General features: G+C 52.8%; 58 protein-coding genes, 1 pseudogene and 2 other annotated features (2 of these 61 cut by a window edge). Of the genes and pseudogenes, 45 read left to right on the forward strand and 14 right to left on the reverse strand.

Annotated elements, in window-relative coordinates:
- Positions 1-1063: the 5' portion of an amino acid permease gene (locus NST23_RS11080; protein WP_340963676.1), read on the reverse strand. Its footprint begins 371 nt before the window's first position; the window shows 1063 of its 1434 coding nt (coding positions 1-1063); its start codon is at positions 1061-1063; the stop codon falls past the left edge of the window.
- Between the two features lie 215 nt (positions 1064-1278).
- Positions 1279-2688 carry a sigma-54 interaction domain-containing protein gene (locus tag NST23_RS11085; protein WP_340963678.1) on the reverse strand — a complete coding sequence of 470 codons (1410 nt, stop codon included), beginning with the start codon at positions 2686-2688 and terminating at the stop codon, positions 1279-1281.
- 209 nt (positions 2689-2897) lie between these two features.
- Here NST23_RS11085 and NST23_RS11090 point away from each other — a divergent pair, with 209 nt between their 5' ends.
- Together NST23_RS11090 and NST23_RS11095 are read left to right on the forward strand one after the other, a co-directional pair.
- Entirely contained in the window at positions 2898-4109 is a 1212-nt protein-coding gene (locus tag NST23_RS11090; protein ID WP_122965773.1) for an ornithine--oxo-acid transaminase, read from the forward strand.
- A 277-nt stretch (positions 4110-4386) separates the two neighbouring features.
- A complete protein-coding gene (locus NST23_RS11095) occupies positions 4387-4524 on the forward strand; it encodes a sporulation histidine kinase inhibitor Sda (RefSeq protein ID WP_063230759.1) in 138 nt (45 codons plus the stop codon).
- A 141-nt stretch (positions 4525-4665) separates the two neighbouring features.
- On the opposite strand, the gene NST23_RS11100 is transcribed toward NST23_RS11095, so the two are convergent.
- Positions 4666-5169: a hypothetical protein gene (locus NST23_RS11100; protein WP_122965774.1), complete on the reverse strand. Its 504-nt coding sequence runs from the start codon at positions 5167-5169 to the stop codon at positions 4666-4668.
- A 181-nt stretch (positions 5170-5350) separates the two neighbouring features.
- Between NST23_RS11100 and NST23_RS11105 the strand changes: the two genes are divergently transcribed.
- The 4 genes from NST23_RS11105 (at position 5351) to NST23_RS11120 (ending at position 9950) form a co-directional block, all read left to right on the forward strand.
- Positions 5351-6520, forward strand: a complete 1170-nt coding sequence (locus NST23_RS11105; RefSeq protein WP_122965775.1) for a MalY/PatB family protein — start codon at positions 5351-5353, stop codon at positions 6518-6520.
- Between the two features lie 81 nt (positions 6521-6601).
- Positions 6602-7534 carry a glutaminase A gene (gene glsA / locus NST23_RS11110; RefSeq protein WP_122965776.1) on the forward strand — a complete coding sequence of 311 codons (933 nt, stop codon included), beginning with the start codon at positions 6602-6604 and terminating at the stop codon, positions 7532-7534.
- Between the two features lie 93 nt (positions 7535-7627).
- Positions 7628-7909 carry a YlaN family protein gene (locus tag NST23_RS11115; RefSeq protein WP_063230762.1) on the forward strand — a complete coding sequence of 94 codons (282 nt, stop codon included), beginning with the start codon at positions 7628-7630 and terminating at the stop codon, positions 7907-7909.
- A gap of 105 nt (positions 7910-8014) precedes the next feature.
- Positions 8015-8256 (forward strand) — a binding site (T-box leader).
- A 42-nt stretch (positions 8257-8298) separates the two neighbouring features.
- Positions 8299-8547 (forward strand) — a binding site (T-box leader).
- Positions 8548-8609: 62 nt separating this feature from the next.
- Positions 8610-9950 carry a sodium-dependent transporter gene (locus NST23_RS11120; protein WP_063230763.1) on the forward strand — a complete coding sequence of 447 codons (1341 nt, stop codon included), beginning with the start codon at positions 8610-8612 and terminating at the stop codon, positions 9948-9950.
- A 116-nt stretch (positions 9951-10066) separates the two neighbouring features.
- Here the strand turns inward: NST23_RS11120 and cax are convergent, their stop codons facing one another.
- Positions 10067-11110 (reverse strand): calcium/proton exchanger, encoded by a 1044-nt coding sequence (gene cax, locus NST23_RS11125; protein WP_063230764.1) that lies wholly within the window; start codon positions 11108-11110, stop codon positions 10067-10069.
- A gap of 170 nt (positions 11111-11280) precedes the next feature.
- On the opposite strand from cax, the gene NST23_RS11130 reads away from it, so the two are divergent.
- Positions 11281-11541 carry a hypothetical protein gene (locus NST23_RS11130; RefSeq protein WP_122965778.1) on the forward strand — a complete coding sequence of 87 codons (261 nt, stop codon included), beginning with the start codon at positions 11281-11283 and terminating at the stop codon, positions 11539-11541.
- A 74-nt stretch (positions 11542-11615) separates the two neighbouring features.
- On the opposite strand, the pseudogene sleB reads toward NST23_RS11130, so the two are convergent.
- Positions 11616-12266 (reverse strand): annotated as a pseudogene (gene sleB, locus NST23_RS11135) (spore cortex-lytic enzyme); the annotation flags it as partial.
- 256 nt (positions 12267-12522) lie between these two features.
- Between sleB and NST23_RS11140 the strand changes: the two are divergent.
- Complete coding sequence (locus NST23_RS11140) at positions 12523-14151, forward strand: thiamine pyrophosphate-binding protein (protein WP_173595730.1); 1629 nt, start codon at positions 12523-12525, stop codon at positions 14149-14151.
- Positions 14152-14227: 76 nt separating this feature from the next.
- Entirely contained in the window at positions 14228-14563 is a 336-nt protein-coding gene (locus tag NST23_RS11145; RefSeq protein ID WP_173595731.1) for an Asp23/Gls24 family envelope stress response protein, read from the forward strand.
- Positions 14564-14615: 52 nt separating this feature from the next.
- Here the strand turns inward: NST23_RS11145 and ftsW are convergent, their stop codons facing one another.
- Together ftsW and NST23_RS11155 are read right to left on the reverse strand one after the other, a co-directional pair.
- The gene (ftsW, locus tag NST23_RS11150; RefSeq protein ID WP_122965782.1) at positions 14616-15785 is read right to left on the reverse strand and encodes a putative lipid II flippase FtsW; all 1170 of its coding nucleotides are present in this window, start codon (positions 15783-15785) and stop codon (positions 14616-14618) included.
- 71 nt (positions 15786-15856) lie between these two features.
- Positions 15857-16201 carry a YugN family protein gene (locus NST23_RS11155; protein WP_063230770.1) on the reverse strand — a complete coding sequence of 115 codons (345 nt, stop codon included), beginning with the start codon at positions 16199-16201 and terminating at the stop codon, positions 15857-15859.
- A gap of 182 nt (positions 16202-16383) precedes the next feature.
- Between NST23_RS11155 and NST23_RS11160 the strand changes: the two genes are divergently transcribed.
- From NST23_RS11160 to NST23_RS11290, 27 genes are all read left to right on the forward strand, one after another.
- Positions 16384-16824: a CBS domain-containing protein gene (locus tag NST23_RS11160; protein WP_063230771.1), complete on the forward strand. Its 441-nt coding sequence runs from the start codon at positions 16384-16386 to the stop codon at positions 16822-16824.
- Positions 16825-16953: 129 nt separating this feature from the next.
- Entirely contained in the window at positions 16954-18003 is a 1050-nt protein-coding gene (locus NST23_RS11165) for a MerR family transcriptional regulator (protein WP_122965783.1), read from the forward strand.
- 404 nt (positions 18004-18407) lie between these two features.
- Positions 18408-19913: a YcdB/YcdC domain-containing protein gene (locus NST23_RS11170; protein ID WP_173595733.1), complete on the forward strand. Its 1506-nt coding sequence runs from the start codon at positions 18408-18410 to the stop codon at positions 19911-19913.
- A gap of 81 nt (positions 19914-19994) precedes the next feature.
- A complete protein-coding gene (locus tag NST23_RS11175; protein ID WP_280648279.1) occupies positions 19995-20537 on the forward strand; it encodes an RNA polymerase sigma factor in 543 nt (180 codons plus the stop codon).
- Entirely contained in the window at positions 20521-22080 is a 1560-nt protein-coding gene (locus NST23_RS11180; protein ID WP_340963680.1) for a hypothetical protein, read from the forward strand. The genes NST23_RS11175 and NST23_RS11180 overlap by 17 nt, the downstream gene beginning before the upstream one ends.
- 162 nt (positions 22081-22242) lie before the next feature.
- Entirely contained in the window at positions 22243-22992 is a 750-nt protein-coding gene (locus NST23_RS11185; protein WP_173595736.1) for a thermonuclease family protein, read from the forward strand.
- Between the two features lie 40 nt (positions 22993-23032).
- Positions 23033-23656: a hypothetical protein gene (locus NST23_RS11190; protein ID WP_173595737.1), complete on the forward strand. Its 624-nt coding sequence runs from the start codon at positions 23033-23035 to the stop codon at positions 23654-23656.
- Between the two features lie 53 nt (positions 23657-23709).
- On the forward strand, positions 23710-24798 hold the full coding sequence (locus NST23_RS11195; RefSeq protein WP_340965181.1) for a sensor histidine kinase: 1089 nt from the start codon (positions 23710-23712) through the stop codon (positions 24796-24798).
- Positions 24795-25625 (forward strand): sensor histidine kinase, encoded by an 831-nt coding sequence (locus tag NST23_RS11200; protein WP_340963682.1) that lies wholly within the window; start codon positions 24795-24797, stop codon positions 25623-25625. The genes NST23_RS11195 and NST23_RS11200 overlap by 4 nt, the downstream gene beginning before the upstream one ends.
- Positions 25603-26733, forward strand: coding sequence for a response regulator (locus tag NST23_RS11205; RefSeq protein ID WP_173599169.1), 1131 nt, complete (start codon positions 25603-25605; stop codon positions 26731-26733). Before NST23_RS11200 ends, NST23_RS11205 begins: the two co-directional genes overlap by 23 nt.
- Positions 26734-27001: 268 nt before the next feature.
- The gene (locus NST23_RS11210) at positions 27002-28333 is read left to right on the forward strand and encodes a globin-coupled sensor protein (protein WP_173599168.1); all 1332 of its coding nucleotides are present in this window, start codon (positions 27002-27004) and stop codon (positions 28331-28333) included.
- 38 nt (positions 28334-28371) lie between these two features.
- On the forward strand, positions 28372-30819 hold the full coding sequence (locus NST23_RS11215) for a bifunctional diguanylate cyclase/phosphodiesterase (protein WP_340963686.1): 2448 nt from the start codon (positions 28372-28374) through the stop codon (positions 30817-30819).
- Positions 30820-30991: 172 nt separating this feature from the next.
- Positions 30992-31570, forward strand: coding sequence for a glycerol-3-phosphate responsive antiterminator (locus NST23_RS11220; RefSeq protein WP_122965794.1), 579 nt, complete (start codon positions 30992-30994; stop codon positions 31568-31570).
- A gap of 147 nt (positions 31571-31717) precedes the next feature.
- Positions 31718-32980: a PTS galactitol transporter subunit IIC gene (locus tag NST23_RS11225; RefSeq protein WP_280648283.1), complete on the forward strand. Its 1263-nt coding sequence runs from the start codon at positions 31718-31720 to the stop codon at positions 32978-32980.
- A 21-nt stretch (positions 32981-33001) separates the two neighbouring features.
- On the forward strand, positions 33002-34516 hold the full coding sequence (locus tag NST23_RS11230; protein ID WP_280648284.1) for an FGGY-family carbohydrate kinase: 1515 nt from the start codon (positions 33002-33004) through the stop codon (positions 34514-34516).
- Positions 34517-34530: 14 nt separating this feature from the next.
- Positions 34531-35289, forward strand: a complete 759-nt coding sequence (locus NST23_RS11235; RefSeq protein ID WP_173595745.1) for an SDR family NAD(P)-dependent oxidoreductase — start codon at positions 34531-34533, stop codon at positions 35287-35289.
- Between the two features lie 29 nt (positions 35290-35318).
- The gene (locus tag NST23_RS11240) at positions 35319-36173 is read left to right on the forward strand and encodes a class II fructose-bisphosphate aldolase (protein ID WP_122965797.1); all 855 of its coding nucleotides are present in this window, start codon (positions 35319-35321) and stop codon (positions 36171-36173) included.
- Positions 36174-36193: 20 nt separating this feature from the next.
- Complete coding sequence (locus tag NST23_RS11245; RefSeq protein ID WP_280648285.1) at positions 36194-37234, forward strand: 2-hydroxyacid dehydrogenase; 1041 nt, start codon at positions 36194-36196, stop codon at positions 37232-37234.
- Between the two features lie 156 nt (positions 37235-37390).
- Positions 37391-37975, forward strand: coding sequence for a TetR/AcrR family transcriptional regulator (locus NST23_RS11250; RefSeq protein ID WP_122965799.1), 585 nt, complete (start codon positions 37391-37393; stop codon positions 37973-37975).
- Positions 37976-38008: 33 nt separating this feature from the next.
- A complete protein-coding gene (locus NST23_RS11255) occupies positions 38009-39325 on the forward strand; it encodes a cytosine permease (protein WP_007785252.1) in 1317 nt (438 codons plus the stop codon).
- Between the two features lie 31 nt (positions 39326-39356).
- The gene (locus NST23_RS11260) at positions 39357-40454 is read left to right on the forward strand and encodes a DUF917 domain-containing protein (RefSeq protein ID WP_340963689.1); all 1098 of its coding nucleotides are present in this window, start codon (positions 39357-39359) and stop codon (positions 40452-40454) included.
- Complete coding sequence (locus NST23_RS11265; protein WP_328140569.1) at positions 40451-42004, forward strand: hydantoinase/oxoprolinase family protein; 1554 nt, start codon at positions 40451-40453, stop codon at positions 42002-42004. The genes NST23_RS11260 and NST23_RS11265 overlap by 4 nt, the downstream gene beginning before the upstream one ends.
- Positions 42005-42154: 150 nt before the next feature.
- A complete protein-coding gene (locus tag NST23_RS11270; RefSeq protein ID WP_007785259.1) occupies positions 42155-42397 on the forward strand; it encodes a spore coat associated protein CotJA in 243 nt (80 codons plus the stop codon).
- Positions 42387-42653 (forward strand): spore coat protein CotJB, encoded by a 267-nt coding sequence (locus NST23_RS11275; RefSeq protein WP_007785261.1) that lies wholly within the window; start codon positions 42387-42389, stop codon positions 42651-42653. The genes NST23_RS11270 and NST23_RS11275 overlap by 11 nt, the downstream gene beginning before the upstream one ends.
- A gap of 20 nt (positions 42654-42673) precedes the next feature.
- On the forward strand, positions 42674-43243 hold the full coding sequence (locus NST23_RS11280; RefSeq protein ID WP_005827166.1) for a manganese catalase family protein: 570 nt from the start codon (positions 42674-42676) through the stop codon (positions 43241-43243).
- A 226-nt stretch (positions 43244-43469) separates the two neighbouring features.
- Entirely contained in the window at positions 43470-43817 is a 348-nt protein-coding gene (locus NST23_RS11285) for an AMP-dependent synthetase and ligase (RefSeq protein ID WP_122965803.1), read from the forward strand.
- Between the two features lie 108 nt (positions 43818-43925).
- Positions 43926-44345: a hypothetical protein gene (locus tag NST23_RS11290; protein ID WP_007785265.1), complete on the forward strand. Its 420-nt coding sequence runs from the start codon at positions 43926-43928 to the stop codon at positions 44343-44345.
- 86 nt (positions 44346-44431) lie between these two features.
- Here NST23_RS11290 and NST23_RS11295 read toward each other — a convergent pair whose 3' ends face one another.
- Entirely contained in the window at positions 44432-44872 is a 441-nt protein-coding gene (locus NST23_RS11295; protein ID WP_035317423.1) for a protease complex subunit PrcB family protein, read from the reverse strand.
- 40 nt (positions 44873-44912) lie between these two features.
- Here NST23_RS11295 and NST23_RS11300 point away from each other — a divergent pair, with 40 nt between their 5' ends.
- Together NST23_RS11300 and NST23_RS11305 are read left to right on the forward strand one after the other, a co-directional pair.
- Positions 44913-46835, forward strand: a complete 1923-nt coding sequence (locus tag NST23_RS11300) for a hypothetical protein (RefSeq protein ID WP_217364871.1) — start codon at positions 44913-44915, stop codon at positions 46833-46835.
- Positions 46836-46907: 72 nt separating this feature from the next.
- Complete coding sequence (locus NST23_RS11305; RefSeq protein WP_007785272.1) at positions 46908-47363, forward strand: YlbF family regulator; 456 nt, start codon at positions 46908-46910, stop codon at positions 47361-47363.
- A 7-nt stretch (positions 47364-47370) separates the two neighbouring features.
- Here NST23_RS11305 and NST23_RS11310 read toward each other — a convergent pair whose 3' ends face one another.
- Positions 47371-47706, reverse strand: a complete 336-nt coding sequence (locus NST23_RS11310; protein ID WP_007785273.1) for a hypothetical protein — start codon at positions 47704-47706, stop codon at positions 47371-47373.
- Positions 47707-47781: 75 nt separating this feature from the next.
- On the opposite strand from NST23_RS11310, the gene NST23_RS11315 reads away from it, so the two are divergent.
- Together NST23_RS11315 and NST23_RS11320 are read left to right on the forward strand one after the other, a co-directional pair.
- Positions 47782-48126, forward strand: coding sequence for a YlbG family protein (locus NST23_RS11315; RefSeq protein WP_007785275.1), 345 nt, complete (start codon positions 47782-47784; stop codon positions 48124-48126).
- 159 nt (positions 48127-48285) lie between these two features.
- Positions 48286-49050: a 5-oxoprolinase subunit PxpA gene (locus tag NST23_RS11320; protein ID WP_007785277.1), complete on the forward strand. Its 765-nt coding sequence runs from the start codon at positions 48286-48288 to the stop codon at positions 49048-49050.
- A gap of 63 nt (positions 49051-49113) precedes the next feature.
- Here the strand turns inward: NST23_RS11320 and NST23_RS11325 are convergent, their stop codons facing one another.
- The 3 genes from NST23_RS11325 to modA all read right to left on the reverse strand — a co-directional run bounded on the left by NST23_RS11325 (position 49114) and on the right by modA (position 51395).
- The gene (locus NST23_RS11325) at positions 49114-49776 is read right to left on the reverse strand and encodes a sulfate/molybdate ABC transporter ATP-binding protein (protein ID WP_007785279.1); all 663 of its coding nucleotides are present in this window, start codon (positions 49774-49776) and stop codon (positions 49114-49116) included.
- A gap of 18 nt (positions 49777-49794) precedes the next feature.
- Positions 49795-50478 (reverse strand): molybdate ABC transporter permease subunit, encoded by a 684-nt coding sequence (modB, locus tag NST23_RS11330; RefSeq protein WP_007785281.1) that lies wholly within the window; start codon positions 50476-50478, stop codon positions 49795-49797.
- 101 nt (positions 50479-50579) lie between these two features.
- Positions 50580-51395 carry a molybdate ABC transporter substrate-binding protein gene (gene modA / locus NST23_RS11335; protein WP_007785283.1) on the reverse strand — a complete coding sequence of 272 codons (816 nt, stop codon included), beginning with the start codon at positions 51393-51395 and terminating at the stop codon, positions 50580-50582.
- Between the two features lie 144 nt (positions 51396-51539).
- Between modA and NST23_RS11340 the strand changes: the two genes are divergently transcribed.
- The 5 genes from NST23_RS11340 (at position 51540) to NST23_RS11360 (ending at position 55597) form a co-directional block, all read left to right on the forward strand.
- Positions 51540-52490: a helix-turn-helix transcriptional regulator gene (locus tag NST23_RS11340; RefSeq protein ID WP_340963692.1), complete on the forward strand. Its 951-nt coding sequence runs from the start codon at positions 51540-51542 to the stop codon at positions 52488-52490.
- 201 nt (positions 52491-52691) lie between these two features.
- On the forward strand, positions 52692-54560 hold the full coding sequence (locus NST23_RS11345; RefSeq protein ID WP_173595752.1) for a stalk domain-containing protein: 1869 nt from the start codon (positions 52692-52694) through the stop codon (positions 54558-54560).
- A complete protein-coding gene (locus NST23_RS11350; RefSeq protein ID WP_173595753.1) occupies positions 54557-55078 on the forward strand; it encodes a shikimate kinase in 522 nt (173 codons plus the stop codon). Before NST23_RS11345 ends, NST23_RS11350 begins: the two co-directional genes overlap by 4 nt.
- 65 nt (positions 55079-55143) lie before the next feature.
- Positions 55144-55305, forward strand: coding sequence for a YqzE family protein (locus NST23_RS11355; protein ID WP_083955784.1), 162 nt, complete (start codon positions 55144-55146; stop codon positions 55303-55305).
- A 37-nt stretch (positions 55306-55342) separates the two neighbouring features.
- Positions 55343-55597, forward strand: a complete 255-nt coding sequence (locus tag NST23_RS11360) for a YkuS family protein (protein WP_063230799.1) — start codon at positions 55343-55345, stop codon at positions 55595-55597.
- 97 nt (positions 55598-55694) lie between these two features.
- On the opposite strand, the gene NST23_RS11365 is transcribed toward NST23_RS11360, so the two are convergent.
- Complete coding sequence (locus NST23_RS11365) at positions 55695-56543, reverse strand: hypothetical protein (protein WP_173599164.1); 849 nt, start codon at positions 56541-56543, stop codon at positions 55695-55697.
- Positions 56544-56652: 109 nt separating this feature from the next.
- Positions 56653-56882: the 3' portion of a YqhG family protein gene (locus NST23_RS11370; RefSeq protein WP_122965809.1), read on the reverse strand. Its footprint extends 895 nt past the window's final position; 230 of the gene's 1125 nt are visible here — the last part of the coding sequence; its start codon lies off the right edge, out of view — the gene reads right to left on this strand; its stop codon occupies positions 56653-56655.

Here is a 56882-nt window from a genome sequence, read left to right on the forward strand (position 1 = left end):
ACAACAGCGAGAGCAAGGAGATCGCGAAGGTAATCATGAGTGCATTCATCGGAATACCTTTGCGGTTTACAATCGCCAGTTTGCGGGAAGCCATTTTCTCGTTGGACAAGGAGTAGAGCATCCGGGTTGCGGCGTACAAGCCGGAGTTTGCTACGGACAGCAGGGCAGTCAATACGACGAAGTTCATGATGTCTGCCGCATAAGGGATTCCGATACTGTCGAATACGACGACAAACGGGCTTTCGATAACGCCGGCTTGCTGGTGAGGGATCATCCCTGCCACAATCGCAATCGCCAAAATGAAGAAGACGAGCGTGCGCCAAACTGTAGCGCGAATCGATTTCGGAATCGTTTTTTCCGGTTCTTTGCTCTCGCCTGCCGCGATACCGATCAATTCGGTACCCTGGAAGGAGAAGTTCACCGTGATCATCGTCATCAGCAACCCGGTAATTCCGTGGGGAAGCAGTGAGGTGCTGGTGAAGTTGGAGAACATCGGAGCAGGTTGTCCATTTTTCATGTCGATCAAGCCGAACATGGCCGCGCCACCCAAAATGATAAACAGGATGATAGCGCTTACTTTAATGCTGGAAAACCAAAACTCGGACTCACCGAACGCACGAGCAGAAAGCGCATTCAACAGGAACAAAAGGACACCGAAGATGGCGCACCACATCCAGACAGGCGAGTCTGGAAACCAACGTTGCATCAACAGACCGGACGACAAAAGCTCCAGGGCAACCGTTACCGCCCAACCGAGCCAGTACAGCCAACCTACTCCAAAACCGAGGGACGGACTTACGAACCGGGTCATGTAGGTCTGGAACGAACCGGCAACAGGCATGGCGACGGTCAATTCGCCGAGGCAGAGCATGGTGAGGTACATGATGAATCCGCCCACCAGAAAAGAAAGGATCGTACCAATAGGGCCAGCCTGGCTGAGAGTATAGCCTGAACCGAGAAACAGTCCGGTTCCGATTACGCCTCCAAGAGAAATCATGAAGAGGTGCCTACTGTTCATACTGCGTTTTAGTTCATTGTTCTGTTCGTTGCTGCTTGGTGTCATATAACCCTCTCCTTCACGCGAGAAATATTGATTCGATGAATGCGTTTTCAGGCGCGATATATGCTCTGCAAGAATGATACCAAATGAAACGGCCCAAGCAAATCGACTTTTGCAGGTAGTTTATGGAGAAAAGTGCAAAACAAATCGGCACACTTGTGCAAAAAAAATGAAAAAACGCCAAGAAATTTGGCGTCATGAAAAATGAAGCTGTTTTTTTATCCTTTGATTCCCAATTTGCGCAAGCGATATTGCAAGCTTTGCCGACTGATTTGCAGCTCCTTGGCCGCCCGGGAAATATTGCCGTGGTAACGATCGACGACGTGGTGAATATAGGCGGTTTCGAACTCCTGCATCGTTTCTTTCAATGATTTTCCTTCTTCGATAAAAGGGAGCGAACGGGGCGGCGCTTGTTCGATCACGACGGCGCTTGCAGGGGAGCGGCGCAAAAAATGCAGCGGCAGATGCTCGTAGCGGATCATCGTCTCGTCCACCATCAAATTCATCGCGCCTTCGATGAGATGCTGCAACTCGCGGACATTACCCGGCCAGTCATGCTCCTGGAAAAATTGCAGGACATCCGCCGAGACACCCGCGACTTCCATTTGAAACAGCTCGTTGTACTTTTCGATAAAATGCGAGACGAGCATGGGAATATCTTCTTTGCGTTCCCGCAGCGGGGGCAAAAACAGCGTGACGACGCCGAGACGGTAGTACAAATCTTTTCGCAGGTGCGAATTGGCGATGGCCTCGACAGGGTCTTCGTTGATGGCGGCGATGATCCGCACGTCAATGGCCCGGTCTTTCGTGTCGCCGATGCGCCGGATCGACTTCTCCTGGAGGGCGCGCAACAATTTTGCTTGCAGAGGCATACTAAGCGAGTTGATTTCGTCCAGAAACAAAGTGCCGCCCTCTGCCTGTTCGAACAAACCGGGTCTTTCCACGGCTCCGGTAAAAGCGCCGCGTGCCGTGCCGAACAGCAAGCCTTCAATGAGGCTGTCGGGAAGCGCTGCGCAGTTTTGCGAAATAAGCGGGCCGGATGAGCGCAGACTGGCGTTGTGAATGCTTTGCACGAACAGTTCTTTTCCGGCTCCGGTTTCCCCGACGACGAGGACCGAGGAGGAGGTGCGCGCCGCGCGTTTGGCGTTTTCAATCACATCGAGAATCGGGCTGCTTTTGCCGATAATCTGCTCAAAGGTGTAGCGGGAGCCGTTTTTGGCAAGCAGGTTTTCCCTGATCAGCCGTTCCATCTTCGTCACATCGTTGGCAATCTCCATCGCGCCGATGATTTGCCCGTTTTCGATGATCGGGTACGTGTTGTTGATCGTCGTAATTTCTTTTTGCTTGTCATTGAAATACGTTTGCCGCGTATTGCGTATGCTATTTCCTGTTCGCAAGCAGGTGAGCAGCGTGCTCTCCTGACCGCTGTGGAATTGGAACACTTCCGACAGAGGCTTGTGCAGAACGTCTTGGCGGGCCATCGACTCCAGCTCGGTCATTTTCTGGTTGTACACAATCGTCGTGCCGGTGGCGTCAATCACGTGGACGCCCTCGTTCATTCTGTCCAGGATATGTTCGTAAATGCGCAAAAACGTGTCGAGGGAAGATTCTTGCCTTGAAGTCGACACAATGGGTCACCAGCCTTTCTTCGTGACAGTATCATATCATAGAACAGGCGATGTGCAAAATGTCTATGCACCTGCAAAATTATAAGGAAAACGCATGCAAAAAAATTTTGCTGAAAACGGATTCCATTGCGCCGTTTCGCACGTTTTTTATATTGGCATCATTCTTGCTTGATTAAGATTGGCAAGTGAAACCGAAGGAGGCTACCACCATGACGAAAACAAAAGTTGTCATTGATCAAACCGAAAAATACGGCGCACACAACTACCATCCGCTGCCGATCGTCATTTCCAAAGCAGAAGGTGTTTGGGTAGAAGATCCAGAAGGTAACAAATACTTGGATATGCTGAGTGCTTACTCCGCTTTGAACCAAGGCCATCGCCATCCACGCATCATTCAGGCGTTGAAAGATCAGGCAGACAAAGTGACATTGACTTCCCGCGCTTTTTACAATGACCAGCTGGGCGAGTTTTACGAAAAGCTGTCCGCATTGACTGGCAAAGACATGATCCTCCCGATGAACACGGGTGCGGAAGCAGTAGAAACCGCTCTCAAAGCTGTTCGCCGCTGGGCTTACGATGTGAAAAAAGTACCGGAAAACCAGGCAGAAATCATCGTCTGTGAAGGAAACTTCCACGGCCGTACCGTAACGATTACTTCTTTCTCTTCTGCGGAAGAGTACAGACGCGGCTTCGGACCGTTCACTCCAGGCTTCAAAATCATCCCTTACGGCGATATTGAAGCACTCAAGCAAGCGATTACACCAAACACCGCAGCATTCATGCTGGAGCCGATTCAGGGCGAAGCGGGCATTATCATTCCGACAGAAGGCTTCTTGAAGGAAGCACAAGCCGTATGTAAAGCAAACAACGTGCTGCTCGTGAGCGACGAAATCCAAACAGGCTTTGGCCGTACCGGAAAACTGTTCGCAAGCGATTGGGAAGGCGTCAAGCCAGACATGTACATCATGGGGAAAGCGCTCGGCGGCGGGGTATTCCCGATCTCTGCTGTAGCTGCTGACAAAGAAATCCTCAGCGTGTTCGAGCCAGGTTCCCACGGCTCCACTTTTGGCGGAAACCCGCTTGGTTGCGCAGTAGCGATTGCCGCTATGGACGTACTTGCCGATGAAGGTCTCGTGCAACGCTCCCTGGAAATGGGAACGTACTTCATGGAAAAACTGCGTGAAATCAACAACCCGATCATCAAAGAAATTCGCGGTCGCGGTCTGTTCATCGGACTGGAACTGACTACAGCGGCTCGTCCATATTGCGAGAAGCTGAAAGAACTGGGTCTCTTGTGCAAAGAGACTCACGAAACAACGATCCGCTTTGCCCCGCCGCTCGTGATCAGCAAAGAAGATCTCGATTGGGCAATCGATCGCATCAAGCAAGTGCTGCACGTATCGGAAACTGCAAACGCGTAAAAACAGAGCAAACAGCCATCCGGCGTCAAGGATGGCTGTTTTTTTATCGTTGGCAGCGCTGAAATCTATCCTTCAATCGTTCGACAAAATTCGACTGCCTGTGGATAAAAGTGGAAGAAAAATCCACATAGGGAATCCCGCGTTTTTGTTTGTTACACACAGGCTGCCCACAAGTTACTCACAACATTTCCACATGCTTTGTGGATATCAGAACGGTTGTTCGATACTCTATCATCTGGTACAATGAACTCATACGACAGGATGGAGGTGAGCAAGGGTGAAATACTTGAGTGACCAAATGCTGATAGAAGTATATCATCGTGCTGTCGACCTTCAGCTAGATTCTGCTTTTATTGAACTGCTTCGCGAAGAGATGCAGACACGAAACATTCGCATCACACAGGTCAGCGCCTGAGTGCACAGTGCAACCACAACACATAAGACCTAAACGACAAAGCCATCCTTGGCCATGAGCAGTCCTCCTGATTGATGGGAGCGACTGTTCAGTTAGAGGATGGCTTTTTCTTTCTTTTTTCAAAAACAGTGCCGTGCGGGATCAGGCAGAAAAAAACTCCAGTGCCGTGATTCCGGTAATCGGCGCTTCCTTGTTGAGCAGAACTTCCGGCAAGTAAAAGTAAACCGGCCCGTCTTCTTTAATCGGTTTTCCGGCCTTGGCAAACTGCAAAATCGCCCGTCTTGCTTCGGAAATCGGCAGGACGATCGGCTCCTGGTTTTCGCGATGAAGCCGGACATGGGTGGCTTCAGGCAGCGGAGCGGCGTTAGTGATGAACGGATCGAGCCGAATCCCGTAGTCGCCTTCCAGCACTTTGCGCTCCTCGGCCAAGCTTTTGCGCTCGGACGGCAGCTGGGCGCCTTCGCGCAATTCCTTGTCCCACTGTGTTCCTGTTCCTTGCAAATATTGCATTTGTTTGGACAAAGCAGGGTCGTCTTCACCCGTGTACGCGTTCAAATCAAACTTGCGATCGTCGAACACCCAAACAGTCGGGTCCAAAGTGATGGGGTAAGTTACGGCCCCTTTAAACACGATAACATCAGACATGATGCATACCTCCGTCATCTTTCTCAATCATCTAGCATTTTACTATACCTTTTTGAAAAAGGGCAAACGATGCTTTCGCCTCACGCTTGGACAATCTTGCCAAGAGGGGGTATGCTGGACATAGTTGTAAAAATAAAGGACAAAATGGCCGGAAGCTTTCGGATATGCGGGAGGGGACAACGTGTACGACTTTGATGCGAGAATCGAGCGAAGAGGGACAGACAGTGTAAAATGGGACATTGACAATCCAAAAGTCAACGGAGAAGGCGTGCTGCCGATGTGGGTGGCCGACATGGACTTCGCATGTCCCAAGGAAGTGACGGAAGCGATCACGCAGCGGGCGATGCACCCGATCTACGGGTATCCGCTGAAAAGCGCGGCTTTTTATGAAAGCTTGCAGGAGTGGATACAGAGACGGTATGGAGTAGAGGTGCAGACGAGCTGGATGACGGGCATTCCCGGTGTGATTCCTGGCATTCATGTGGCGATAGAGGCATATACATCACCAGGGGAGCGCGTCCTGATCCAGACTCCCGTGTACCATCCGTTTTTTCATGCGGTGGAAAATCGCGGCAGGCAAGTCGTGCGCAGCTCCTTGGTGGAGCAAAATGGGCATTATGAGATGGACTGGGATGATTTGGCGAACAAGCTGAGCGATCCACGGGTAAAGCTGATGCTTCTGTGCAGTCCGCACAATCCGGTTGGACGGGTCTGGACGAGGCAGGAGCTTGTGCGATTGGGCACGCTCTGCGTGGAGCACGGGGTCGTCGTCGTGGCGGATGAGATTCACGCCGATCTGGTCTATGAAAAAGGCAGCCACGTTCCGTACTACTCGCTGCCAACGGAGCTGGCGAGGCAGAGCGTCACGTTTTTGGCGGCATCGAAAACATTCAATCTGGCAGGATTGTTTACTTCCTACCTGTTGACGGAAAATCGCCAATTGCTGCGTGACTTTGCCGTGACGGCTTCGCGAATGGGCTGTGAAAATGTGAACCTGTTCGGGATGGAGGCGACGATTGCTGCCTATCGCTACGGGGAGCCGTGGCTCGAAGCCTTGCTTTCCTACTTGCACAAAAACGCGACTTATATGAGCCGCTTTTTGGCCGAGCACGTGCCAGCGGTTCGCATGCCGGTTCCGCAAGCGACGTATTTGGGCTGGATGGACTTTCGCAGCCTGGGACTGAAACAGGCCGAGTTGAGCAGCCTGCTTCGGGAGAAAGGCAAGCTCGGCTTTCAGGACGGCCTTGTGTTCGGCCAGGAAGGGGAAGGCTTCCAGCGCGTCAACTTTGCTTGCCCTCACTCTGTCGTTGTGGAAGCGATGGAGCGGCTGAAGCGGGCGATCGTGGAATAGCGTCCCACAATTTGACAGCCGACGCATTCAAATCTACAATCTATTCATATGCATCACGAGTATGGATAGAGGGGATAACAGATGGACATCGAGAGTGCATCCAATCAATTGGCCGAGAAAGTACAAGCGGCCAGCGAATATACAGGACAAGGCAAGGTAGCAGCATATATACCCGAATTGGCAAAAGTAGACGCGCGCATGCTGGGCGCGGCCGTCTGTATGCCGGACGGGACGATTGTATCAGCGGGAGACGCGGATGTTCCCTTCACCCTACAGAGCATTTCGAAAATTTTCTCGCTGGTCGTCGCCCTGTGCCAAAACGGACACAAGCATGTATTTGAGCGGGTGGGCAAGGAGCCTACAGGCGACCCGTTCAATTCGATTATCAAGCTGGAGACGATCAAGCCGCACAAGCCGCTCAACCCGATGATCAACGCCGGGGCGATCGCGGTTGCGGGAATGATCCAGGGCAATGGCGTAGAAGAGCGTCTGGACGCGATTCTGGGCCTGCTGCGCAGCGTCACGGGGAATCGTGGGCTGTCTGTCAATGAAGCGGTTTACCGCTCGGAAAAGCGGACGGCTGACCGCAATCGCGCGCTCGCCTGGTTTTTGAAGGACAGCGGAGTGCTGACCACGGATGTGGAAGAGACGCTTGATCTGTACTTCCGTCATTGCGCCATCGAGGTAACGGCAAAAGATGTGGCGAGATTGGGCATGGTGCTCGCCGCCGATGGCATTATCCCTCATACAGGCGAAAGAATCATTCCACGCGAGGTTGCTCGCATATGCAAGACTTTCATGGTGACTTGCGGGATGTACAACGCATCCGGGGAGTTTGCCATCGATGTCGGGATTCCGGCGAAAAGCGGAGTGGCTGGCGGCATTATGGCAGCTGTGCCGCAACGGATGGGGATCGGCGTGTTCGGCCCTGCTCTGGATGAAAAAGGAAATTCGGTTGCCGGAGTCAAGTTGCTTGAGCTTCTCTCACAAGAATGGAATCTTGGTATCTTTTAGCTTCTTGCAGTTGATCTAGCTTCTCCCCTTTTCAAATGGCCCAGAATCGCGTACTATGTATGATAAGGATGGAGGCAAACGGAGGGATAGGTTTTGACAGAAATTAAAGTTCCTGACTTGGAACAGAAAGCGCTAGCACTGCTTAAAGCGGACGCAGACAAGATTTACAAGCTAATCGACGTGCAGATGGAAAACCTGACCATGCCGCAGTGCCCACTGTATGAAGAAGTGCTTGATACACAAATGTTCGGGCTTTCCCGTGAAGTAGAGTATGCAGTGCGACTTGGACTGATTGGTGAAGAAATCGGCCGTGATATCATGGGTTCACTGGAGCGCAAGCTGGCGACTCTCCATGAACTGTTCAACCAAAAGTAAGGCGAGGAGAGCGGTGATCATCCTCGCTTTTCGTTTTTTTTTGAAAAAAGTCTTGCCTATTTGTGTTGTATATATTAAATTTAACACTAGCATTTCAATAACAACTAAAATGCAATGACGGAGACCAGTACACGAATGACATCGCTTGACAGGGAGAAGCTGCCGAAGACTGCAAGCAGCTTTGAAGTGAGCCTCGTGAAATTCCCTCCAGAGCAGCCCTTTGAACGGCGCAGGCCAAGTAGGAGGAAACGGGTCATTCCGTTAACGATGAGCAAGTGAAGTGCTGGGAACGTCCTATGTTCTTGGTGCTTAATCAGGGTGGTACCGCGAACAGACTCGTCCCTTTTTTGGACGGGTTTTTTTTATGTTCGGCCGACCCCTCGCATAGGAAAATAGCAACGAAAGAGAGTAGTATACGAAAGTGCTGCCTGACAGGGAAGCGCCGCCAAAGACTGAGAGCGGCCGCAGGAATAGTCTTCGTAGAATTCACTCTGGAGCTGACCTCTGAACGCATGGCGCCGCTAGTAGGAGAGTCCGGGTCATACCCGTTATCAATGACGAGGAGAGGCATGTCTTTTGGGAAAAAGGCGATGCCTAACTAGGGTGGTACCGCGAGAAACGAACAACTCGTCCCTTTTTGGGGCGGGTTTTTTTTATTCCATTGGAACAAGATGTATGTATAGTTGAGGAGTGATTGATCATGAAAAATCAAACAGAGCAATGGACGAGCCGTCTCGGTTTTATTTTGGCTGCGGCTGGCTCGGCGATTGGGCTGGGGGCGATCTGGAAATTCCCGTACATGGTAGGGACGAGCGGGGGAGGAGCATTTTTTTGTCTGTTTCTGATTTTTACGCTCGTCATCGGTTTGCCGCTGTTGCTTGGTGAATTTGTCATCGGCCGCAGTACGCAAAAAGAAGCGATCAGCGCCTATCGTGCGATTGCACCGGGTACTTTGTGGCATTGGATCGGTCGGCTTGGAGTCGTGACGTGCTTTTTGCTGCTGTCTTTTTACAGTGTCGTCGGGGGCTGGATTCTTACTTACTTGCTGCGCGGGGTGACGGGGCAACTCATGGGTGCTTCGTATGAGCAGCTTTTCGGAGAAGTCATTTCCGCTCCATTCGGTTCAGTTGCCGCCCAATTCGTATTCATGCTGATCACGGCCTGGGTCGTGGCGCGCGGTGTACAGAGCGGGATCGAATCGGCGAACAAATACATGATGCCGGCCTTGTTTATTCTTTTTCTCGTCCTGATGTTCCGCTCCTTGACATTGCCAGGAGCGATGGAGGGCGTGTCGTTCTTCCTCCGTCCTGACTTTTCCAAGCTGAGTGCGGAATCGATCTTGTACGCACTGGGCCAATCGTTTTTCTCGCTCAGCGTCGGGGTATCCGTGATGGTGACGTATAGCTCGTATTTGGCGAAAAACGAAAGCCTTGTCCGTTCCGCTGGCTCGATCGTCGGCCTGAATCTTTTCGTCTCCCTGTTTGCCGGACTGGCGATTTTCCCTGCGGTTTTCTCGCTCGGCATGGAGCCGACAGCTGGGCCAGGTCTGTTGTTTATTGTTTTGCCATCCGTTTTTGAAAAGATTACGTTCGGCGGCTTTTTCCTGTTGATCTTCCTCGCTTTGTTCCTGTTTGCTACGCTGACCTCGGCTTTTTCTATGCTGGAGATCATTGTCGCGTCTCTGGCAAAAGGGAACGAAGCAAAAAGGAAGCGACTGTCCTGGATCATCGGGCTGCTCATTTTCATCGTCGGAGCGCCTTCCGCCTTGTCGTTTGGCGTGTGGAGCGACATCAAGCTGTTTGACAAATCGATTTTCGACGCGTTCGATTTTCTCGTCAGCAACATTTTGATGCCGCTCGGGGCTTTGCTGATCGCGATTTTCGTCCCGCTGAAAATGAAGCGGGAAGTGCTGATCGAGGAGCTGCGGGCTGACCATTCCCCGCTCAGCAAACGGTTGTTTGTCATCTGGCTGTTGCTGTTGAAATACGTTTCCCCGCTGGCGATTGTGCTGGTGTTCATGCAAATGCTCGGGATCTGGTAATATCCATTCACGAAAAAGGAGTGCAACGGCGTCAACTGCCGCATGCACTCCTTTTTTAGTGAAACTGACTTCTCCTCTTCCCGTTGCGATAGCGAGGAAAGTCATGCGCGCGCTCGTCAAGCGAAGAAGAAGGCTGTACCCAAAATAATGTACACCGTAAGCAAAAGCACCCCTTCGAACCAGTTGGTCGCTCCGTCTTTTGTGATCGAGATCGTAATGAACGTAGCGACTCCGATGGCGGCCAGTTCAAATGGCGTAAACACGATATCCATCGGATTGCCGAGCAACAGGCTGACCAAAACGAGTGTGGGCGCCACGAACAGCGCGATTTGCAGGCTGGAGCCGATGGCGATTTCCACGGCAGCGCCGATCCGTCCTTTCATGGCGAGCAACAGGGCAGCACTGTGCTCGGCGGCGTTTCCGATGATGGCGATGACGAACGCACCGACGAACAGCTCGGACCAGCCAAGCGAATGGGAGACGTGCTGGACGCCGTGCACAAGCCACTCGGAGACGACGGCGACAAACACGGTCGAGATGGCGAGCATCAGGATGGAGACGCCTTTTGACCAGACCGCGTCGCTTTCGTGCGGCTCGATATCGGACAAAAAGTCGCTGTGCGTAATCATCGAGAAAATCAGCCAGAGAACGTAGGCGATGATCAGCAAAATCGCGATGACGATGCTGAGCGTCTCAATTTTCACAGGCGGCAGCTCTCTCATGAAGACGGCAGGGATAAACAGCGCGACGATCGCCAGCGTCATCAGCGAAGCGTTGTGACCAGCGAGTCTGCTGTTGAAGTTTTGCTCCTTGTACTTGAGCCCGCCAAGCAACACGCTGAGTCCGAGCACGAGGAGCATGTTGCCGATGATCGCCCCGGTAATCGATGCCTTGACCATGTCGAACAAGCCTTCCTTGACGAGGAAAAAAGCAATGATAAGTTCTGCGGCGTTGCCAAAAGTAGCGTTCAAAAACCCGCCGATCCGGTCACCGGCGTAATGCGCGACGCTTTCCGTCGATTTGCCGAGCCAGGCCGCGAGAAAAATAATCGCCAGGGCGGAGGTAGCAAATTGGAAAAACTCGTTTTCTGTAAAGTAGTGCGCGAAGGCAGCCAGCAGCACAGATGCTCCGACGAGCGAAAAGAAAAGTCGTAAATTCATGTGATCACCTCAGATGCAGAATCAAATTACTTACCTACCTATTGAATCATACCAGCATTGTCTTCCTTTTTGTACCAAAAAGTTGGTGCCTGCGCGGAATTAGGAAGATAGGTATAGAGTTCCTCTTCTGACAGAAACTAAACGATGAAACAAGACAGGGAGGTGCTTTTATGACCAAGCCGATGCTTTGTCCTACATGCAAGTCAAACCGGATGCGCTTTACGATCATCGAGCAAGTACCGCGCTACATGCGTCTCGACCCGCAAACAGGCGAGGTGGTTCAGCAACTGTCGAGCGAGGAGCTGGACATTTTTCATCAGCCGTATAAAGGCGACTCATACATGATCCAGTGTGGAGTGTGCGGCACGACGGAATCAGAAGAGCGCTTTGTCAAAATGGCAGAGCATATGCAGACCCAGCGTTCGCAATGAACGCAGTTTCTGCGGACAAAAGGGAACAGGCACGCAGTCTTGTTGACTGTAGTGCCTGTTTTCGTGTTTCGGGCTTATCGGCAGAAGATGTGCCGGCCGATTTTTTTGATTTGCGGGCGGCTCCAAATCCAGCCGGATGTGGCTGTGTCCGGGTTGAAGTAGTAGATGGCTCCTCCGGTTGGGTCCCAGCCTTTCAGCGCATCGTTGACCGCTTTTTTGGACTGTTCGTTTGGGGTCAGCCAAATTTGTCCGTCCGCTACGGCAGTGAATGCGCGAGGCTCGAAGATTACTCCGGCTGGCGTGTTCGGGAAGGCGGGGTTTTTCGTCCGGTTCAAGATGACCGCCGCAACGGCTACCTGACCGATGTACGGCTCGCCGCGAGATTCGCCGTATACCGCATTTGCCATCAGCCGCAAGTCGTTGGCTGATATGTTGGCGGCGTGGTACGTCTCTTTTTTCGGATTGCTTGGCGCGGGTGCGCTTGGAGCCGCCTGCGACGCGCCCAAATCCGCAGCGGTTGGCTTGTAGTTTTTGGTGGCATTGTACAGCTTCACTTTCGTTTTCGGCCCCAAAACGCCATCTACGGGCAAACCAAACTCATACTGAAAGTTGCGGAGTGCCCAGTAAGAGCGCCAGCCGAAAATACCGTCAACCGTTCCGGTGTAAAACCCTAAATGCTTGAGACGGTATTGCATTTCGCGAACATCGCTTCCTTCTGTGCCGACTTTGACGACTTGTTGGCTGAATGCGTCAGAACGCAGCGGGGAAGCCATGACGGCGGTGGTGACGACGATTGCTACTGCTGCCAGTGCGATCAGCCATTTCACAGGCTGCTTCATTTTTGATCCTCCTTTGGGAATGTGCTTATCAGCTGATGATAATTGTTAGGTTCTCCAACTTTCGACAAGAGGCCCTAGTAAAATATTGGAGAATGCGTACACTACCATTGACTTTTCGCTAACGAAGAATGGAGGAGTAACGATGCTTGTGGCGCAATATCTTTCCAGGCAGCTCGCCGAATGGGGAGTCAAACGCATTTACGGAGTGGCCGGGGATGGCATTTTTGCCTGGCTGGATTCACTGGGGAAGCAGTCAGAGCTGCAATATATCGCATGCAAACACGAGTCTGCCGCCGCGATGATGGCGAGTGCGGAAGCGAAGCTGACTGGCAAGCCGGCGGTATGTACCGCGACGATGGGGCCGGGATTTGTCAATCTGCTCAATGGATTGGCGGACGCGCATACAGACCGCGTTCCTGTCATCGCCATTACCGGACAAGTCGAGACAGCCAAGCTCGGGGGCGGCTACAAGCAGTATGTGGCGCAGGAAGACATGATTCGCCCGATCAGCTGCTATCAGGCGACGGTGACTGAACCAGATGCCGTGGGCGAGGTGCTCCATCGCGCTTTTGTTTCCGCCGCGCAGCAAAAAGACGTCGCGCATCTGTCCATTTGCAAAAATGTGTTTGCCGAAAAAACGCAAGCGACAATCCTTCCGTCATTGCCACGCATCCCGCGCGTGCTGGGTGATCGCGTAGAGATCGAATCGGCGGCTGACCAGATCATGCAGGCCAAAGCGCCGCTCGTTTTGCTCGGGATTGGCGCGCGGCAGTCGGCGGCACTTTGCTTGCGGTTCGCTGAACAGCTTGGGGCCGGGATTGTTTTGTCTTTGGGGGCAAAAGGGGCCATCGAGGAGTCGCATCGACTTGTGCTGGGCGGCTTGGGTGAAGGGGGAAGCGAGGGCGTGCTGCAAGCACTTGACGAAGTGGATTTGCTCGTCATTTTGGGGGCGAGCTGGTTTCCGAAAGAGTTTATTCCGAAGCATCTGCCGATTATTCAGGTCGATCATGCTGCTACGTCTATGCATGCACAGCCGAAGCTGCTTTCCGTCACTGCCGATCTGCTGGACGTATTGCCGCTGTGGCTTGCCCGTTTAAAAAATCGTCAGCGTGGCGAAGCTTGGGAACAGAGAGTAGAGGGCTGGCATGAGCAGCTTTGGGCGGAAAATGAGCAAATCAGCAAGGCGTCATCGCCCGACGAAGCGGTGAAGCCGGAGTTGTTATTGCATACAGTAGGGCGAATGGTGGCGGAGGACGCGATTGTGGCGCTCGATACCGGAGAGCATACGATCTGGTTTAATCGCGCATTTCGCGCAGTCAGGCAGTACCCGCTGTTTTCCGGGAAGTGGCGCACGATGGGCTTCGGCCTGCCAGCCGCGATTGCGGCCAAGCTCGCTTTTCCCGACAGACAAGTCGTGTGTGTGACAGGCGACGGCGGACTGCAAATGAACCTCGCGGAGCTGATGACGGCGGTGGAGCAGCAGCTTGCGATCACGCTGATCGTCGTCAACAACCAGACGCTCGGCTTGGAGGAGTTGAAAATGAAGCAGGAAGGCTACGGCTCCTTCGGCGTGAGGCTGACAAATCCAGACTTTTGCCTGTGGGCCAAGGCGTGCGGGGCTGACTCCGTGTCGGTGCGCAGCGCTGCGGAGCTGGAGCCGGCTTTGCAGCAAGCGCTCGCCAGCAATCGTTTGACACTGCTTGACATTCATTGCACCGCTCCGACATTAACCGAGAGAAAAAAACAAATCCCCTTCCAAGCCCAAGCATGATTTGTTTATAATGAAAGAAAAATCAGATAACACGGGAACAGCCGTTATCATTCGGTCAAAAGAGGAGGGCATCCTGATGGCTGAAAGACTGGGCGAGATCAGAGTGGCCGATCAAGTGATCGCGATCATTGCCGCTGTGGCAGTAGAGGATGTATTGGAGATTTCGGTGAGATCCGGCGGTTTGTATCAAGATTTGGCGAAAAAGCTGAATGGCGGTGCAAAAGGAATCACGGTAGCGGTAACGGAGGACAGGGTCATCATTGACATGCGGGTATCGGTCCGTTACGGATCGCAAATTCATCACGTTTGCCACACGCTGCAAGAAAAGGTGAAAGAAGCGGTGGAGAGCTTGACCGGACTGTTTGTGGATGCGGTCAACGTGCATGTGGAGACCGTCGATATTAGCAAATAAAAACGACCTGCGCAACAGCAGGCCGTTTTTTCTTTGGAGACGAATAGGCGCCCTACATCGAGTACGGCTGTTTTTTCATCTGTTCTTCCAGCTTTTGGCGGCTGACCTCACGTGATACGCTCAGCAAGAAGCCTGTCGAGATCAGACAAACGAGCAGGGATGACCCCCCGTAGCTGATAAAAGGCAGCGGCACGCCTGTCAGCGGGATCAGTCCGGTTACGCCACCGATATTCAAGATCGCCTGCAAGGCAATCATCGTGACGACACCGATTCCGGCCAAGCTGGCAAACGTGTCTTTGACGCGCAGGCAAATATGGATGCCGCGCAACAAAAACAGCAAATAAACCAGCAAAAACAAGGAAGCGCCGATGAAGCCAAGCTCCTCAGTAATGATCGAGAAAATAAAGTCGGTATGCATCTCGGGCAAGTACAAATACTTTTGGATGCTCTTCCCGAAGCCAGTCCCGGACAATCCTCCGTGAGCGATGGCGATCCACGACTGAATGATGTTGTACCCGGTTCCGCTTGGATCGTTCCAAGGATTGAGGTAAGAGTTGATCCGGTTCAAGGCGTGAGACTTCGTCGTGATGTAGGCAAGCAAGGCGACGGTGACAACCGGACCGCCGAGGCCGATCAGATGACGAAGTCTGGCCCCGCCGCAGATCATCACAACGAGAGCACTCCCGAGCAAAATGGCGGCGGACCCGAGATCGGGCTGCACGACAATCAGGAGAAAAAACAAACCTGTGACCATGAGCGGCGGCAGCAAACCTGACTTGAGTTTGCGTACACCTTCTCCTTTTTTCGAGAGAATGGCCGCCAGGTACAAGATCAGGCCAAGCTTGGCAAACTCTGCTGGTTGCAGGTTGGATGAGCCGATTTGGAACCAGGACCGCGCTCCCTTGATATTGACACCGATTCCCGGAATCAGTACGAGCACGAGCATGAAGAAGCTCACCATCGCAATCAGCAGGAAATTGCGTTTGTAAAAGGAGAAGGGAATATTCATGGCGACCAGCATGCCGACGACACCGATCAGGAGGAAGCGAATTTGCCGCTTCACGAAATACAGCTCGTCCCCGTTGCAATAGGAGCAGCCATTGGCTGTGAAGCTGGTCAGGGCGAAAATGGAGCTTGAGCTAAGCACCATGGTAATACCAAACCCGACAATCAGGGCAGTTAAAAACAGGAGCAGGAAGTCAGGTACGCCCCTCGTCTTCACGGTAATACCCCCTTCTACGTGAAACAGAGAGGGGATACCTCTCTGTATCGCAAGACATTTTCATTTTGAAATTAGTGCGAGGAAAGCTTTTCGCCGAGCATTTGCAGTTTCAGCTTGGCAGTTTTTACAACGGAATCAGGCATTGGATAGTCGTAGTCCAATCCGTGTGGGAAAAGGTGTTTGCCCATGTACGGCTCATCCAATTTCAGGACAGCGTGGGAATCTTCCAGCTTGCCTTCGGTCACGTTTGCTTCGATGCGCAGGTAGTAAACGTTTCCTTTATCTTGGATTTTATAATCGTATGTAGCGTGCTTGTAATCCCAGGCGCCACGATCAAAGCCGAGTTCGCTCATGTAATGTTCCAGATCAGCGAAAAAAACTTCTTTCGTGCCAATCCCCGTGTCCTTGATAACCATTCTTTTTCCTCCTACAAATGGTGAGATTTTCACTTATTAATGATAGTCTGTTTTTGGAAGAAGCGCAATGCATAACTCTGTTCCGCCACGATCTTATCATACCCTTTTGCAGCGCATGAAATGAGAGCAGAGAGGACACACTACAACCGTTCATTAGCAAACAGCAAAAGGAGGAGAACAAGATGGCGAAAGTGGAAAACCGCACACTGCGCGAAATTATGACCAAAGATGTCGCAACGGTGACGCTTAAGGATAATGTGTACGAAGTAGCTTGCAAAATGCGCGACTGGAACGTCGGTGTCATTCCGGTTGTCGATGAAAAGAACGATGTGATCGGGGTAATTACGGATCGCGATATCGTCATTCGCGGCCTGGCCGAGAAGCATGAAGGCTCGACGGCGACAGAGGTCGTCATGACCAAGGACATCGTTCTCGGCCAGCCGGGCATGACGGTCGATGAAGCAGCAAAAATCATGGCTGAGCACCAAATTCGTCGCCTGCCTGTCGTAGAAAACGGCAAGCTGGTCGGGATTGTCGCGATTGCGGACATGGCGATCCGCCAAGTACACCACGATGAGGCGAGCGATGCGCTTCAGGAAATTTCCGAGCCTGCCCGCCACTGACAGGCGGATACAAGAGAAGCAACCTGAGAAAAAGCTGCCGCACAGGCAGTTTTTTTTCGTTTTTCCCTGTACATTGACGCAACGGTAAGGTATATGATACCGATAAGAAGCTGACAGGGAGAGAAATGCATGCTGATCAATGATATGGCGCGCAGGCTGCAAATTACGCCAAGAGCGATTCGTTATTATGAAGAAAAAGAGCTGATCAAGCCAGCCAAAGCAGATGAGTCCGGGTATCGTCATTTTACCGAAGAAGATGTATGGCGATTGCAAACGATCATCACGCTGCGCGAGGTCGGCATGTCGATTGACGATATACGCGAGCTGCTCTCGCAAATGAAGGAGCAGGAAGGCAGTCTGCTGCATTATCTGGATCTCCAGCGCTCTTTCATGTACACGCGATGGGTGGAAATGGCCAAAGTCATCCAGACGACAGAAGCGATGATCGAGCGGATCGGACACAGTCAAACGATCGATCCAGCCGAGCTGTTCGAGCTGGCTGAGGCGAACAAACGGTTGCGGCAGTCCCGCGACAACTGGGTGGATCGCTGGAATTTCAACCAGATCGCCAACTATTACGACGACTGGGTCACCAGCGAATCGCAAAGCTTTAACGCCCACCAATCATACGAGACAGTGCTGGACGAGGTCGTCGCCGCACTTGGCCCGATTCACGGGGAGATCGGACTGGACGCAGGCACGGGTACAGGCAATCTCGCCAAACGGCTGGTCAGCCAGGGAGCGATCATGAGCGGCTTTGACCAGTCGCCGCAAATGCTGAACCGTTGCCGCAGCAAACTGCCTGCCATGGAAACGAAGCTCGGCACCTTTTTCGCCTTCCCGTTTCTGGAAAATCGCTTTGATTTTGTGGCGACGAGCTACGCGCTGCACCATCTCGACGATGAGCAAAAGCTGCTCGCCTTGGCGGAGTGCCGCCGTGTACTGAAGCCGACAGGGCGCCTAGTGATTGCGGATTTCATGTTTGTGGATGAAGGGCACAGGCAGGCGCACATCGCTGAGCTGACCAGAGAAGGCAAAGACGAAGCGATCATGCAAATCCACGATCGGTTTTACGCCGATCGCTCCCGGTTGCTTGCAGAGCTTGACGCTCTCGGCTTTCAAATCGAGGCGAAGCAACTGACCGTCTACACGCATTTGCTCATCGCCAGACTGCGCTAAAACATTCCTTTACTTTTGGGCTCTTCCAATCGCTGACACGTGCCTAGCCTTCTGCATAGGCTGTAACGAGAAGGAAAGGAGGACTCCACTATGGGTCTGTTCGATGGCTTTTTTGATCGCGATAACGATGAGTTTCTGTGGATTATCATTGTCGTGGTTGTTCTGCTGTTTTTGTTTAGCGCCGATCGTGACTAAGTCTGTACGTATAGACAAAACGACCTTGTGGAAGGTCGTTTTTTTCGGTTTGGCATCTGCCGGGCACAGACGCTGGGAAGCGCGCAGAGAATTTGCCTGGGACAAGCTTTTGCGAGCAAGCTGCGAAAATTTGTAACCTTTTCCAAACTCATGCGAATAACGCAGTGAGCAACAAAAAAACAACATTCACCATTCAGGAGGCAAGGAAAATGAAAAAATGGAACAGTGCCGTCATGTCAATTGTTGCTGCAACCCTTTTGGCAGCAAGCCCTGCATGGGCAGTTCAAGCGAGCGCGAAGTCAGCCGACAGCTCGGCAGCACAAGCCCAGGGAGTCGCGCAGCAAACGATCGCGAAACTGGAAAAGCTTCTGCCGTACATGGAGCAGTTGCCCGTTGAAAAAGTGAGTCTGGATGAGGACAGTGACGTCATCGTCGTCGAGCGCAGAAAGCTGGAAGAAGATAAAGAGGCGGCGATGACCATTTATTTGAACAAGCAAACAGGCAGCATTCAGAGCTTCGAATATGCAGCGGATGATGCAGGCGACGAAGAGCTGTCGCCCGACGAGCAGAAGAAAAAAGCGGACGTGTTTTTGCGCGAGCTGCTCGGTGATGCTGCGGAAGGCTACCAGTTCGACGCCAAACGGTCCGAAGAACTAGGAACACCAAGTTATCAGCTCGTAGTAAACGGCATTCCGTTTTTTGAGCGCAACTTGCTCGTCAGCGTGAACGGAAACGGCGAAGTGTCAGGGCTGATGGCGAATGCCGCAAGCAATCCGCTGTCTTCCGCAAACTTGCCGAAGAAAGAAGAGGCCATCTCTGTAGCGCAAGCCGAGAAAGCAATTGCCGAGCGGATGACACCTGCGTATCGTTTGCAAAAAGACGGCAAGAGCATGATGCTGACCTATCATGTGTCCTGGTCGGGCATGCTCGATGCCAAAACCGGACAATCGGTAGAGACGCAGCACTCGCAGTTTTACTATGAACCCGATCTTTCTGGTGCCCTCCTTCCCGTATCGCCGCAGGGCAAGACTTTGACGGCAAAAGACAAAGCGGAAGCAGCGGCATTGCTGAAAACGATCATCGGCTTCAACACAGAGGACGCTACTTACGTGGAGCGGGCTGCGGAAGATACGCCAGAGGGCAAGGTGCAAAACTATGTCTGGAAAAAGGGAACATTCGTTGCGAACGTATCCGTTAAAGCAGCAACCGGACAAGTCATCGATGTGAGTCTGGAACCGAGCCAATATGTGGAGCCAAAGCAGAAAGTAACCGTGGAAGCAGCGAGGAAAGCAGCCGTGCAGGTGCTGCAAGTCTACTTGGACAAAGAGACGAAAGCGGTAGCGTTAGATGCAAGCTCCTATCTGAAAGACCCGAACGCTTACCGCTTCACTTTTTACCGCACGCAAAACGGTTTGCCCGTCTTAAACCATGCTTATCAGGTGACGATCGACAAAGAAACGGGCAAAGTGATCGGACTGTTCGGTGAATTTTCCAAACCGGCAAATGTGGCCTACCCCGATCCGGCCAACATCGTTCCGCGCGAGCAAGCAGCCAAGGAGTATTTGAAACATCATCCGCTGAGCCTGGTCTATCTGGAGCCAGTATTGGGTGGCAAGCGCCAGCCGAACCCGCTGCTCGTGTACAAGTCTGCGAAGAGTGAAAGTGTACAGGAATATGTGGATGCCGTGACAGGAAGCAGTATCCCTTGGAAATAGTTTACGGATAGAGCATGTGCCTGCCCTTTCGCGGAAGCGGGCAGGCGCACCTTTTAGGGATGGGGAGACGGAGGAAACCCAATGAACGAAACGTACGAAGAGCGGATTGCGAACCTGGTCGACACGTACTACCAGGATGTCTTCTATTTCCTCTATCATTTTATCGGGAATCGGAGCGATGCCGAGGACATCACCCAGGAAGTCTTTATACGAGTGTTGCAAGCATTGCCGCGGTATGACGGAAGAGTCCGGATGAAAACATGGATTTTTTCCATAGCGAAACATGCGGCAATCGACCTGTATCGCCGCCGGAAATTTCAACGTTTTTTTGCGGATTGGTGGTTCAGCGAGTTGCCAGCCAAGGATGGCTTGCCGGAAGAGTTGTTTGTAGAAAAAGAACGGGACCAAGAGCTGAAACAGGCGATTCTCGCGCTTCCGCCCAAATATCGTCTGGCTATTATTTTACGTTCCATCAAAGGGTGCAGCATAAAAGAAACAGCGGAAATTCTCGGCATATCCGAATCAAAAGTAAAAGTGGACTATCATCGCGCGATCAAGCTGATTCAAAAACAGTTGAACGTGCGAACAGCAGGTGAGGGGGGAAAGCATGTATTGGGAAGATGACGAGTTCCTGCATGAACGCATGAAAAGACTTGGCGGGAATGTACCTGCACCGCGAACAGAAGAAATCAAGCGGCTGCAAGGGGTGTTGTCCAAACAGGCGCGCGAGATGGACAGGCGCAGCAAAATGAGCAGGACGGCAAGCTGGACGCTGCAGACGGCTGCTTTTTTTGCCCTGGCTGTATGGGGCACTTCTCTGGCGTTTCCTTCCGTGAAACAAGAGCTGCCTGGCAATTCGGAGCAGGCGAAGCCCTCCTACGAAACCGTGAATCCGCCGTCTGCACAGAAAACTTCTCCGCTGGAACGAGAAAAGGACGGGAAAGCTGCTCAGGAAAAGGAACAGCAGGCGAAGCCAACTAAGCAAAAGGCGACAGAGACACGAACAGAAACGAGAAAGCAGACTGTCCCGCCGACGAGTCAAACCGTCGCGCCAGCCGAGCCGTATGCAGCAACAGCCGATGGCAGCGCAACCAAAAAGGCGGCGGCCTATTTGGAACAGTTGATCGGAGCCGAGCAGCGTCAGTACAAGCTGGTCGAATCGCTTGCCGATCCGAAGCAAAACCAGCACGTCTTTGTGCGTCAAGTAAACGGGCTTCCGTTTCTCAACGAGCATTACACGGTCGGGTTGGATGAGCGCAACAACGGGAAGGCAATTGCGGCCAAGCAGATTCAAGGAGGCAAATGGAGCGAGCAGCTTTTCCCTGATCCGGCTGCTGCCATCGGAAAAGCGGAGGCCGAAACGATTCTCGTCCAAGCATTGACGCCTTATTTTGCCGGGACGCAAACGAGTGGCTACGATCCGGCTCTGATGGGCTTCCTCGATGCGCAAAGCGGGCAGTTGATCGGCGTTGACAAGGCACACGACTCGTTGCGCGGCAAAACGTACAAGCTGGATGCCGAGCGGACAAGCTGGAAGGTGACGACGGAAGACGAGGCTGTGCAGTTGGTGGCGAGCGAGTTTGGCTTGACGGTGGAAAAAACGTTCTGGCGAGCGGAGAACGACTTTTTGGACACGCGCAACTATCGGTGGCGCTTGGAGAACGGCGGCAGCATCGCGCTAAAAACCGTTTCCTCCACGGGAGAGGTCGTGGAACTGGAGTACAAAAGTCTGCCTGCTGCTTCTGACAGGACAACCGCTCCCAAAGATGCTGCGGCAGCGACACAGACAGCGGCTTCGTTCCTGCAACATTACCTCGCTGCGGAAGTGACGGGCTTGCAAGTCATGGAAGTCGAACAGGACAAACTGGCTTACCGCATTTATTTTCAAGCGTTGTCCAAAGCAAATGACGCTGCTGCCTTGCCTGTCTACACCGTTACGGTCCAAGCAGCGACTGGTCAAATCGTCGGGTTTCAGAAGACGCCGCCGAAACAGGAGCAGGCTGCGCACAAACCAAACCGGCAAGCAAGCGCTGTCGAAGCCGCCAAACAGTACGTAGAGCGCCATCCCCTGCAATTGGCTTACGTCTGGATCAAGGGCGAGACGGCACCTTCCCTGGTTTACGTTCCGCTGGAGCGAGATATGCTGTCTGATTATATAGAAGAGTAGAACAGGCAGGACTTTGCTTGAAAATTGTGGGGGAGAATTATAAAATCATAAAAATCGCAATCGCGTAAAACTGACACGTTCTGGGTCAGTTTTTTCGCGTGTCAGACGGTTTTTACGAAAGCAGTACATAACGAGAAGCAATGCGGAAGAGGAGAAGACAAAATGAAACAAAAGCTAGTGATGTACCTGTTCGCGGTAGCGCTTTTGCTTGCGGCTTGTTCCGCAACAGAAGGACCAAAGGCAAACGGGGAAATGACGGCGACCGTCAAACGCGTGGTCGATGGAGATACGTTTGAGCTGGCGAGCGGGGAAAAGGTGAGGATGATCGGAGTCGATACACCGGAAACGGTCAAGCCTAACCATCCCGTCGAACCGTACGGCAAGGAAGCGAGCAATTACACGAAAGAGCTGCTGACTGGCAAAAAGGTCACGCTCAAGTTCGATGTAGAGCCGTACGACAAATACCAGCGGCTGCTCGCTTACGTGTACATGGAAGACGGGACGTTCGTCAACGAAAAGCTGGTGCGGGAAGGGTATGCGCGGATTATGACCATCCCGCCGAATGTGGCCCAGGCCGATTTGTTTTTGACCGCAGAGCGGGAAGCGCGGGAAGGCAACCGCGGGCTGTGGGGGCTGGATGTAGGCGAGCAGGGTGCAGACGCCAAGGACGCAGACAAAAAAGCGGCAGGCAAAAAGGACAAAGCCAAGGATGAGTCCAAAGTGCAGCCGAGCAAGTCCGCGGACAGCGACACCCCGCCAGAGGGCAAGGCGATCAAAGGCAACATCAACGCCAAAGGCGAGAAAATTTACCATGTTCCCGGCTCGGCCAGCTACGAGCAAACGAAGGCGGAAATGTGGTTTGCCACAGAAGAAGAGGCGCAAGCAGCAGGGTTTCGCGCTCCGAAACGATAGTCTTTGTCTGGGCAAGCCGTAAAGCGCTAGGGGGCAGGGCATGAACATAAAGCGGATTGCGATTTTGAGTGCCGTTGTAATAGCAGTGATCTGCGTCAATATGCTGTCGTTATTTGACTGGGATCACGATCCGGTAGCCAAACAAGGAGTCATGGATTTGCGCGGGTGGACGGAAGGCGCAACAAAGCCGCTCAAGCTCAAGGGAGAGTGGGAGTTTTATCCGGGCCAGCTCCTTTCGAGGCTACCGGAAAATCAGCCTGCCAGCTTCCCATACATTCAGGCCCCTGGAAATTGGGGGCCAAGCTTGAATGCTGACGATGCCCGCAGCGCCATAGGCTACGGGACGTATCGGTTAACCGTGGTGATGGATGCCGAGCAAGCCGGGCAGATCGCTTTTCGCGTACCGCTGATTCGCTCTGCCCATCGGTTAATCGTTGATGGCCAGGAGATTGGCGCGAAAGGAATTGTGGCCCCAGACCCGGCGCAATATTTTGGACAAGCTGTTCCGTATGTCGCGTGGAAAAAAATCGAGAAAGAGCGCTTCGATATTTTCGTTCAAGTCGTTAACTTTGACCAATGCCGTAAGCGGAGGCATCATTCAGCCGATCAGCATGGGGCCTGTTGCTGCAATCGTAGGGGAACACCAGCGAATCGCTGCACTTGATTTTGCCATTCTCGTAGTATATTTGCTGTTTACCTTGTATTTCGGACTTCTCCATTTTTTTTGATCGGAAAAATAGCTGGGAGTGGCTCTCCCTGTTTTTCTTTTTTCTAGCGGTTGTTGTATCGGTGAATAGCACCAAATGGCTTTCCTACTTGCTGCCGTTTCTTTCTTTTCACGCAACTGTGACGATATACTGGATTGCCAGGATCGGACTGAATTACTGTGTGTTCATATTCGTCTATCGTCGCTGCCAGCGGCGAGTAGACAAGTGGCTCAAAAAGTTGGTACTGCTTATAAGCTGCGCATTTATTCGCATGATCCTCGTGTTTCCGCCTGACCAGGCGACGCAGTACATAGCAGCGTGGAATCTTGTCTCTACCTTGATGTATATTTTCATACTCGTTCTGCTCATTTGGAGCTTGCGAAGCAAAGAGGAGGGGGCCTGGTATGAGTTTCTGGCTTTTTGTCTGTTTGCATCGGAAGCTTTGTTGAACGCGCTAATCATTTTTGGAATCACGGAACAAGGCGGCTGGTACTTCTTTCAAAACTTCAGCTTCCTCGTAGTCATTTCTTTTTTGTTCCTGCAACAAGTCATTCTCGCCTACCGCAAGACCGAGAAGATCACACAGGAAATGCTGCTTGTCGACAAGTTCAAAAATGAATTTATGGCGAGCATTTCCGAGCAAATGGTAACGCCGCTCAATGCGATGATCAGCATTGCAGATGCGAGATTGCATGAGGACGACAAACTGACGCCTGACCAGAGGCATGACCTGCGGATTATCACTTCTGTAGGCTGGACGATCAGAAGCATGGTCAATGACTTGCTCGACTTTTCCCGCTTGCGCAACAAAACTATTCTACTGCAAGTTCGACCGATTGACTTTCGCTCAGTAGTTAACGAAGGAATCGAGAGGCTGTACTACCTCGATTTTGATCACAGCGTCTTGTTCGAGAACAAGATTCCTTTGGGGTTTCCGCCCATTTTAGCGGATGAGGAGAGAATGGATCAGCTGCTCATGAGCATTTTGATCCACGCTCAAAAGAAAGTGATTCGCGGGAAAATCATCATTGAGGCGAGCGTAAAGGAGCCGTTTGCCGACATCTCCATCCGGTTGCAGGGCGAGGGAATGACGGAGTGATAACGGTTCACGCTGATTCTCCTGAAGATGTCGTATACCGCCTGGCTATTCCATTGGCGAATACAGGACAGCAAGAGGTTTCGCGAAAGCTTGTTGAAGCTGTGCTGCCGAAGCCAACGATGCGAGCCGATCGTGTCAGCGCTGCGCCGAGCGGCGAGGGAGCATTGGCGGAAGCGGAAATTTTAGTCGTGGATGACGACAGCGCGGGATGGACGGGAGGCTATGCAAATTCTGGGAAACAGGATGAAAATACGCTTAATTCCATTGCGTCGCTGAGTCGGAGTGAACCTGACCGGATGGCTTCCTTGTTAAATGAATTTGGGCAATATTTGCGGGAGAGCTTCCGGTTTGAGAACTTGGAGCCGCTCATTCCGTTCGAACGGGAATTGGCGCTGGTTCGTTCTTACTTGCACATCGAGAAGGTCAGATTTGAAGATTGGCTCTCCTATCAAATTGAAATCTCTACGACGACTGATTTTTTGATCCCGCCCCTGACCTTGCAAACGCTGGTGGAAAATGCGATTCGCCATGGCATCATGCAGCAGGCTGAAGGGGGACATGTGCTCATTCGTGTCTACCGAACAGACGAGCATGTGTGCGTCGCGGTAGAGGATGACGGCGTTGGCATCGCTGCGGATGTCCTCGAACATTTATTTACAGATTCATTGTCTGGTGGAATCGGCTTGAAAAATATCGAGCGGCGATTAAGGCAACTGTTCGGCCAAGGATTGCGGATCAACAGTGCACAAGGGACAGGAACCGAGATTTTGATTCGTCTGCCGCTGGAAAAGGTAGGGATTTCGTATGAAAGTAATCATCGTGGATGACGAGCCGCTTGCCCTTCGCCATCTCGCACAGGAGCTTGAACGCATCGGCGGACTGAACATTTTGGGACAATACCGCAACCCGCAGCTGGCTCTCGAACGAATCACCCAGGAACCTATGGATGCGGTGTTTCTGGACATTCAGATGCCAGGTGTCAACGGAATCGAGTTAGCCGAGCGAATTTTGCAACTGTATCCGCACATGGCGATCGTTTTTGTGACGGCATACGACGAATACGCAATCAAGGCTTTTGAGCTGAATGCGCTGGATTACATTTTGAAGCCGATTCAACATGAGCGCTTGCAAAAAACGATTCAGCGACTCGGCAAACAAGCGCCGCTTGAGGCTGTTGCAGCTCGTAATGCTGATCCGGAAAACGGATTGATCCACAGCCTTCGCTCTTTGCAACTAGAGCTGGCTGGCCAAAAGCCGCTGACGTTGCGCTGGAAAACCGTAAAAGCACAAGAAATTTTCGCCTTTTTGCTACACCACCGGGGAACGGTTGTCAAAAAACAAGTTCTTCTCGACCAGTTTTGGCCGGGAATCGATTGGAAAAAAGGGATTACGCAGCTTTATACGACCGTTTATCAGATCAGAAAAGTCATCAATGAAGAAAAAATGAGCGTTCAGATCGTCAACTGTGACGAAGGCTACTTGCTGGAGATGAATGGCACGAGACTGGACGTGCAGGAGTGGGAAGCCAACCTGAACACCGCGCCACCGCTTGATCCGGAAACATTGGACGTGCATCTGTCCGTATTACAGCAGTACCGCGGAGATTACTTGGCTGACCATCATTACTTGTGGGCTGAAACCGAACGAATCCGACTGCGCGGAAAATTTCTTCAGCATGCGCATGACATTTTTCGCTTTTTCGTAGAGCGCAACCAGTTGACACAGGCCGTTTCGCATTATTTGCACGTCCAAAAAATCTTGCCTTCCGAAGAAGCACTCTATTATGAACTGATGCGTCTTTACGCCAAGCTTGGCGATCGTTTTTCCGTGGAAAAGCAATACGACTTGCTCGTGTCTATGCTACGAACTGAGTTTGACGCCCAGGCTCATCCGGCGGTTCAAGCGTGGTTTGCGCAGTGGAAACAAAAATCATAACGAAGAGCCGACTTTTTACAGGTCGGATTTTTTGATGAAAAAAACCTATTTCTATTTTTGTTTTTAGTATTTTTTGCCTATAAATATTGCGTTTCCATGAAAAAATAGGTTTTTTCCAAAAAAAGTGCGACGGTTTCAAAAATCTTTCAGGTGGATGTTGTATCATAAAGAGGGTCTATTTGCCTAAAGAATAGGTTGCAGTTGGGGGACTGCATCTGAAGCAATGTTTGTAGCTGGTTTGAATTGGGAATAGGGGATGAAGAAGAGCATGAGCAAATGTCCATTTTCGTTTTTTCACAGTTTGTGGGGAAGCCGGAAAAAGCCGATGGAGCATTCCAGGTGGCTTGATCAGCAAGATCGCGCAAAAGCAAAGATTGACGTGACCGATCCGACGATCTTGAAGCAGCTGGAAATGATTGATTTGACCATAGAGGAAATCCGGCTGGCAAGCTCGATCCAGAAACTGATCCAGGCACATATTCGCGAGATTGTGTCCGCTTTCTACCAGACGATTACCAATGTCGAAGAACTGAAACAAATCATCCTGGACAACAGCACGCTGGAACGGCTGCAAAAGACGTTGGAGCGGCATCTGATCGAGATGTTCAGCGGGCAAATCGACGGCGAGTTTTTGCAAAAGCGGATTCGTGTAGCAGAAGTGCACTATCGAATCGGCCTGGAGCCGAAGTGGTACATGGGGGCCTTTCAAAACTTGCAAAGTACATTGCTCGATATCGTCCACGAAAATATTGAGAATCGAGTGGAAAGTGTCCGAATTGGCAAAGTGATTTCGAAAATCCTCAATTTTGAACAGCAAATCGTCCTGGAAGCTTACGAAAAAGAAAATTTGCGCCAAAAACAGAAGCAGTATGAACAGGTCAAGGAAGAGCTGAAGGCGAAAATTTTTACGGTTTGCGAGCAGATGACGTCGATTGCCGAGCAGACGAGTGCTTCGATGCAAGAACTGATCTCCAGCAGCAACGAAGTAAACCGCAGTGTTCGCTCGGGAGCGCAGACATCGAGAGAGACGCAGCATCTGGCATCGCAGGGCAAAGTGAAGCTGGGCGAGCTGGAAGGGCGGATCGAAGCGATTTTCAACCGGACGAATACGATGGAAAAAAGCGTGGAGCTGTTGAACCAATCCGTACGCGAGATTGGCACGGTCATCAAAATCGTCCAGGACATCGCAGGGCAAACCAATTTGCTGGCGCTTAATTCGGCGATTGAAGCGGCACGGGCGCAAGAGCATGGCAAAGGATTTGCTGTGGTGGCCCAGGAAGTTCGCAAGCTGTCCGAGCAAACGAAGCTGTCAGTGGAACAGATCAATTCCTACATCGTCCAAACCCGTACATATACCGAAGAGGTCGTGGGCGCGATTCAGGAGGTTCATCAACTCGTGCAGGCGAGCAAGGCGGAATCCGAAGCGACAGAAGAATCGTTTGCGCACATCGTCCAGTCGATGGCACGCAGTCTTGGCGAGGTTGAAAACGTCGAGGCAGGCATGCGCGTTCTGGTACAAAGCATGGAGGAAATTGGGGTTGCCACACAACAGGTGGTCATCTCGGCTGAAACGCTTCAAGAGGCTGCGGGCATAGCGTAACGCTGTGCAAGTCATCAGAGGAAAGCGGGGGGAAGAGAGTGCAACACCAACTTCACGGAACTTATGATAGCTTTCTTGTTGTTTTATCTTATTTAATCGCCGTCACCGCTTCCTACTCTGCTCTCGATCTGGCAGGCAGAGTGACAATCAGTCGGGGAAAACATCGCGTGCTGTGGCTGATTTTCGGAGCAACATCCATGGGGCTGGGCATCTGGTCCAAGCACTTTGTCGGCATGCTGGCCCTGACTTTGCCGATCCATGTTATGTACGATATGGCCTACGTCATCTTGTCTGTCGTACTCGCTATTTTTGTTTCCAGCATCGCTTTGTACACCGTGACCAAAGACGAGCTGACGCCAAAGGAGCTCGTCATCTCGGGAGCTTTCATGGCTGCGGGGATATCCGGCATGCACTACACCGGAATGGCAGCGATGATCATCGGGATTACGTATGACAGCTGGTGGGTCGTCCTGTCCGTCATCATTGCGGGTACGGCTTCGGTGGCAGCGCTCTGGCTGCTGTTTTACTTCCGCAAAGATCAGACGCGCTACGCGTCCTTGTACAAGCTGGGCAGCGCCCTGATCATGGGAGCGGCCATCGCGGGCATGCATTACACGGGCATGGTCGCCGCCAGCTTCCACACAGACTCGCTTGTGCGGGAGCATGTGCAAATGCAGATGCAGCCGGAGACGCTTGCGTACGTCATTGTGTTTGCTACGTTTTTGCTATTGGGCGTCACGCTCATAGGCGTGTTCATCAACAAGCGCTTTTCGCAAAAAGATTCCGAGATCGAGGAAAACGAGAGCTGGTATCGATCTTTGTATAAAAACAATGAGTACGGGATTATTTCTCTGGATAAGACAGGCATGGTCATCGACATGAATCCGGCGGTGCAAAAAATAACCGGGTTGATCACCGAGCAATATATCAATCGCCACGTCGCCCAGATCGGATTGCACATTCCGAGAGCAGAGAGAGAGCAGACCAGAAGCTTGTTCTACGAGACGACGGCACAGCATCTGAACAGCTTTGAAACAGCGTGGAGCTACCCCGGTGGCGATGTCATCAAGCTGAGCGTGATGAAAGTACCTGTGGAAATCGCGGGAGAAATCGTCGGTACACACATCATCGTCAAGGATATCACAGAAGAAAACGCAGCCAAGCAAAAAATCGAATACTTGGCGTACCATGATGAACTGACGGGCTTGCCGAATCGCAGAAGGTTCAATCAACTGCTGGAGGAGGCGATCGAGCGCAGCGCTTCCGAGCAAAAAACGTTTGCCGTCATGGTGCTCGATGTGGATCGCTTCAAGATGATCAACGATTCTTTGGGGCACACCTACGGAGACTTGTTTTTGCAGGGCGTGAGCAAGCGGATTTTGCAGAGTGCAGCTGGATGCGAGGTCACGATCGCCAGGATGGGTGGCGACGAGTTTACGATTCTTTGCAAATGCGAGCCAGACGGCCGGGAAGCATCGGAACTTGCCCAAAAAATCATCGACACATTGAAGCAGCCATTTCATCTGAAGGACAGCGACTTCTACATTTCGGCGAGCATCGGGACAGCCCTTTTTCCAGAGCACGGGTCAGATGCCGTCTCCTTGTTGAAAAAAGCGGATGCGGCGATGTACAAGGTCAAGCGACAAGGGAAAAACGGCCATCTGTTCTACACGGATGACCTCGACGCCCAACTGCTGGATCACATCGAGCTGGAGAGCGATTTGCGCAAAGCGATTGAACGAGACGAATTGGTCGTCTACTACCAGCCGCAGTTTCATTCCGAGTACAACCGGATGATCGGTGTGGAAGCGCTCGTCAGGTGGAATCACCCGACAAGAGGACTGCTCTCGCCTGGCCTGTTTATTCCACTAGCCGAAGAAACCGGCTTGATCTACGACTTGGGAACATGGGTTTTGCGCGAGGCGTGCCGCCAGATGAAACGTTGGCATGACGAAGGCGGACCGCTCATTCCCGTGTCGGTCAACCTGTCTTCCCACCAGTTTCATCAGTCCAACCTCGTGACGTATATCCGAAATATCCTGCAAGAAACGGGGCTTGCCCCGGAGTATTTGGAGCTGGAGATCACGGAGAGCATGATGATGGACCCGGCTGTCTCCATTCACATTTTGGAGGAGCTGAACAAGCTTGGCACACGCATCAGCCTGGACGACTTCGGGACAGGCTACAGCTCGCTCAGCTATCTGAAAAAATTTCCGATTCACAAGCTGAAAATCGACCGCTCCTTCATCACCGATATCTCCCAAAACCGCAACGATCGGGCCATCGTGTCCACAATCATTGCGATGGCGCAAAACCTCAAGCTGGATGTCATTGCCGAAGGCATCGAGACAAAAGACCAGCTGGACATTTTGACGGAAAACGATTGCAAAAAAATTCAGGGCTATTACTTCGCCAGCCCGTTGTCGGCGGCAGATGTTGAGACGATGTTCATCATGCCTTCCCGCGAGGCGCAGCACCTTGAATAGAGGCACAGCAGGTCAACCCGCGCTCACCGGGTTGGCCTTTTTTACGGGGAAAAGATTTATCTGAAAAAACGGAATTTCCGGTGAGGAGCAGTTGACAAACGATTCGTTCTGTTATTAAATAAATGGCGAAAGCGCTTTAATTACCAACAAGATGTCAAATGAGGGTTTCAAGATGGCGACTGATTTTTTTCCTAACCACGTCACGATTCCTTCTGTCAGGGACTTGCGCCATTTTCAGATCGCGCTGCAAAGCGACGCTCCGGTTATCCTTTTGTCGGATGTCCATATCGGAAATTTGAAAAGCTTGACGCAAAAATGCCACGAAGCCAAGAAAAAAGTGATTGTGCACGTGGACCTGATCGGCGGCTTGAACAAGGATCAAATGGGAATCAAGCTGCTCAAGGACTTGTTTCAGGTAGATGGACTCATTTCCCCGAGTGCCAAAATTGTCAACCGTGCGAAGAACGTAGGATTGATCGGGATTCACCGATTTTTTCTCCTCGATTCACGCTCGCTGGAAAATGGTTTGAAAGGACTGGAAATGAGCGATCTCGATGCGATTGAGATTCTCCCGGGTCCTTTTGCCAAGCAGTTTGTGAACCAGTTCCGCGCCGTGAAAAATGTCCCGATTCTCGCAGGTGGCTTTATCGATTCGGCAGAAGTCGTTCACGAGCTGTTCGCAGCCGGAATCAACGGTGTGACAACAAGCAAGCGTGAACTTTGGAACATACGCGACAACAAAATACGTTAACGGGTTATGTGTAGATGCGAAACCCTACAGAGAGTTAGTGCGAAAAGGCGCTAGCTCTGTGTAGGGTTTTTTGTTTTGGAAAGGGGGTGGTGCAAGCGAACGAGCGTGCAAGGGCAAAGCGAAAAACAAATCAAAGGAGGCAACCGAATGGCGGTCATTCAGTTTTTGATCCAGTTGGGCCCATCTGTTATGATGCCGATTATTTTCTTTATTTTGGCGATGATCTTTCGGGTGAAAGTCGGACAAGGCTTCAAGGCAGCGATGCTGGTAGGGATCGGGTTTGTCGGCATCAATCTCGTAATCGGCCTGTTATTGGGAACGCTAGGCCCGGCAGCAGAAGCGATGGTAAGTCGCTTTGGCCTGTCGCTGACGGTCGTTGACCCGGGGTGGCCTGTCGGTGCGACAATTGGCTGGGGGACGCCGATTGTCCCGATCGTTGTTTTCAGTGCTGTTCTCTTGAATATTTTGTTGCTAATGTTGAAATGGACAAAGACAGTCAACATCGACATTTTCAACTATTGGCACTTCATGCTGACAGGCGGTGTCGTGTATGCGGCAACTAACAGCATCGCAGTTGGCACGATCGCTGCACTCATTCACTTCCTGATCGCGATTGTGATTGCGGACATTACGGCGCCGAAAATCCAGAAAGAGTTCGACTTGAAAGGCGTCTCCTTTGCTCATGCCACATCGGCGATTTACGTGCCCATCGGCATCGCGGTGAACTGGATCATCGAAAAAATTCCCGGTTTGCGGGACATCAAGGCCGATCCGGAGGAAATCACCAAAAAATACGGCGTGATGGGCGAACCGCTCACGCTTGGTACGATTCTCGGAGTGTTGCTCGGCATCCTTGCCGGGTTCGGAATTGCGGAAATTTTGACACTCGGCATTCAAGTAGCGGCGGTGATGGTTCTCTTGCCTGCGATGATCAACGTGCTGGTCGAAGGGCTGGAGATCGTGCGGCAGGCGGCGGAACAGTTTTTGAAAAAGCGTTTCCCGGACCGCGAGTTTTACATCGGCTTGGATACGGCTCTCTTGATCGGCAATCCGGCTGTGCTGGCTACTGGGCTGCTGCTCATTCCCGGGGCGCTGGTCCTCGCGATTTTGTTGCCTGGTAACAAAGTGCTGCCTTTTGTCGATCTGGCTTCGCTCGTGTTCTTGATCCCGATGGCGGCACCGTATTTGAAAAAGAATCTCGTTCGTCTGTTCGTCTCAGGGCTGGTCATGGTCGCGTTCGTGCTGTACGCGGCAACAAGCATTGCGCCGCTGTACACAACCGCTGCGAATCTCGTCCATGTTTCGCTGCCTGAGGGTGTCAGCGCCACAACCGAGTTGGCCAACCTGGTCGGGGGAGCAACGACTCCGCTCGGCTGGATTCTCATCAAACTAGCCTCAATCTTTGCATGAAACCAGTAAGGGGGAGAGAACGTGGCACCATTTTTGATTGGGATTGACAACGGAGGAACAGTCACGAAAGCAGCTGTCTACACGGTGGACGGACGGGAGCTGGCGGTTTCCAGCAGAAAGACCGTCATGATCATGCCACAGCCTGGCCATACCGAGAGAGACATGGAAGAACTGTGGAAAGCGAATGTGTCCGTCATAAAAGAGGTGCTGGCAAAGTCGGGCATCGATCCTAAAGAAGTGGCGGGCGTGGCTGTCACGGGACACGGCAACGGACTGTACCTCGTCGACGCAGCAGGAAAGCCAGTTGGCAACGGCATCGTCTCGACGGATACCCGCGCCAAGCACCTTGTCGAGCAGTGGTATCAGGACGGAACGGCGGAACGCGTCCTGCCGAAGACGATGCAATCGATCTGGGCAGGCCAGCCTGTGGCGCTCTTGGGCTGGCTGCAAGCGAACAGACGCGAAGCGCTGGAAAAGGCACGCTGGGTTTTGATGTGCAAAGACTTTATCCGCTATCGGCTGACAGGCGAAGCGTATGCAGAGGTGACGGACATCTCCGGCACCAACCTGTTCAACATCAAGGATGTATCCTACGACGATGAACTGCTCGCCGAATTTGGTTTGCAAGGCATCGCGGAAAAGCTGCCGCCCGTCAAATACTCCGCTGACATTTGCGGCTATGTGACGGAGCAGGCGGCGAAAGAAACCGGGCTGGCGGTAGGGACACCTGTAGCGGGGGGATTGTTCGACATCGATGCGTCGGCGATTGCCTCTGGCGTCACTGATGAGGATAAATTGTGCGTCGTAGCTGGCACATGGAGCATCAACGAATACATCACGAAAGAGCCAGTCGTCGACAAAGCGTTGTTCATGACGTCCATCTATTGCATCCCCGGCTATTGGCTGACGCTGGAGGGCAGTCCGACTTCGGCGAGCAATCTGGAGTGGTTCACCAACGAATTTTTCAGCCAGGAACACGACGCGGCGCTCAAGCAAGGCATTAGCGTGTATGAGCTGTGCAACCAGATGGTAGCCAGCACGAAGCCGGAAGATTCCCACATCGTCTTCTTTCCGTTTTTGTTCGGCTCCAACGTGGACGCCAACGCCAAAGCGTGCTTTATCGGCCTGAATGGCTGGCACACCAAAGCGCATATGGTCAGAGCCTTGTACGAAGGAGTCGTGTTCGGTCACCGCCAGCATATCGACAAGCTGCTCGTCCACCGCTCCCGGCCAAAGGCGGTGCGCCTGGCGGGAGGGGCCACGAGGTCGGAAGAGTGGATGCAAATGTTCGCTGACGTTTTGCAGCTGCCTGTCGAGGTGGTCGAAGGCACAGAGCAGGGAACGCTTGGCGCTTCCATCTGCGCCGGGGTGGCAACGAAGCACTTCGATTCGTTCTCGCAAGCGGCAGAGTCGATGGTGAAAGTCAGCAAAATGTACACGCCACAAGAACAACATAGAGACATCTACGAGCAAAAGTACCAGGCGTATTTGGAAGTGCTGGAAGCATTGCAGCCGTTGTGGAAAAAACTTTCGTGAAGGATGGAGCAGACATGGATTTTGGCATCAAAGGAAAAAGCGCGATTATTACCGGAGCCTCAAGGGGCGTAGGCCGGGCGATTGCCTTGGCGTTGGCGGAAGAGGGCGCAAAAGTCATCATCAATTACAACCGCAGCGCCGACAGTGCGAATGAGGTAGTGGAGCTGATCAGGGAACAAGGCGGCGAGTGCATCGCCATCCAGGCCGATCTCGGCCAAAAGGCAGACTGCGACCGACTGATGACTGAAGCGACCGCCGTATTTGGCAGCGTGGATATTTTGATCAACAATGCAGGCGTATGGCCGAAAAACTGGGTGACCGACATTTCCCTGGAAGAATGGAATCACACGATGGATGTCAATTTGACGTCGGTGTTTCTCACCTGCCAAAGCTTCGTCAATCATTTGCTTGCTGAAAACCGCCGAGGAAAAATTTTGAATGTGACTTCGCAGGCTGCTTTCCACGGCTCGACGACAGGTCATGCGCACTACGCCGCCAGCAAAGCGGGGGTAGTTGCGTTCACGATTTCGCTTGCCCGCGAGGTGGCGAAGCAAGGAATCAATGTCAATGCGCTCGCGCTCGGCATTGTGGAGACGGATATGATCAAGGCCGATCTGGAACAGAAAAAAGACTACTACGTCAACCGGATTCCGCTGGGACGGGTGGCCAAACCGGAAGAAATCGCGGATATCGCCGCTTTCCTCGTCTCCGAGAAAGCGAACTACATCACCGGAGCCACGATGGACGCCACTGGCGGCATGTTGATGAGATAGAAGCACGAGAGAGGATAGGAGGAAGCAAGATGTTGACCACACTGCGTGAAGTAGCAAACGATGCACGAAAAAATCAATACGCCGTTCCGGCTTTTGACTGCGTAGGCGATATTATGGTGCGTACCATTCTCGATACGGCGGAGCGGCTGCAATCGCCCGTCATCCTGATGTGTCTGGAGCACAACCTGCGAGAGCCGAAAGGGTTCGTCTACCTGGCGGAATACATCAAGGCAGTCGCCCCCTTTTACAACATCCCGATCGTTTTGCACCTGGATCACGCGATGGACGTCGATCTCGTCCAGGAAGCGATCCGCTACGGCTTTACTTCGGTGATGATCGATGGGTCGAGTCTGCCGTTTGCCGACAATGTCGCGCTGACCAGGCAAGTGACAGACTTGGCTCGCCCGCACGGAATCAGTGTAGAGGCTGAGCTGGGACATGTGGGCGGAAACGAGCTGGGCGGCGCGTACGGCACAGAGTCGAAACTGACAGAGCCGCATCAGGTGGCCGAGTTTGTCGAGCGAACAGGTGTCGATGCCTTGGCTGTCTCCATCGGGACGGCGCACGGTGTCTATACGGCAGAGCCGAACCTGAACGTGGAAAGAATGCAGGAAATCAACCAAGCAAGCCCGGTTCCGCTCGTCCTGCACGGCGGTTCGGGAACGCCGGATGCCCAAGTGCAAGCAGTGGTCAAACACGGAATCAGCAAAGTAAACTTGTACGCCGATTGCCGGATTGCGATGGCAAAAGGCGTGAAGCGGGCTGCCGCTGAAATGACCAGAATCGACCCGTTGCCGGAAGAGATGTTCCTTCCGATCAAGCAGGAGCTGGAGCAAACGGTAGAACACAAAATTCGCATGCTAGGTTCGCTGGGCAGAGCGTAAGAGATATAGGAGTGAGAGAGATGAAAGTTTTGGCGATTGCCGATCGGTTTATTCCTTCCCGCGAGATGGGAGAAGGACTGCAAGAGTTGGAAAAGCTCGGTTTTCAGGTAGAGGTGCGGGAATGGCAGCACAACTCGCTGGAAGAATTGCAAAAAGACAATCTGGCGGTGGAGCTGCACGGGCCGGAAGCGGTGACCATGCCAGACAGCGTCTTTGTCGGAATCGAGCAATATGACGTGCTTGTCGTTCAATTTGCCCCCGTCTCTGCGAAAGTGATCGCGGCGGCAAGCAAGCTGAAAATCATCGGAATTTTGCGCGGCGGCACCGAGAACGTCGCGATTGAGGCTGCAAAAGAGCGCGGCGTTAGCGTCCTGAATACGCCAGGCCGAAATGCCCGCGCCGTAGCGGAGTTTACGCTTGGCCTGATTCTTTCCGAGGTGCGCAACATCGCCCGTTCCCACGCTGCGCTCAAGCAAGCGGAATGGCGAAAGTCTTTTCCGAACAGCGAAGCGATTCCCGAGCTGTTTGCAAAAAAAGTCGGCCTGATCGGATACGGCAATGTCGGTCAGTTGATCGCCGGATTTCTCACCGCCATGGGCTGCGAGATTCTCGTGTACGATGAGTACATCGAGCAAGTGCCGGCTCCGTATCGCAAAGTGGCGCTCGACGAACTGTTGCAGCAAGCCGATATCGTTTCCTTGCATTTGCGGCTGACAGAAAAGACTCAGCATTTTATCGGGGAGCACGAGCTTGCGCAAATGAAGCCGAACGCAGTTCTGATCAATACGGCGCGCTCCGGGCTGATTGATGAAAAAGCATTGGTGGCATACCTGCAAGCAGGCCGGATTGCCGGAGCCGCTTTGGACGTGTTTGACAATGAGCCGCTGGCAGCGGATGATCCGTTGTTGCATCTCGACAATGTGACCATTACACCGCACATGGCGGGCAGTACGCGCGATGCCTTCACGAACAGTCCGAAACAGATGGCAGGCTACTTGGCCAACATCGTCCGCAAAGAGCGGAACGTCCCTGTTGTAAACGAAGTATTACCTCAACTGTAACAAGCTTCCAAAAGCCTTTGCTCATCGGTTTCGCCGCGAGCAAAGGCTTTGTTTTTTCACCGAGAAAAAGGATTGACTTGTCAGACGATTCGCTATAAGATTCACTTAATTAACGATCATTAAGTAAAAGTGTCACACAAACAAAAGGGGGTATCCATGACGACGAGAGACAAAATCAAGGCAGTTGCCCTGACCCAGTTTGCCAAGGGCGGATATGAAGGGACGCCGCTGTCGGCCATTACAAAAGAAGTCGGGGTGACAACTCCGGCCGTGTACGCGTTTTTTGGCAGCAAGGAAGACTTGTTTTTATCGATTTTCGAAGATGTTTTGTCCAACCATTATCACTCGGTCAAAAGCGCGATTGAACAAGCGCAGGACGGCACGGTGGAAGAGCGGCTGTACCAGATTTTGCGCGGCGCCTTTACGTATCACGTCAGCCAGGAAGAAGAGACGATTTTTTACAAACGTGCGATGATGTTTCCGCCTGCGTCGCTTGAGGACAAGCTGAAAGAACGCTTCGGCGCGACAGAGGAGATGCTGACGCAGGAAATCCGCGCTTTGCTTGCGGAAGGAATCGCGGCGGGCGTAATCGCAGACCGCCCGCTTGACGATCTGCTGGACGGCTTTTTGTGCCTGATGGATGGACTGTTTTTGCAATTGCTCTACTATGACGAGTCGAAGTTTGAGCACAAGCTGCAAAACATCTGGAAGCTGTTCTGGAGTGGAATCGCCGGATCATAAAAAGACAGATACCGAACCTGGGGGTTAGATGACATGGAAGAGGCGAACAACAAGAAAAACGACTACGAACGCGAGCCGGTCCCACTCGCCTTGCGAAAAGGGTGGGTTCCGCTCAGCCTCGTCTGGATCGCCATCGGCATTGATATCTCATCAATGCTGCTCGGCGCGCAGCTTGGCTCTGGAATGAATTTTTGGGACGCCATCTGGGCGGTTATGCTCGGCTCCTTGCTTTTGGGGATCATGGGGGCTGTATGTGCTTACATGGGCGCAGCCACTGGCTTGTCGACTGCGATGATTACCCGCTACGCCTTCGGGGAGTACGGGGCGCGCCTGATTTCCGCCATCATCGGCATTTCCTTGCTGGGCTGGTTTGGCGTACAGGCCGGATTTTTTGCCCAAAATGCCCAGACAGCGCTTTCTTCCGTTTTGGGCATTGAAATGGACCAGGCAGTTCTCTCGGTCATTGGCGGACTGCTCATGATGTCTACCGCCATATACGGCTATCGGGCATTGGAAAAGCTCAGCTCCTGGGCTGTTCCGCTAATGGTCATCTTAATTGTTACTTCTATTGTTTTGACTATTCAAAATCATCCGTTTTCGCAAATGGCGCAGACTGGGTTGTCCGGAGAACCGCTGTCCTTCGGGATGGCTGTCTCGCTCGTAATCGGCATCTTCGTCGTCGGGACGATTATCACGCCTGACGTTGCCAGATGGGCGCGGACGCGAAAAGATGCGATGCTCGCCTCGTTCGTCGGTTTTTTTGTCGGCAACAGCTTCATGATCGTCGTGGCGATCATTTTGTCGAAAGCGATGGGCACGAGCGACCTGACGACGATCTTTTTGGCGCTCGGGTTGGGCATCCCCGCGATTTTGGTCATCACGCTCGCGCAGTGGACGACGAATACGAGCAACCTGTATTCCTCATCGCTCGGCTTTTCCGTCGTCTTCAGCAAAACGCCCAAGGTATGGATTACGCTGATTGCCGGCCTGTTTGCCACGGCTCTTGCCTACATGGGCATTTACGATCGGTTTATTACGTTCCTGTCGTTCATCACGATGCTGATTGCGCCCGTCGGGGGAATTTGCATCGCCGAATATTACTTCGTCAACCGTGCGGCTTTTGCTTTTGACAAAGCGCATCGCATGTTGATTGCCCGCTCGCTGGTGTCGTGGCTGCTCGCTTCGTTCATCGCTTACTGCACAACGGCGGCTCCCGATGGCTTGGGGTTGTTTCATTTGACGACGGTTCCGGCGCTCGACGGCTTTTTGTGCGGCGTGTTGTTCCAGGTTGCTTTTGGAGTAGCCAGCCGCAGGAAGCAACAAGCCGAGGAAGCAGCCACAAAAGGATAATGCACACGTACACGCAGAAAGGAAGATACGCATGAGATACATTGACGCACAAGCGATCGAGGACATTGCAGCAGGCGCAGCCGTTTTGGGAACAGGAGGGGGCGGCGATCCGTACATCGGCAAAATGATGGCGTTGCAGGCGATTGAAAAGTACGGCCCGATTCCGCTCATGACGGTAGATGAGCTGGACGACGACGCGCTCGTCGTGCCTTCCAGCATGATCGGGGCACCTACGGTCATGGTGGAGAAAATTCCGGCGGAAGGCATGGTGACGCAAGCCCTCGAATTTATCGAGCAAGCGTTGGGGAAAAAGGTGGCGGTAACGATGCCGATTGAGGTCGGCGGGGTCAACTCGATCATTCCGCTGGTCGTTGCGGCGGAAAAAGGCATCCCCGTCCTCGATGCAGATGCGATGGGCAGAGCGTTTCCGGAGGCGCAAATGGTCACCTTTTACCTGGACGGACTGGCTCCGGCTCCAACCGCGATGACAGATGAGCGCGGCAACGGGGTCGTGATGTATCCGGTAGACGGCGTCATGTCGGAGAGGTTCGCGCGCAGCGTGACCATCCAGATGGGCGGCTCTGCGGCGATGTGCGACTATCCGCTGTCGGGCAAACAGGTGAAACAAAGCGCCATTCCAGGCACGCTGACCTTGGCGCAGGAGATCGGCGCCCTGTTGCGCACCGCGCGCAGCCAGGAGACGAGCCCGGTGCGTATGCTTCTGGACAAGCTTGGCGGATTTGAATTGTTCACGGGCAAAACCGTCGACATTAGCCGCCGGACAGACAGCGGCTTTACAAAAGGCCAGGCGACTTTTGACGGGATCGACCACGATCGCGGGCGCCAAATGATTCTCGGCTTTCAAAACGAGCACCTCGTCGCGCTGGAAAACGGTCAACCGCTTGCGACCACGCCTGACTTGCTCGCTGTCCTGGACAAAGAGACAGGCATGCCGATCACGACAGAAGGCTTGAAATACGGCGCGCGCGTCTCGATTGTGGCATTCCCGTGCCATGCCAAATGGCGGACGGCCAAAGGCATCGAGACAGTGGGGCCGCGCTACTTCGGGTACGATTTTGACTATGTGCCTGTGGAACAACTGGTTGCAAAGAGAGGGGAAAAGGCATGAGCTACCGGATTGGAATTGACGTAGGCGGGACGAATACAGACGCGGTGCTGCTGGATGAACAACTGCAAGTCGTCCACGAGGTGAAATCGCCGACCACAGCAGATGTCAGCTCGGGTATTTACGAAGCGCTGCGCCGCGTTGTGGCCGAAAGCGGAGTCAATCCGCAGCACGTTCGGTACGCCATGCTCGGAACGACGCATTGCACCAATGCGATTGTAGAACGCAAGCGCTTAAACCGCGTGGGCACCATCCGCATCGGAAAGCCAGCCACGACAGCCGTTCGGCCGATGATGGGCTGGCCGGAAGACTTGCGGGCCGCCGTAGGCGAGAACTGGCATATGGTGTCTGGCGGATACGAATACGACGGTCGGACAATCGTTCCTTTGGACGAGGAAGAAATCCGCAGCGCCTGCCGCTCGATGAAAGGCGACGTGGAGACGATTGCGATTTCCGGCGTCTTTTCTCCGGCCAATGCGGATCAGGAAAAGCGGGTGGCGCACATCGTCCGCGAAGAGCTGGGCGAATCCATCTCGATCTCCGTGTCGCATGAGATCGGCAGCATCGGCCTGTTGGAACGGGAAAATGCGACGATCTTGAACGCAGCCCTCATCCAGACGGCAAAAATGGTGGCAGAAGGTTTCCGCGAGGCGCTCGGCAAAAACGGGATTGAACATGCGGGAATCTTTTTCGGACAAAATGACGGGACATTGATGTCGCTCGTGTATGCGATTCGCTACCCGATTTTGACGATCGCTTGCGGTCCGACGAACTCGATCCGCGGCGCGGCTCATCTGTCCGGGCGAAAAGACGGGCTGGTCGTCGATGTCGGCGGAACTACGACGGATATCGGCGTTCTGATCAACGGTTTCCCACGTCAGTCTTCGCTTGCCGTCGATATCGGGGGGATTCGCACCAATTTCCGCATGCCGGACATTCTCTCCGTCGCAATCGGAGGCGGCACGATTGTTCGCCGATCCGGCGAGGAAATCAAGCTTGGCCCGGACAGCGTAGGCTACCAGTTGCACAATCGGGCATTGATCGTCGGCGGAGATACGATGACCGCGACAGATGTGGCAGTCGTCATGGGCCGCTTGGACTGGCCGGGGGCGAAAGTAGCAGGCATCGACCGGGCTTTTTGCCAGCAGGTAGACGCTCAATTGGTCGCAGCCGTGGAGGATGCGATTGATCGGATGAAGACGAGCCCGACTCCGGTGCCTGTCATTCTCGTCGGCGGCGGCAGCGTCTTGCTGCCTGATCAGATGAAAGGCGTCTCGGAAGTGATCAGGCCGAAACATTTTGGCGCAGCGAATGCGATCGGAGCGGCGCTCGGTCAAGTCAGCGGGCAAATCGAAAAAATATACGCGCTGGACGAGCAGACGAGAGAAGCAGCACTGGCGGATGCAAAAGCCGGAGCGATTCGCGAGGCAATTGCCGCAGGAGCTGATCCGCAGTCATTGGAAATCGTTCATATGGAAGACATCCCGTTGGCGTATTTGCCGGGGAATGCCTTGTTGATTCGCGTAAAAGCGGCAGGGCTTTTGCAAGCATGACCACAAAGCTGATCGCATGACGAGCAAAAACAGGAGCTGACAGCAGGCTCCTGTTTTTTTGCATTCCGGGACATTTATCACGCCTTCTGGGTAGGGAGCATATCGTATTCATGACAAACCGGAAAAATCACATGGAGGAGGGCATCCTGCTTGTACCCGCAAACACGTAACTGGTTTCCCTACGTAAGTCCATACGATCCTTGCCCGCCGATTCGGGTGAAAACATACTCGGTGCCGCCACAATTGTTTATCACATTCCAGCCCCCTGATTTGCCCCAAAATTCTCCAGCCGAAGCTTTGCGCACGGGTGTATTGTGGCCGTCTCTGTACAGCCCGTACGACCCGAGGATGGATCACTTAGGAAGAGGGGGAGGGGGTTCCCATGGCACCTGAACAACGAGGAAAAGAATACTACGCTCTGTTACAAAGGTTGCAAGAGATCGATTTCGTCCTGGTCGAGCTGAATCTGTATCTCGATACGCATCCTACCGATATGAACGCGATAGAGCAGTTCAACCAGCTCACGGAAAAGCGCTGGGCGCTGGCGAATGAGTATGAAAAGTTGTACGGCCCCTTGCAAGGGTTCGGACGCAGCTATTCCGGATATCCGTGGCAGTGGAATGACGAGCCTTGGCCATGGCAAGTGTAGAAATGAGGGGAAAATAACCGATGTGGATTTATGAGAAAAAGCTGCAATATCCGGTTCGCGTCAGCAAGTGCGACGTGAAAATGGCGAAATATTTGACCGAGCAGTACGGCGGAGCAGACGGAGAGCTGGCAGCAGCGCTGCGCTACATGAACCAGCGCTACACGATCCCGAACAAAGTAATCGGTCTCTTGACAGACATTGCCACGGAAGAGTTTGCCCACCTGGAAATGATTGCGACGATGGTGTATAAGCTGACCAAAGACGCGACCGTCGAGCAGTTGGAAGAAGCCGGGCTTGGCGCCCATTACGCCAACCACGACAGAGCGCTGTTTTACAACAATGCGGCAGGCGTGCCGTGGACGGCAACCTACATCGCGGCCAAGGGCGATCCGATCGCCGACCTGTACGAAGATATCGCCGCAGAGGAAAAAGCGCGGGCCACGTACCAATGGCTGATCGACATGACAGACGATGTGGATTTGCAGGACAGTCTGAAATTTTTGCGCGAAAGAGAAATCGTCCACTCCTTGCGCTTCCGTGAAGCCGTGGAGATTTTGAAGGAAGAACAAGGCCGCAAGACGATTTTTTAAGCAAACAGCCAGCGGGAAGACGACTAAGAACGCAAAAGAGAGCGAAATGCTCTCTTTTTTTTGTTAAACATCCACGATAACGGGCAAGATCAACATCGCATCTTTCCTTTTCACGAAGGGGAAAGTGATTATGTACCGGATCAAGCCAATTTTGGAGAATAAACATCGACCAGGGAAAACATGATAAGTTTGTCCATAAACAAAAGCAGTGGAATGGAGGCTTCTTATGAATCCCTTTGCAAACAATAATCAAATCGCACAACAATTGGCCAAATGCGAGCAGCTCATTGCGCAACTGATCCAGCAGACACAACAAGCATCAGCCCAGTATCAACAGCTTTTGCAGCAAGAACAAAAAAATGCAATGGCGCTCGAACAAATTGCGCAAAGAGAGCATCAAGCGGCACATATGATTCAGACAGCACTTCAAGGACATGACATCGCCATTCAACAAATGCAGCAAATCGCCAACATTTGCAGGCAGGCGGGTCTGTCTGTCCATCAACCCGTCTCAAATGTCCCGCTGTCTTTGCAGCAACAAACACAAGGATACGGAAGCCAGCCGCAACATTAATCGCTGCGGGCAATCCCCTAAAGAGCACCGGGTTCCGAGCGCGGCGAATAAATGGCCTGTTTCAGGGCACAATGTGGGATGACTGAATTTGGAAAGGAGCCGTTTTCGGTGAAAACCAAACGATTGATTTTCCGCTTGTTCCTGCTGATTGCCATCGCGGCGCTCGTCGAGTGGTTCGTCTATGCGAAAAACGATGCACAGACGAATGTCATGGTTGAACAGCCGCAGGCTCACCAGGCCGCACCTACGCTTCAGGTCACGCATACGCTCACGCAAGATGACCTGGAACTCAAGCTGGCTGTCACCAACTTTACCTTTTCTCTGGAGAACATGGGAAAAGAAAACAAGCAGGGAGAAGGCCATGTCCATCTGTACCTGGATGGGAAAAAAATCGCAAAAGTGTTTGAAGCAAGCTATGTCTTGAAAGACATCCCGAGCGGAAAGCACGAGATTACGGTCGAATTGGCCCACAACAACCACGAGTCGTATGGAGTATCCGAGCGCTTCAACATCGAGGTCAAGCCTTGATTCGCGTCCAAGCCTAAGTGGTCAGACTCCATAGAAAAAAGCCGACAGAAAAGCGCCAATGGCACTCGATTTGTCGGCTTTTTTCATTAGCGCATTTGCACTTTGACTTGCGCCTGTTGGTCAGGCAAGGCAATGACGAGCGTCGGATACGAGATCGCTTGCGTTTTCAGAGCGCCAGGTGCTGGCGGCTGAACGCGAACGTGGACGGTGAAGCCGTGCGGGCCTGTCCGCTTGACCTGATCCGCTACAAGTCGGTACCCTCCCGTTGGCCGTTGTCCTGCGCTGATGACGACATACGCCTTGCCGTTCGCGCGCACGACCGTATGACCGCCATTTTTTCGCACGGTTTTCAATGCTTCCGTTACAGCAGGCGGGTACGGAGCGGCTACAGCTTCATACTCGGCTGCGAAAGGCGCAACCTCTTTTACTGCGGGCGCAGATGCGGTAGGATGGGATAGGGAAACCGATTGGGCACCTGTGACACAAAGCGAAGCTGCGAGCAACAAACTAGGGAATATATTCATCATCATTCTCCTTCCAATTGGTAAAAGTAATCGTGATGAGATCATGAAAACTGAGGTGACAGGAGTGCGTGTGAACGATTCGCTGGAATACCTGTCCGAAGCAACGAGACAAGCGATTCTAAACGAACAGACGAGGCGTTTTCGCCTTGACCAGGAACAGCAGGACTTGTCGTCCAGACTGTTGGATAGCGCGTTTATCAGCCGTGTCTGGCAAGAGGCTGATGAACTGGAAAGAACCGTCATCAAGCTGTTTCTTACCAAAGCGCCACGCGGCTTTTTCAGCAAACGGGCCTGGGAACGGGAAACGGCAAAAGAGCACAGACACTTGTCCATCGGTCTGACGAGGCTTCGACGACTGGGACTGATTTTGACTGTACGCAAAATGTGGAGTGAGATCGGTTATGTGATGCCGCAAGAAATTCGTGAGCAGCTGACCATGCAGTTGTTGCCACAATTGACTTCGGCCTATGTTTCTTTGTCAAAAACGCTCCCTTATTATATATCAGCCGGCAGAGGGATACATCTGGATCTTTTTGGGCTTCTGCTGTTCGTCCGCGATCAGCAAGTGCCTGTGACGCAAAAAGGGAGCATTCACCGCAGGGCAATGCAAAAAATGCTTCCGCTCCTGTCCATTGCGGACGAGCACGTACAAGGCATCGCCCTCGCTCCGCTGGACAAAGAGCAGAGAGATGGCCTGGCGCTCACGATTGTCCTCGATCTGGCTTTCCGGCTGGGGCTAGTGATGCGCAAAGAGAAACAGCTTGTCCCAGACGCATACCAAATCCGCCAGTGGCTCAACCATTCTTCTCCCGAGCGATTTGAACAGCTGTATCAGCTGGTTGCGGATCAGCTGCTGCCGCATGGCGATTGGTGGGATGCTTTTGCCCAGATGATGAGGCATGTTCCGCTTGATCAGTGGTGTTGTGTCGACGCGCAATTGCGCATGCTAGAGACAGCGGGTTTTGTCTTGCCAGAGGAGGCCGAAAAAGCGATTGTGGAGCAATGGCTGCACATTTTGCTCGGCATGGGCTGGATTCAGCTCGGAGCCGATGACGAGGAGCGCCTTTTCTGGCGGTGGAACAGTTTGCCGCATTTGACGGCCGAAGAAGGCTGGTTTGTCGATCCGACCGGAGCACTGACGATTCCGCCGCTCGTGCCGCTGCGTGACGTGTGGGAGATCAGCGCATTTTGTCAGCTGACGTTTGAAGGCCAGTTGATCAGGGGCGAATTGCAAGCGGGAAAGCTCCAGTCGTATCTTGCTTCGGGGGGAACTAAGGAGCAGGTGATTGAAAAGCTGCGGAGCGGTTGTGCCCATCCATTGCCGGATAGCCTGGTCGAAGTGATCGGGCATTGGGCGAAGGCGGCTACGCAAATCCAGCTGGAGCCGTTTTACCGCGTCCGTACCGCACATGGCGGATTTGTGGAGGAATGGCGGCAAATTCCTGACTTTCAGCCGTTTTTGCAGCACGTTTTGTCTCCGGCGGAATTTTTCATCCCGCTCTCGCAAAAAAGGCAGCTGATCGACCTGCTCAAGCATTATGGCTACGAGCCGCATGTCGTCATGCAAACAGACGCTGCCGATGGGGAAGAAGACACGTCACCGGATGTGGCTGCGAGGGGGCTGCTTCTGATCGAACGGCCCTGGGATGGATACGCGATCGAAAATACGTTTCCTGCCCAAGATGAAGCCATGCCGCAGCTGGCGACATTGCCGAAAATGTGGACGCAGCATTTCCAGTCGTATCATCCGCAATCGCTGCGGGATTTGCTCAAGCGGGCGGCCGAGCTGCAACTGGAAGTAGAAATCCAGTTGACTGATCAGGAGCGGCTGCATGGACTGCCTGTGGAAGTCAAACTGGACATGGGCTATTGGGTCGTCTCCATCAGCGGTCCGCACGGCAAGCGCTCCTACAGGCTTGATGATCTGGGCCGAGTGCGCATTGTCGTGCCTGATTATCTGTACTAAGGGTGTAGATCGTGGTACAATCAGAAGGGACTAAAAGCTTTACGCCTTTAGTGTGAAAGGAGGTCTCGCCCTATGGAAGCAGTAGAGACTGTGGATATGGCCCAGTTGATTATGGAGTCGCATGAACTGTCCACCATGATCAATCAATCGCGCGAGGTCGTGCAATATTTGGAGGCCAAGCGTTGGATGGAGGCAGACGAAGAAGTACAGCGCCTTCTGGAGTTGTTTGAAAAGAAGAAGGAGCAGTATGAAGATGTACAACGGTTCGGGAAGTACCATCCCGATTACAACCATATATCAAAAGAAGTGCGCGAGCTGAAGCGGACGATTGAGCTTCGCGATTCCGTGCAGGCTTTCAAGCGGGCTGAGGACGCGCTGGATGAGTTGTTGTATCAGGTGAGCAGAACGATTGCCCACTCGGTATCTGACACCATCAAGGTGCCGAGCAACAATCCGTTTCTGGAAGCGCAGGGCAGTGGCTGCGGGACCGGGGGAAGCTGCGGTTGCAGCACGAAAAAGCTTTCCTGACAGGCAGTCACGCTTCGGCCTGTGGCGAGGACTTTTCACGCAACAGAAAACAGTCCTCGCACAGGTTGCCGCAGCAAAACTGCTTTTCGCTGGGCACCAGAAAGCGAAAACGGTAGACGTGCTGGTCGTCGCCTGAGCGCACATAAATGCACTCGGGCTTTAATTTGGTATGGGTGGTCAGTCGCTCCCCCGTTTCCATCAGCCGTTCAGTCAGGCGAGAAGCGGGGAGTGTGCTGCTTACATAAAAGAAGCGTTGGCCCGCATGCGTGCGCCAGCCGCTTTTTGTCACGATGCCTTCCTGGTGAAGCGCTTCCTCGAAGCTTCGATAAAAGCTAGTCAGCATAATGACCACAAATCCTTTCTGTATCGGGCGTTTACAGGTGATTATACCATGAAGGGAAAGGAGACCAACGGTTACATGAGAGAACGACGTCTTGGTGTTGCCGTGTGGGTAAAAAACACACGAGCGGCCAAAAATTTACGCAAATTTGGCACCATTCATTACATCTCCAAACGGCTGAACTACGTCTCCATGTACGTAGATGCGAATCTGCTGGACGAAACGATCCGCATCATGGAGAAACTGCATTTCGTGACCAAAATCGAGCGGTCCCATCGTCACGAGATTCCGGTGGAGTACAACAATGCAAGGCCGGACAAAGCGAAGGAATACGATTACAAACAGGAAAAAAACCAGGTGATGGCGCTGGCCGAGACAATGACGGCAGAAGAGGGAAGTCCAGCGACGGTCGGTTCGACATAAGTTGTTCACAAGCTGCCAGTTTTCGGCAGCTTTTTTCCTTTTGCCAAGGCAGTGTACATGGTATGCTAGATAAATAGGAAGACTCCAGGAGTAACGCTGATGAATGCGCTTTCAATACGCGTACATAGATCATGAGAGGAAAGGTGGGGGCGTACATACATGATTCATCTAGACATTAACTGCGACATGGCCGAATGCTTCAGCCGAGGACGACAATCAGAGGATTTGGGAATTATGAAATGGATCACCTCCGTCAACATTGCTTGCGGTTTGCACGCAGGTGATCCGCATCTCATATGCAGAACGATCGAGGCAGCGATCAAGCACGATGTAAAAATCGGAGCGCACCCTGGATACCCGGACATACAAGGCTTTGGACGACGCTCCATGAACCTGTCTGTGAACGAAGTATATGAGCTTGTTTTGTACCAGGTAGCGGCTTTGTCCGGCATGACACGCGCTTTGGGGGGAGAACTGCACCATGTCAAGCTGCACGGAGCGCTTTACAACGAAGCAGCAGAGCGTCCCGAGCTTGCCGAGGCGGTCGTCCAGGCGATTGCCGACATCGACGAGGAGCTGATCCTGTACGCGTTGTCCGGCAGCAAGCTGGTGGAAGCAGGGCTGGAGCATGGACTGCAAGTAGCCGAGGAAGTTTTCGCGGAACGGGCGTACATGCCGAATGGCCGTCTGGCTCCGCGCGAGTTGGAAGGCAGCGTGCTCATCAGCAAGGAAGAGCGGATGGAGCAGACGCGCCAGCTCGTGCTCAAGCAAAAAGTAACGACGGTCAATGGCGAGGTCATCGAGCTTGCAGCCGATACGCTTTGCGTCCATCATGAGAGTCACGACGTGCTGCAATTTTTGGTGGAAGTGCATAAATGGGCAAAGCAGAACGATGTGAAAATCGAGCCGATCACTGCCCGGTAAAAGTCATACTGGCAGCCATCCCGTAATAAAAGAAAGCCATACAGCAACGCCAACTCCTGCGATTCAGGAAGACGACGTTGCTGTATGGCTTTTTTGCGCGCTTGCTTCCACGATTCTCCCGTTTTCCATCAAAAGGATCGTATCTCCGAGCTTTTCCGCTTCGTCCCGGTCGTGGGTGACGAGCAGAAACGGAATGCCCCACATTTCGTGAAGCCGGAGCAATTCGTCCTGACATTGCTTGCGCGTGGCTGTATCCAGCGCGGAAAGCGGTTCATCCAGCAGCAAGATGTCCGGCTCCGTAGCGAGTGCCCGCACAAGCGCGACACGCTGCTTTTGCCCACCCGAAAGCTGGTGCGGGTACTTGTCCAGAAGATGATCGATTCCGACTGTCGTCAAAAGCGGTTCCAGATGCAGTTCGTGCCCTTTTCGCAGACCGTAGCGAATGTTTTGGGAAACGGTCATGTGCGGGAACAAGGCGTAATCCTGAAACAAGTAGCCAACGTTGCGCTTCTGCACGGCGAGCGGTTTTTGCCCCGCGCTGTAAAACGTGCGGCCGTTCAAGGAAATGTGCCCTCCATCGGGATGGACAAGCCCGGCTATGCTGTTCAAAATGGTCGTCTTGCCCGAACCGGATGGGCCGAAGAGGACGACAATCTCCTGTTCGGTTGAAAAGGAGACATCCAACACAAAATCTGGCAAGCGCTTCTGAATGTCTACTTCCAGCATGACGCTCTCCCTCCTGCCTTACTTTTGATTGGCGTACCTGCGCACGTTGCGTCGGCTCCACCAGTTGAGCCATAGGGTGGTGCCCATGCCGAGCGATACGATGATGACGACCCAAAACAGCGCTTTTTCCATTTGTCCGGCTTCCACGGCAAAATAGATGGCGACCGGAATCGTGTCCGTTTTTCCCGGGATGTAGCCTGCGAGCATCAGCGTGGCCCCAAATTCTCCCAAGCCGCGGGCAAACGACAGCACAAGTCCTGCCAAAAGCCCTGGCCAAGCCAGCGGGAAAGCGACGGTCCAAAAAACGCGCCACTCGGATGCGCCCATCGTGCGTGCGGCATTTTCCAGGCGTTGGTCGACTCCGGTAAAAGCTGCGGCGGCGCTCTGGTACATTAGCGGAAACGAGACGACGATCGAGGCGATCACCGCTCCCGACAGCGTAAAGACGACCTGGATACCGAACCACTGCTCAAGCAGTTGGCCCAAAAATCCGTTTTTTCCGAACAGCAACAGCAGACCGAAGCCGACAACAGTAGGGGGCAAGACGAGCGGGAGCAGGAAAAAAGACTCCAGCACGTTTTTGCCCCAAAATTCTTTTTGCGTCATCCAGCGCGCGCCAAGCATGCCAAGCACAAAAACAAAGGAGGTGGATAGCGCAGCCACTTTTAACGACAGCATCAAAGGTGTCAGATTCGTTTCCATATCGCTAACCCACCTTTTTTCTGCGAGAACGTCTCGACGTTTTTCATGAAATAGAATGTGACCGCTTGTGTGAATCACAAACGGTCATAAACTTTTGCTGCTTATTGGAATCCGTACTTCTGTAAGATCGCTTTTCCTTTGTCACTTGTCAAGTAGGCGAGGAAAGCTTTTGCTGCATCTGTATGTTTGGAAGCGCTGATGACCGCACCTGGATAGACGATTGGCTTGTGCCATTCCGGCTTCGCTGTAGCGAGTACCTTCACGTCTTTGGAGATCGCGGCATCGCTGGAATAGACGATTCCGACTTCGGCATTTTTCGATTCCACGAAGGTCAGTACCTGACGAACGTCACTGCCGAATACCATGCGGCCGTTCAACGACTCCCACATTTTCAGCGTGTCCAGCGTTTCTTTGGCGTAACGTCCCGCTGGAACCGACTCAGGCTCACCGACAGCGATGTGCTTGATGTCTGGATTGTTCAGTTCTTCAAAAGAAGTAATCGCGATCGAGCTGTCTTTTCCCGCGATCAGGACGAGCGAGTTTTTCGTAAAGTCTTGGCGCGTGTCTTTGACAATCAGTTGTTTTTCGTCCAGTCCGTCCATGTCTTTTTTGCTGGCGGACAGGAAGACGTCGGAAGGAGCGCCTTGGGCAATTTGTGTCGCCAGTTTGCCAGAGCTGCCGAAGTTGAAAGTAAGGGTTGTTCCCGGATTTTCTGCTTCAAAGCCCGTTTTCAGTTCGTTCAGGGCATCTGTCAAGCTTGCCGCTGCGGAAATCATCAGCTCTGCCTGTGGAGCCTGTTGTTGTTGGCTGTTCTCTGTTTTGGCAGGCTCATTTGCCTGCGGAGCTGTTTGGGAAGTCGAACACGCGCCGAGCATCAGGGTAAATGCTGCGCATAAAGCGAGCCATTGCTTTTTCATCAAAACTAACCTCCAATGTGATGTTTCGTTATATTTAATTATAACTGGATATAAATAAATTATAGTTCCTATATGTGAATAATCAATTGCGATTTTACGAGAATTGAAAGAAAATGAAAGGAAAGAACCGAGCGGAGGCATGACATGAGCCATGAAAAGTCGTACACAACAGAAGAAATTGCCAAGCTTTTGCGCATCTCCAAACTGACCGTTTACGATCTGATTAAAAAAGGAGAACTGCCGGCTTATCGGGTCGGGAGACAGATGCGCGTGGACGAAAGCGACCTGGAGGCGTACAAAACGCGCGCCAAAGGGGGATACCGTGCGGCTGCGCAGCCGGTGGCGTACACGTTGCCTGTGCCGGGACAAGCCCAGCCGACAACCGGACGCAATGTCATCATCAGCGGTCAGGATGTCAGCCTCGACTTGCTTTCCAGCCATCTGGAAAAAAGCGATGCAGCACTTCGTCCGCTGCGCTCCTACCAAGGCTCGCTGAACAGTCTGGTCGCCATGTATACAGGCAAAGCCGATATCGTCAGCACCCATCTGTTTGATGGCGAGACGATGGATTATTACAACGTTCCTTACGTCCGCCGTCTTTTATCCGGCCATCGCTTTGTCGTCGTTAACATGTTGGCTCGTTGGGCCGGCTTTTATGTGCAGCCTGGCAATCCGAAACAGCTTTTGTCCTGGACCGATCTGACCAAGTCCGGGGTGCGGATGGTCAACCGGGAAAAAGGATCGGGGGCACGCACGCTGATCGAGGAGCAGTTTCGGCTGGCGTCCATCACAGGGCGGGACGTGAATGGCTACGAGCGGGAGGAGAACAGCCATCTGGCTGTAGCGGGAGTGGTCGCACGCAAGGAAGCGGATGTGGGAGTGGGCATTGAAAAAGCGGCTCGCATGGTCGGCGTTGAGTTTGTTCCGCTGATCAAGGAACGATACGATCTCGTCATTCTCAAAACGGAGGAAAACGGGGCGCTGCTGAAAACGGTCATGGATATTCTCCACTCCGCTGCCTTTTCCAAGGAGCTTGAGGCAGTTGGCGGCTACGACCTGTCCCAAACGGGAAAAATCATGTACGAGACGTGGTAGCACACGGAGCCGTTCACCCTTGCTGTTGCGAGGGCGGACGGCTTTTTCTCGACAGAATCTCCTGAATTTCTACTCACCCTGCCCTTTATTTGCTACAATGGAACAAAACGGTACGACTGTTTTGTCGACCCGCAAGCGGTCTATCCTATCCATTACGATAAAAAACGCACGCTTGCAGCCGAGCGATTTTTGGGGGCTGTCATGAAGACTTTGCAAAAAACAAGCTTATTAGTATGCATCACCATTCTCGTCATGTTTGGCTCCATCGGGATCATCAGCTACTGGCCGCAGATCTCGGGCTTTTTTCAAACGAGCCAGGCGACCGTGGCAGAGCAGCCGGGGGTCGATCCGTTTTCCTACGATCCGCCGTTGCCTTCCCTTGTGAAAGACTTGCATCCCGTGTATAACATTCAAGCCGAGTTGCATACGTCGGAAGCGAAAATTACCGGAAAAATGACGATCGAATTTGACAATCCGGGAACAGCGGATGTACGCCTCTTCGTCTACGATTATTTGTGGAACAAGCTGGCAGTCAAATCGATTCGCTATAAAGACAAGCCGCTTGCCTTTGAGCGGGGGCTGTCGACCGTCAAGCTGGCAAACCCGCTAGGCTCGGAATTGCGTGGAGCTATTGCCATTGAGTTCGAAAATCCGGTTCCGCGGAGAGGAACCAGGTTTGGTGTCAAGGATGACATTTGGACGTTGACGACGTGGTACCCGATGCTCGGTGCCCAAAATCAGCAAGGAAAGTGGTACGATCCGCCGCAACGCGTTGATTTTGGCGATCCGTTTGTCTACCATTACGCCGATTACAACGTGTCCTTTGTCTCGCCAAAAGGCTACAACTGGGTCAGTTCCTGGGGCAGAGGAAATGCGAAAGCGATTGATGGCAGCAAGCAGCAAATTCATTACGAGGGCAAAAAGCTGCTGAATTTCGCCTTGATCGGCAGTCCGCTGTACCAGGTGGAAACCGTTCAGATTACTCCAAACTTGTCTGTTGATATCGCGTCTGTAGACAAAGGAAACATCGAGCGGATCAAGGCGATCGCCGGATCGGTCTTTCCGACGTACACCGACTGGTACGGGCCGCTTCCTTATCCGCATGTTGCCATCGCGGAGACGAGCACGGGGACAACTTATGCGATGGAATACGCCAATCTCGCCGTGTTCAAGCGCGACATGTACCAGCGCAATCTGATTGACCACTGGCTTCCGCATGAGATTGCCCATCTGTGGTGGTATAACAGCGTAGCGACATTGGAAGCGTCTCACGGCTGGCTGGACGAGGGGCTTGTGGAGCTGAGCGTGTACCACTATTTGCAAAATCGGTACGGGGCGCAATCGGCAACGACCTTGCTGGAAGAGTACAGTCATGACGCCCGCCGTTTGCAGGAGCGCTATCCGGATGGCAAGCTGGACAAGCCGTTGCAGAAGTTCGCCACGGAAGAAGAATTTCATTGGACGTGGTACTCCCGAGGTGCCCTTTTGTTCGACCATTTGCGCAAGCAGATCGGGGATGACGCCTACAAGCGTTTTCTCCACCGTGTCCAGCAAAATTACCACGGCAGCGTGATCGGGGCAGAGCATCTGGATCAGGCGCTGGGCCAGACGTTGCAAGGCGAGGCTTCATACTTCGTCACGGCAACGAAAAAATCGAACCGCGAGGGCATGGGAACGGTTCAGCTGGAGCCGTATATTACGACTGTCATCAACAATATGAGCTACTATCCGTCCATTTCGGCGCGGGCAACGGGCGGCACGGTGTATTTCCCGTTGCGCGAGCTGGGGGAAAAGATGGGGCTTGCCATTAGCTGGGACAAGGAAAAACAAATGATCCGCATCACGGGCAACGGCTACGAGGTGTACGTAAAAGAACGCGAGCGTTTTGCCATTCGCGACGGCAAGAAGCTCGATCTCGGCCATCCGCTGATGGAGATCAAGGAGCGGACGATGGTGCCGCTGTCGTTTTTCGCGACGATTCTGGAATTTGATACCCAGTACAATCCCGATGAGAGAACAGTCAAAATACAAACGCGCAGATCGAGTGGAAAGGTGTCGGAAACAAAATGAAAAACCTGATTTTGGTCGGTTTTATGGGAACAGGCAAGACGACCGTTGGCGCTGCGCTGGCCGCTTCTTTGGGGCTTGCGCATACAGACCTGGACACCGCCATCGTGGATAAGGAAGGCCGCTCGATCCCAAAGCTCTTCGAAGAGCGAGGAGAAACTTATTTTCGCGATGTGGAGTCGGCTGAGCTGTCCAGGCTGCTGAATGAAGGGCCGCAAGTGCTGACAACGGGCGGAGGGGTCGTCCTGCGCGAGCAAAATGTAAAAGTCATGCTGGAACGAGGAATCGTCATCGCCCTGCATGCAACCGTAGAAGAACTGATACGACGGCTGAAAAACGACACAGCTCGTCCTTTGCTTGCCACAGGGGTGGCAGAACGGGTGACGGCGCTCATGGCAGAACGCGCAGGAGCGTACGATTTTGCCCCGATTCAGGTGGATACGACCGGAAAAAGCCTGGAAGCAATCGTGGAGGAAATTAAGCAGCGCGTGGTTGAAAGCACAGAAGACGGGAAACAATAAAAAGGACAGCGCTTTTGCCGGTGAACGACGGCGTGCATCTGCGAGTACGAAGGAGGTCACGTGCGATGTCCTTTCAAGAATATTTGAAGTACCTGACGAAATTGTTTGTGCAGTACATGGATACTCCAAAAGACGAACGGCGTCAGCGAAAGGCTCCACGTGAGCCTTGGTCTGCACGCTGGTTTGGGGCAATTCCCATGGCGATCCGGCTGTTGTGGCGCAAATAATCCTACACCATGGTAAGCGGACGGAGGGTGCGTGCGTATGGCGAGAGTAGCGGTAGAAAACTCCCTTTCTCAAATTCGCAAAATGCTGTGCGATAACGGCTACGATGTGGTTGATTTGGGAAACTGGCAGCAAGTGGTCGATGCGATCGTGATCACTGGCCAGGATGTGAACGTTCTTGGCGATCAAAACAAGACGATTACGGGTGCGCCGATAATCAATGCGGAGGGCATGACAGCCGCGGAAGTTTTCCACGCCGTGCATGAACGCCTTTCTCCAACAGATCATCACTGATCGAAAAAATGGCGTCCGACGGCGCAAACAACGAAAAAACAAGCTCTTCTGCACGCTGGCAGGGGAGCTTGTTTTTTTATACATACGAAGCGATATGTCAGCTTTGAGGCGGCCGCACCTGCGGGCTGGATACGTAAAATTTGCCGATCTTGTCAGCGTAGACGTAAGGGATAAAGCGCAGTCCTTCATCCCAGACCCCCACATAGGCAGATTGGTCGTTCCACAAATGGAGCGAGCCGACAGCGTAAGGAGCCAGCACCTGGGCGTGGTACAAGGAAACAGTGAGGGTAACTGACGCGTTGTTTTGCTGTTGCCACAGCTCTGACCACGTAACGGCGCTGCCGCGTTGCATTTGGTTGAACCAGCCGATCTGGTCGAACGGGTCTGTCTGCGCCGATTGCAAAGTGCGGGTCTGGGTCAGTTTTTGTCCTGTCTGCACCAGATTTTGCAGCACGGTTGGTTCGTTGGCTGCAAACGAAGCGGGATAAGCTTCGCCTGTTTTGGCGTTCACCATTTGCGCCGAAGACTGGCGGGCAATCAGCCAGTGGGAAGCGAATCCGTCGTAGACTGGCTCAGCGGCAATTTCCCGGGGAGCGAAGGCATCGTCGAACAAAATGTATTCCCCGACGCCGTATTCGAGCAAGACGAATTTTTCCGGGACATTCGATTCGACTGTTTCTCCGACGACCAGATAGCCTACTTGCTTGTCGGCTTTTTTGATGCTGACCAGCCATTGATGCTGGTTCGGGCCGAGCGTCTGTACTTCTGTATCAGCTTTTTGCCACTCTTTGAATTGCGGATCACGGCTTGCGAGCTCTTTCATCCAGGTCTGGATTTGAGCCTGAAACGCTTTTTCCCAGCCGCCTTGCTCCTCGGCATGAACGGGCCAGGAGATCAATACGAAAGACAAGAGGACCCCGAGAAAGGGCAGAAATCGTCTGGTCACAAACATGCACCACCTTTTGCGCTGGCTATCCTATTCCTATTGTAACCAGCTATGACAAAAAGATTTGTTGCAACTTGTCACTCCTCTCACACTACTTCTCGTTGATCTTTTACATGATTCGCCCGTTTGCGGGAAGATGGCGCACCGTTTTTGCGCCAGAAAGCTTTTGAACAGGCGGGTTCGAGTGCAAGTAAAACAGCCCGCCGTTAATGAAGTGAACCTCGATGCGCGGTTCATACTGCCAGCGCAGCTCGTCCATTCGCCGCTGTTTTTCTTCTTCCGGCGTGCTTTTTTTCCACTCTTCCTGATTGATTTCTTCCCGTGGTGTCACCTGAATCC

Origin of the sequence: Brevibacillus sp. FSL K6-0770, assembly GCF_038000275.1 — a bacterium.
Classification (GTDB): Bacteria; Bacillota; Bacilli; order Brevibacillales; family Brevibacillaceae; genus Brevibacillus; species Brevibacillus parabrevis.

What these genes read in the sequence shown, in the direction of transcription:
- NST23_RS11090 (WP_122965773.1), top strand. Translation starts at nt 2,898, where the DNA reads ATGACGAAAACAAAAGTTGTCATTGATCAAACCGAAAAATACGGCGCA.
- NST23_RS11100 (WP_122965774.1), bottom strand. Translation starts at nt 5,169, where the DNA reads ATGTCTGATGTTATCGTGTTTAAAGGGGCCGTAACTTACCCCATCACT.
- glsA (WP_122965776.1), top strand. Translation starts at nt 6,602, where the DNA reads ATGGACATCGAGAGTGCATCCAATCAATTGGCCGAGAAAGTACAAGCG.
- NST23_RS11120 (WP_063230763.1), top strand. Translation starts at nt 8,610, where the DNA reads ATGAAAAATCAAACAGAGCAATGGACGAGCCGTCTCGGTTTTATTTTG.
- cax (WP_063230764.1), bottom strand. Translation starts at nt 11,110, where the DNA reads ATGAATTTACGACTTTTCTTTTCGCTCGTCGGAGCATCTGTGCTGCTG.
- NST23_RS11130 (WP_122965778.1), top strand. Translation starts at nt 11,281, where the DNA reads ATGACCAAGCCGATGCTTTGTCCTACATGCAAGTCAAACCGGATGCGC.
- NST23_RS11140 (WP_173595730.1), top strand. Translation starts at nt 12,523, where the DNA reads ATGCTTGTGGCGCAATATCTTTCCAGGCAGCTCGCCGAATGGGGAGTC.
- NST23_RS11145 (WP_173595731.1), top strand. Translation starts at nt 14,228, where the DNA reads ATGGCTGAAAGACTGGGCGAGATCAGAGTGGCCGATCAAGTGATCGCG.
- NST23_RS11155 (WP_063230770.1), bottom strand. Translation starts at nt 16,201, where the DNA reads ATGGTTATCAAGGACACGGGGATTGGCACGAAAGAAGTTTTTTTCGCT.
- NST23_RS11160 (WP_063230771.1), top strand. Translation starts at nt 16,384, where the DNA reads ATGGCGAAAGTGGAAAACCGCACACTGCGCGAAATTATGACCAAAGAT.
- NST23_RS11165 (WP_122965783.1), top strand. Translation starts at nt 16,954, where the DNA reads ATGCTGATCAATGATATGGCGCGCAGGCTGCAAATTACGCCAAGAGCG.
- NST23_RS11170 (WP_173595733.1), top strand. Translation starts at nt 18,408, where the DNA reads ATGAAAAAATGGAACAGTGCCGTCATGTCAATTGTTGCTGCAACCCTT.
- NST23_RS11175 (WP_280648279.1), top strand. Translation starts at nt 19,995, where the DNA reads ATGAACGAAACGTACGAAGAGCGGATTGCGAACCTGGTCGACACGTAC.
- NST23_RS11180 (WP_340963680.1), top strand. Translation starts at nt 20,521, where the DNA reads ATGTATTGGGAAGATGACGAGTTCCTGCATGAACGCATGAAAAGACTT.
- NST23_RS11185 (WP_173595736.1), top strand. Translation starts at nt 22,243, where the DNA reads ATGAAACAAAAGCTAGTGATGTACCTGTTCGCGGTAGCGCTTTTGCTT.
- NST23_RS11190 (WP_173595737.1), top strand. Translation starts at nt 23,033, where the DNA reads ATGAACATAAAGCGGATTGCGATTTTGAGTGCCGTTGTAATAGCAGTG.
- NST23_RS11205 (WP_173599169.1), top strand. Translation starts at nt 25,603, where the DNA reads ATGAAAGTAATCATCGTGGATGACGAGCCGCTTGCCCTTCGCCATCTC.
- NST23_RS11210 (WP_173599168.1), top strand. Translation starts at nt 27,002, where the DNA reads ATGAGCAAATGTCCATTTTCGTTTTTTCACAGTTTGTGGGGAAGCCGG.
- NST23_RS11220 (WP_122965794.1), top strand. Translation starts at nt 30,992, where the DNA reads ATGGCGACTGATTTTTTTCCTAACCACGTCACGATTCCTTCTGTCAGG.
- NST23_RS11225 (WP_280648283.1), top strand. Translation starts at nt 31,718, where the DNA reads ATGGCGGTCATTCAGTTTTTGATCCAGTTGGGCCCATCTGTTATGATG.
- NST23_RS11235 (WP_173595745.1), top strand. Translation starts at nt 34,531, where the DNA reads ATGGATTTTGGCATCAAAGGAAAAAGCGCGATTATTACCGGAGCCTCA.
- NST23_RS11240 (WP_122965797.1), top strand. Translation starts at nt 35,319, where the DNA reads ATGTTGACCACACTGCGTGAAGTAGCAAACGATGCACGAAAAAATCAA.
- NST23_RS11245 (WP_280648285.1), top strand. Translation starts at nt 36,194, where the DNA reads ATGAAAGTTTTGGCGATTGCCGATCGGTTTATTCCTTCCCGCGAGATG.
- NST23_RS11250 (WP_122965799.1), top strand. Translation starts at nt 37,391, where the DNA reads ATGACGACGAGAGACAAAATCAAGGCAGTTGCCCTGACCCAGTTTGCC.
- NST23_RS11255 (WP_007785252.1), top strand. Translation starts at nt 38,009, where the DNA reads ATGGAAGAGGCGAACAACAAGAAAAACGACTACGAACGCGAGCCGGTC.
- NST23_RS11260 (WP_340963689.1), top strand. Translation starts at nt 39,357, where the DNA reads ATGAGATACATTGACGCACAAGCGATCGAGGACATTGCAGCAGGCGCA.
- NST23_RS11265 (WP_328140569.1), top strand. Translation starts at nt 40,451, where the DNA reads ATGAGCTACCGGATTGGAATTGACGTAGGCGGGACGAATACAGACGCG.
- NST23_RS11275 (WP_007785261.1), top strand. Translation starts at nt 42,387, where the DNA reads ATGGCACCTGAACAACGAGGAAAAGAATACTACGCTCTGTTACAAAGG.
- NST23_RS11280 (WP_005827166.1), top strand. Translation starts at nt 42,674, where the DNA reads ATGTGGATTTATGAGAAAAAGCTGCAATATCCGGTTCGCGTCAGCAAG.
- NST23_RS11285 (WP_122965803.1), top strand. Translation starts at nt 43,470, where the DNA reads ATGAATCCCTTTGCAAACAATAATCAAATCGCACAACAATTGGCCAAA.
- NST23_RS11295 (WP_035317423.1), bottom strand. Translation starts at nt 44,872, where the DNA reads ATGATGAATATATTCCCTAGTTTGTTGCTCGCAGCTTCGCTTTGTGTC.
- NST23_RS11300 (WP_217364871.1), top strand. Translation starts at nt 44,913, where the DNA reads ATGAAAACTGAGGTGACAGGAGTGCGTGTGAACGATTCGCTGGAATAC.
- NST23_RS11305 (WP_007785272.1), top strand. Translation starts at nt 46,908, where the DNA reads ATGGAAGCAGTAGAGACTGTGGATATGGCCCAGTTGATTATGGAGTCG.
- NST23_RS11310 (WP_007785273.1), bottom strand. Translation starts at nt 47,706, where the DNA reads ATGCTGACTAGCTTTTATCGAAGCTTCGAGGAAGCGCTTCACCAGGAA.
- NST23_RS11315 (WP_007785275.1), top strand. Translation starts at nt 47,782, where the DNA reads ATGAGAGAACGACGTCTTGGTGTTGCCGTGTGGGTAAAAAACACACGA.
- NST23_RS11320 (WP_007785277.1), top strand. Translation starts at nt 48,286, where the DNA reads ATGATTCATCTAGACATTAACTGCGACATGGCCGAATGCTTCAGCCGA.
- NST23_RS11325 (WP_007785279.1), bottom strand. Translation starts at nt 49,776, where the DNA reads ATGCTGGAAGTAGACATTCAGAAGCGCTTGCCAGATTTTGTGTTGGAT.
- modB (WP_007785281.1), bottom strand. Translation starts at nt 50,478, where the DNA reads ATGGAAACGAATCTGACACCTTTGATGCTGTCGTTAAAAGTGGCTGCG.
- modA (WP_007785283.1), bottom strand. Translation starts at nt 51,395, where the DNA reads ATGAAAAAGCAATGGCTCGCTTTATGCGCAGCATTTACCCTGATGCTC.
- NST23_RS11340 (WP_340963692.1), top strand. Translation starts at nt 51,540, where the DNA reads ATGAGCCATGAAAAGTCGTACACAACAGAAGAAATTGCCAAGCTTTTG.
- NST23_RS11345 (WP_173595752.1), top strand. Translation starts at nt 52,692, where the DNA reads ATGAAGACTTTGCAAAAAACAAGCTTATTAGTATGCATCACCATTCTC.
- NST23_RS11350 (WP_173595753.1), top strand. Translation starts at nt 54,557, where the DNA reads ATGAAAAACCTGATTTTGGTCGGTTTTATGGGAACAGGCAAGACGACC.
- NST23_RS11355 (WP_083955784.1), top strand. Translation starts at nt 55,144, where the DNA reads ATGTCCTTTCAAGAATATTTGAAGTACCTGACGAAATTGTTTGTGCAG.
- NST23_RS11360 (WP_063230799.1), top strand. Translation starts at nt 55,343, where the DNA reads ATGGCGAGAGTAGCGGTAGAAAACTCCCTTTCTCAAATTCGCAAAATG.